The following is a 56,544-nucleotide window of genomic DNA, read 5'->3' on the forward strand; positions in this document are numbered from 1 at the left end:
CCCGCCACTTGGCCGGCGACAACCATGTGTTTGCAGCCCTCACAGGGCTCCGGCTGGCGTTCAAGGACAAAGCCGGCGCCAATGCCGCAACCGATCTTCCAGAGCCCTCCTACGCGCTCGATGGCCCCGGTGGCAGCATCCATCTTGTCTATCCCATGAAGTCGTCCGATCGGCTGGCCACGCTCCTCGCCAAACGCCGCAAGAGCGATACCGACGACGCCTACACGGATGACGACGTGCCGCTGGCCTATGCCGAGTACGGGCTGCATGCGGATGACTTGGCTGCGCTGGAGGCGCTGAAGCCCGGCGAGAATTTCAGGGTCTGCAAGGTGGAGGAGTTCGATGACGACGATCCATTAGGTGTCGAAGACACAGGGTTGAGCGAAGACGCAGGCCTAGGGCCAAGTGCAGAAAGCGAGGTCGTGTCCATTGACGGCGAGCCTACGCAAACTCTGAACGATGCGGAGGTCTACGGGGAGATTCCGCAGGCGATACTCGACAAGCCGCTGTTCGTGTCGGTCGCCAAGAAACGCGAAGAGAAGTTTTTCAAAGTGTCGCCGGAACTTCGTTTCAGCGACATTCTCATTTCTAACCTGTCCAAAATTCGCGTTGGGCAGAAGGATGGCGCATGCCTTGTGCCGGGCGTGCTTGTGGACGGCAGACGCCTGAATCAGGCCGTCACCAAGCTCTACATGATGGGGCTCGATGTCGATTCCGGTGCGTCGATGCAGGACACGATGCGCAAGCTCCAGACCATGGGGTTGTTCTTCGTCGCCTATACCACCCACTCGCATGGCACCACGACGCTGGAGGTCAAGAAAGACAAGTTCTTCAAGTGGGCAGATGACAATGGGCACCCGACCGAAGCGTCTGTCGAGACCGTCAAGCTTTTCTTGACAAACGAAGGCAAATACACCGAAGACGTGGTCGCTTCGGTCTCGATGGTGAACACGTCGCACGAGACCAGCGGCATCCAGTTGATCATCACCACCCGGCCGATCGACAAGTTCCGTCTACTGTTCATCCTTGAACAACCATACGTCATCGCTGAGCAGGAAGGCGCTCAGAAAGATGCTATCCGTGCATGGGGTGATATGATCCTCGGCATGGGCTCCCTGCTTGGCATCAGCGTCGATCGCGCGGCAAGAGACTGTTCCCGGCTCTTCTACCTGCCTTCCAAGGCCAAGGGCTCCACATCTGCCCGTGTCATCGTCTCGGCCGGCCGTGCGCTTGACTGGCGCTCCCTGCCACGCGTGACCGTAACCGGCACCGTATCCTCCGACCCGTTCGACCAAGCCGCCAGCATCATGGGCGGTAAAATCCGTGGCCAAATCCTGTCGCCGCAGAAGGGGTTGCATCTCCAGAAATGGGCGTCCGAACGCGCGCATGGTTTTCAGATCAGTTCGGTGTTCAAGGATCACTGCGATGACCGCATCCGGGTCGAGACCGGTCCCGGCAAGTACACGGTCGAATGCCCGTTCGACGACGACCACAGCAATGCCGGCGATCCGGATGATCCCGGCTGCTTCATTCAAGACGCCGGCATGGATGCCGAGAGCTTCACGTTCCGGTGTTCGCATGATAGCTGCGCCGGCCACGATCGCTTGGCCATGCTTGAAAAGGCAATGGTGGACGGTTGGTTCACCGACGACGTTCTGACTGATCCGGCCTACGACATCAGCGGAGCCGATGAGGAGGAAGAAGGCGAAGAGACGACGGCAGAAGAGCAGCCCCCTCAAGAGGAGGCCGAGGAAGAGGTAATTGAGGGCGGCACAGCGACCACGGCCGACATTGCTAGAGCCATGGACCTCGCCAACAAGGCGGTGGTCGGTATGGCCTCGGACAAGATCAGCGCCATCCTCAAGCAGCTTCTTCACATGGGGCAGTTCGACCGCCAGAGAATTCTCGCACTGCTGGGAAAGAAGGTGGAAATTCCAAAGCCGCAGTTGGAATCCCTGTTCAAGGCGATCGAGTTCAAGGCAGTCCCGGACGGAACCGGATTTCTGAAAGGCACAGGATTCCGACTGAACGAGGAAAAGACCGTCATCATCGACCGTGAAGGAAATGAGGTTTGCCAAGCCTTCGAGGTTGAAGGCCATTTCGAGGACGACAGCGGCGACAACGCCACGCTCTTCCTGAAGTTTGTTTCCATGGGGAAGACCAAAGTCAAGGCGATCGAGCGGGGTGATGCCTATGCTTACGGCAACCAAGTTGTGCAAGGTCTTGCCGGCATGAACTTCGACATCCTCGACGAAGAGCGCACCAAATGGCTTTTTCAGAAACTCAAGCCGCCGCTAACCGGGCAATGGGTCAGCCGGCGAGGTTGGCACGATGACGCCTTCCTGACCCTCGGTGGCGAGACCATCAAGCCGGAAGAATCATCGACGCTCACCATGCGCATGCGTGAGACCACGCGCCGGGACTTCGGCCCCATGGGCAACTTTGAAGACTGGGCTGACGCAATTGGCGCTGTGTGGGATGGGAACGCCGTAGGCCGCGAGCATCTTGCCCTTGCGATCATGATGGGCTTGGCCGGGCCGATCTTCGGCCGCTGTCACCCGAACGGCTTTCGCATTCTGTCTCTGCATGGCCCGACATCGCGTGGCAAGAGTCTGGCCTCCAAGCTCCTTGCAAGCGTGTCAGGTCCGCTGACAGACGAAGGTGGCTATCTCAATCTGCGCGCAACCTCGAATGGTATCGAGGCGACGTTGCCGGACCTCTCCGGACACACGCTTGCCCTCGACGAGGGCCAGCACATGAAGGCAGAGCATGCCAACGAACTGGTGTTCATGATGGAAGCCGGCGCCGGCAAGATCGCGGCCACGCAAAACCGCAGTGCAAGGCAGGTACGCCGCTTTGGCGGTCTCGCCATGCTGGCAAACGAAAAGCCTTGGGCACAGAAGCTTAAGGATGCCGACGTTGACGTGTCGCCGGGCTTCGACGCCCGCGTGCTCGATATCAACGTGGCCGGCGTGAAGGACTACCCCAAGGGCGAGGCGACGACGCTGACGACGCGCTTGTATGGTGTGGAGCGGCATAACGGATGGGCGCTGCCCAAGATCGTTAGAGCGCTGTTGGACGCAGACCCTAAGGCGCTGGCGAAGAAGGCCGATCGGCTGACGACCGCGCTTGCCGGCAAGGACGCCCTTGGTCTGGAGTCCAGATCGCTCGAAACTTTGGCATGGGTCTGGCTAGGCGGCATTCTCGGCAAAAAACTTGGCATTATCCCCGCCACGTTCAGCGTTGGTCGTGTCATCCGCTGGGCACGTGACAACCGGGTCACCGATGCGTCTAAGCCTGTGGCCGATCGCGTGTTGTCAGCTTTGCGCACCTCGATCTCGCGCCGGCGAAAGGTCGACATGTACCGATGGGAGTCCTTCGACCCCGATGCCTTCGGAGGATCGTCGCTTGGCGACGACGTTGAACGCGTCACCAAACCTTGGGCTGGGTTCTTCTACAAGGCGCGCAATGGCGAGGAACTAATCATCAATGCCGATGCGCTTCGCGGTATGGCCGGCAACATCTGTTCCGAGACCGAGATTGCACAGTACCTCCGGGACGCGGGTTACCTCAGAATGAAGGGGAAGAACCTGTTCCACGACGAGCTACCAGTGCGCGACGGTTCTGCCGAGAAGGTCAAGAACTATCGCGTTGTCTCGGCTTTCTATCTGGCAATAGACACGCTCGAAGCCGAGGGCACTGAGAAGGTTGAGCCCGAGTCGGATGCAGATGCAGATGCAGATGCAGATGCAGATGCAGATGCAGTGCCATCGCCGGCACCGAACGACGAGGCTGTCAAGCCGGCGAAGCCCAGACCCGAGAATGAGCGAGCACGCGCCCGACGCAAAAAAGCAGTCTGACAAGAAGGTTTGGCAACCCACGGCACGCGCCATTTGTGGAATGGCGCGTGCCGATTTGTGGACTTCGAAGAGCTAAGCGCAAAAATGCGATGTCAGCAAAAACAATGGGATAGCGGTCAATTGTGGAAATTGTGGAAATTGTGGACGTTTCTGGCAGATGAGAGAGGGTCTTATGATCTGACGTAGAGTCTTGCGCGCATTTCTCCATCTGGCGGGGTCTGTGTGCGGTCTCCAGGGTCTCTTCTTCCTATAAGTCCACAATTTCCACAATTTCCACAATTGACTCGCAAGCCTTTGAAATTATTGAGAAATAAATTGTGGACTTTTCTCGCACTTTTCCACAATTGTCCACAAATGGTTCCACAATCGGCTATGCTCCTCTCACTTATGAGTTTCACGCCTGCGGAAAGCAATTTCGATTCGCGCGGCTTTTTGCGTTATGGCGGCCAATTGCGCCAGACCACAAGCGCCCCGCCGGCGTGATCGCCAATGTCGTCTGTGTCGTGCGTTTTCCGCCGGAGAGGAAGCTGCGACTTTGTAACAAAAATTGGGAGGATTGAATGCCTTACGAGGTGGGAATGACCATCGGCTTAGAGAATGGACGGTGTATCGTGCATTTTCGCGGGGTGCGCCACGAATTACCAGGCACCTATAAAACCTTTGCCGAAGCAAACAGGGCGGGCGAGGAGTTCTGCCGCAAGCTCGGATGGGCCGGCTAATTCACACTGAGCACTACCCAGATTCTTCCTTAGCGCTGCTCCGAAAGTACGGCCTGACAGTACGTGCCGTACTTGCGCGTGTAGCCGCTCAGCAATCCCTACCGAGCGCCGTTTTCAGCAATGTAACCAGATTGTCTATCGCGATCCTATGCGTTGGAACGGCCCCCGCCGATGCCGCCGCGACGATGATCGACGGCGGCTATCATTAGCCCTTGGCTGCGGCACCTCGACATAGCGGCCGATCGATCGCAGGTATGCGATTATCTCTGCCATGAGGTGATCGCGTTCGCCGTAGGTTTCCTCAATCCATCGGACTTGTGGCTCGATGGCATCGAGTTGTGCTGGCGACAGATCAGCATCGCCAAATACATACCCAAAATGACCGACGGCGCAGATGTTGCAGCCAAGATCGACAACGGATTGCACAAAGGCGGGAATGTCTTTTTCCTGCATAGTCCTATTCGCGTCACGGCTGGCGATGGATGGCGACGCGGCCTGCCCCGCCGTGTACCTTCGGCCCGACCTCGTCGATACTTCGATATTTTGGTGCATTTTCTACATCACCCTCACTCAACCCGCCGAGTCAAGCCCATCGGAGCCGCAGCTAGAGCCGATGCTGCGAGCCTGCATAAAACCCTCACGCAGCCTCTCTCCTAGCGCGTCACGGCGGAGCAATGGTGGCGTTGAACCAATTGCTGCTCCACACCCGTCTCAAAGGTCACGGGAAGAGCCAGCGCCGTTTGTGCATTGGAGCACCACAGGGCCTCTTTGGGACCTTTGTCGCTTGCTTCTATCAGTTCAGTGTCGGCATGATATTCTTAGCACTGTTCAGCCAAAAGGGGTGCGACCATGTACGACCATTTGACGCCGTGGGAGAAGTTCCGGGCAGGGCGTGAAGCTATCGAGACGCTGAAGGGTGCGCTTGGCTTGGGAATGGTTATCTGGCTTTGGGCCGCCTTCAAAATCCACTACCTCGACAAGTTACCGGATTCCCTTTGGGATCACAGCGGCCGTGACAACGTTCAGAACTTCATTGACCACATTGCCAGATCAAATCTGGCCATTCTTTCGATTGCAGGCTTCGTTTTGGCTGGATTGCTCTTTTGCCTTATGACTCTGTTCGTATTGAGCTTCTATCTTGCTTCGATAGTAGATTGGTGGGACCAACTCTTTCCCAAAGAACTGGAGCTGGAGAAACGACCGGTAGCGCTTTTTATCGTTAAATGGGGCGTTCTCCTGCCTATGAGCGCTGTCATATGGATTGTGCTAGGTGGGGGCCTTTATCAACTGGCGAAGCTGGAATTGTGGCTGATTTATCGGTGAAGGAGGCCAAGGTGACGTAGGCCTTCAAATCGCGCGATTTCGGGGAAAAACGTGACGATCTTTCCTCCTATGAAAATTCGTTGCCCAAACCTCTGCCGATCCCCATTCATAATCCATTGGTTATGCATGTATCATCTATACCACACTGTGGTAAATATAACATACTCTGCATTAACCTTGATTGGTTAGGTAAACGCGCACCGGCCCGAACGCGGACCCTCTCATTCTGCACTCAACCTCTCGAAAAACACCTCGCATTCTGCAACCAACCACCCCCGCCACGTACCCGATCGCCTGTCCAATAGGCCATGGTCCAGAGTCCACTCGAAAAAGGCTGTAAAATCAACGTATTTCCCGTCCATATGGGTTGACTCCCACCTATGGACATGCAAGATATGGACATGATCTTTTTGGACAAGGAGTCAGCGTTCCATGAGTAAGAATGTTCTGTACATGCGGGTTTCAACGGTAGACCAGAACATCCGCCACCAACGCCAGTCTGCGGAGGCCAAAGGCTACCGCTTCAACGAGGAAGACGTGATCGCCGACGAAGGCGTATCGGGCGTCAGTACGCTTCTAAGGGAGCGTCCAGGCGGGCGTCGTCTGTTCGACATCCTACGCGAAGGGGACACGCTGGTCGTGCGTCATACCGACCGGCTTGGCAGGAACTACGAGGACATCACTGAAACCATCCGAGAGTTCATGAAGAAAGGCGTCATCATCAAGACCACGATCGGTGACTTGACCTTCGACGGCGCGACCAAAGACCCGATGCAGAAGGCATTCCGCGACGGCATGATTGGCTTTATGGCTGCGTCTGCACAATCACAAGTGGAGTCCACGAAGGAGGCTCAAAAGGCCGGGATCGAGGCGGCGAAGGCCATTCCGGATAAGTACCGTGGTCGAAAGCCGACCTTCACCCGTAACGACTACACGACCGTTCAGGCCATGCTGGCGACAGGCAACGGTGCCAGCGCCATCGCCAAGGCCACGGGACTCCAGCGCCAGACAGTCATCCGCATGCGCGACAACCCGGCCAATGTGGAACAGACGCTGGCGAACTGGCGCATGTAGCCTTCCATGTCACCATCATCCACGACAAGGCCCGGCAATCGTCCGGGCCTTTTGCTTGTCCCGGCTTGTGGTTCGAAAAGGTTGAGCGCAGTTCCCCTCGACCCCGACGCCAGCGCCGACAGGGTAGGGCCGCCCCTTCTATTTTTTCTTCCTCTATTTCCAGGGTCGTTAATAGCTATCGGCGCGCCGTGGTCCCAACCCGTACGTATCACCAAAGTAGATTTTGACCTCTCAGGGCGATTGTCACTGAATTCTACATTGTATAGTTTGGATTTAGTCTGAACTCATTCTCTAACCAACATTCTGCACTCATCATTTTACTATAAAGACTTGCAACCTATTCCATACAAATCCCGCCAACTCCGGCCTGCGGCTGACCAATAGAGAATAGGGGGTTGAGCGCAGAAGCGCAGACAATAGAATCAACGTGCTGACATATTGGCCCCTTTTAGTCCTGCCTTCTTCGTGCAGATTAAAACTGAGTGAGCCACTTTCAAGAATAGATTGACATTTCCTGTTTCATTGTTTACTATTCAAAATTACAAAAGTCGCAATTCGTGGGACGAATCGGCTTTTCTCCCGAACAATGAGAGACAGAGTCAATGCCGCAGAAGCGCATGGGCAGACCGCCTGTAATCGAGCCCGGTGAGTCTCAGAACGTGTATCTTCCCGCGCGGTATAGATCGGCCGTGAAGGACCTTGCTCGTCAGAACTACATCAGCTTCTCAGAAGTTGTGAGGATCGCAATCAAGGAATACCTGATCAGTCAAGGTTATCAGGAGAATTTGCGATGATCAATGATGGCGTGTCAAAGAATCGCGTGGTCGTGCATCTGCCCGACCCGCTGATGGAGTTCATCGAAGCTGAGATCGCGCGCACAGGCCATAAACGATCGGCCATTATTAGGCAGGCTATCGCGTTGAGGAAAACCCAGCGCCGTCGTGACGAAGCGATAGAGCGCGATTTGGCCGCGAACGAAGGCTCGCATTGATATGCTGAAGAAAGAGGAATGGCCGCTCGTGTCGTTTCGGCTCCACCCGGATACCTGTCACGCCATAGCGCAATCGATGCGGCGTCAGAATATCCAATCCCGCCCGGATTGGTTGTCGGCAGCTATCCTAAAGGCTTTGGCCGATCAGGAAGCCAGCAAATGACACGCCCACAAGAGGGTTTCCAGCGAATTGCCATTGCGATTCCTGAAACCATGGAGCGGCGCATTGCAGATGCTTGCACCCGCGACAATATCGATCGGGGGGACTGGCTACGGCTCGCGCTTCTCGAAAAGCTCAACCGCTCGGAAGGGGGACCCCGCTGAATGGGCCATCCGTTTGAAACTATCCGCCGCACGGTTCTCTTAAAGCTGCTGCCCGGCGTCGTCGATAAAATCGATGCAGCCGCACTGGCGGCAGGCAAGAGCCGCGTGGACTGGCTCCGTAAGGCGGTCTTGGAACGGCTCAATCGCGACGAAGTAGAGCGCTCGAAAACCGACAAGATGAAAGAATCATAACATGAATGACCGGCAGCAGGACTATCTCAGCCAATTCGGGCTCACGGAAGACGATATTACATCTGGAAAGGCCGATTCGGCGCATCGTCTGGAATATGCGAACCGGGCCGATCGCGCCGTGGCAGCAGCACCGGCCGAAGTAGAGCCCGAATCCGAACCGGTTGAAGAGACCGCTGAGCAGAAAGCCTATCGAGGCGACCGCCCGCGAGAGCAGCTTACCTCACCCAGCGACATCGAAAACTATGAGGCGCTCGGCACCGGCATTTTCCGCAAAAAGACCGAAGCCGAAGGGCCCGTCGAGGTCGCGAAGCGCTTGCCGGAAGCCCCTGTGATCATCGGTCCGCATACCGAGTTCGACATTGAGAAAATTTCGGCCCTCAGCCCATGGCGACGCAACGCCATCGCGGACCATATCCGGGTGCTGAAAGCCGGGCTTCCTACCCATGCAACGCTCAACGATCAACATTCGCTTGCGCAGGCGAAGCTTCATCTGAGCCAGTTCGTCAAAAAGTGAGAGGCGGAAGAATGTGTGTCCACCTCCATGCCGGTGCCAGATCGACTGAGACCACGGCCGGTCGAATGCCCGGTAACACCCCGCTCCCGACGCGGGGAAACTGAAGAGCAGCATCGTGCGCTAAGCGGCACAGGCAGGCCTAGGGAAAAAGCCTGTGAAGCTCAGTATGCATGGCGGCGGCTAGAGTTGTCCTTTCGCTAGTCGCCGCACCGTATCCTCGAAGCGCAGAGCTCGCTTCGAGTCAGCTGGCCCAGTTCCGACAGCAGACAAATCACCGGGCTGGGCCGGCGCACCTAATCCAACCGATCCTCGAAGCTTAATAGACTTCGAGGTTAGCCGCCACCTTGCCGTTCCCCTCCCGGCAAGGTGGCCGAGCTCTCAAAACCATAAGCGTCCCGGCGCGGTGCGCCTCACTCCCGACAGTACCTAATCGTCACGCGCTCTCGCAGCGCACGGGAGTCCCATGTCAGATTTCAATATCCAGATTGGCGTCGATAGCCGCAAGGCTCAAACAGGCGTCACGCAATTCACTCGCTCTGTCTCGGATTCCCTGAAGGCACTGCGCCAGTTCGACTCCGTGTCGAAGAGCGCCTTTGCGTCTCTCGACAAGCTCGGCAGATCGAATCTGGGTAGCCTCGCCAAGTCAGCCAGGGGCACCGCTGTCGCTCTCGACGCTCTCAGCAAGGTCAAGGTCTCCAAGGCGCTGGTCACCAATCTCCAGACCCTCCAGAAGGCACTCGCCAACTTCCGTTTCAATGCAGCCGCCATAAAGGCCGTACCGATTGCCTTGGCGAACTTGAACCGTATCCGCATCGACGGCCGACTCGTCACGTCCCTTAATCAAATCAAGGCTGCGCTAGTAGGTTTCAAAGGCCCACCGCTTGCTGCCGTTCGCAACCTCAACGCCCTTGTCGCCGGGCTCGCCGTAGCCAATCCCGCTCGCATCAATGCTGCCGCCGCCGCGCTATCGCGCCTCAATGGTCTAAGCCTTCGCGTGGGTCGGGGGAGCCTGCCCGATTTCTCGAAGTCGACGAATTCACTTCGTGGTTTCACGTCGCAGATGTCATCCACCACGTCCGCCGCGAACCTCTTGCGGAGCGCATTGGCAGGCATTGGTGCGGTTGCAGCAGCACGCGGCGTGTACCAGACGGGCAGCGCCTTCATCAGTTTGCAGAGAACTCTGGGCACGGTTGCATCGTCCTCCGACGAAGTTGGACAGCAGATGCGGTTTCTACAGAACCTCACTGCCCAGATGCCCATCTCGTTGGACGCCGTGGCTACCAGCTATGGCCAGTTCGCGACTGCCGCTCGTCTGTCCGGCGTCAGTGTCGCTGATACCCAGAAGATTTTCTCGTCGTTCTCGACTGCCTTCGCTGCCATGGGCACGAGCACCGAGCAGCAGAAGAACGCCTTCCTTGCGCTCACGCAAATGATGTCGAAGGGCACCATCCAGATGGAAGAGCTTAGAGGCCAGTTGGCCGAGGCGATGCCTGGAGCGGCCCAGATTCTTGCCGACAGCCTTGGCGTGACCACGCTCAAACTCCAGAAAATGATGCAGGCCGGCGAAGTCGGGTCGGACGCTCTGGTTAAGATGTCCGCGCGACTCCAGTCGCAGTTCGGGCCGGCTATGGCGTCCGCAATGAATTCTTCGCAGGCGTCCATCGTGGGGCTCCAGAATGCTTGGACGACTTTCCAGCGGACTCTGTTCGACAATGGCTTCAACGCTGGTCTGGGTGCGCTCGCAAAGCAGTTGGCCGCCGCATTGAACAGCGACCCGGTGAAGAAGTTCGCCGCCGATGTTGGCACCTACCTCGGATCGGCCTTCCGCGTGATTGGCGCAACGGTCAAAATCCTCTCGGACAACACTGACACCGTTGCCACCTTCATGAAGGCATTCGCAGGTTATGCTGCGATCACAGCCGCCGCCGCCGCCCTGCGATTGTTGGTCCTTCCAATTACGCTGATGGCCCCGCTGGTCACCGGCGCGACTGCGGCCTTTCGCGGTTTGAAAACAGCTATGATGATCTTCGCCGGTGGCGAGACTCTGGCAGCAGTGGGTGGCATCGGCGCGGCGTTTGCGGTTCTGACCAGCGAGGTCATGCTGACGGTCGCCGCCCTTGGACTCTTCGCTGCCGCAATCGATTCGGCCTTCAACGACAGTAGAGCCACCAACGCATTGATCGATGGCGCTGGTGCGGTCTTCACGGCCCTGTCCGATAAGGTGGCCAGCTTCGGCGCTGGCCTTGGTGATGGCGTGTCCAAGGCCTTCGGCGCTGCCATGGCCGAGACCGACAAATACGCCAAGGCAATCCAAGACGCGGACCTCTTGAACCAAGACCTAATCAGCCGAAACGCCACTCGTGAGGCCAGCAATGCAGCCGCCAAGCTCTCTGCCCTCACAGATGCCCAGCAAGCCGTCTGGGATGAGGTCAACGCCGTTGGCAAGGCTAACGACGAGTACCAGAAACAGCTTGTCCTCCTAGACGCTATCGCTGCCAAGAAAGGCATCGATGCCGCACCGTGGAAAAAGGCGCTTGCTGTCAAGACTCTTGATGACCGCAATCCGGCTGGCGCACTGGCACGTGACCACGGCGACGATCTCGCCAACCTTCGCGCCAAGACGGGCGAACAGAAGGCCCTCAACGATGCCCAGAGGGATTACAACGACCTTCAGAAAGGTCAGGACATCGGCGCTTCCGGCCTTGCCGCTTTGCAGGATTATTACCGTGGTGTCGGTCGTATGGCCGGAGAAATTGGCAACGGTATCGAGCGGTGGACTACATCTGTCGGCGACTTCAATGACTCAATCCAGAACGCGATCAAGGATGGTATTGGCGGACTGTCCGACGAGCTAACCAATTTCGTGACCGGCGCAGAGTCCGACTTCGCAGGACTGGCGCGTTCGATCCTTAAGACCTTCGTCCAGATCAGCCTGAACAGTCTTCTCAAGGACATGTTCAAGGGAATGGGTATGGATGGTCAGACCAACGGCGGCAGCATGGCAGACGCTGCTCTCGCGAAGCTCGCCAACATCGGCAGCACGATCTCAACTGCCATGACCAACGTCTACACGACGGGCCTATCCATCAATGGCATGCTGGTCGATGGCGGCCTCGGCCCGATGTCACAGATCACGCGTGCACCGCTGGCGGATATCCCAGGTAGCACCGTTGCCCCACGAATGCCGCTTGGAACAGATCGCTTCCCAATCGAGCCGGGCAGAGCCTTGCCGGCAGGATGGGCAGCAACTGGCCCGATCGGCGCGAACACCACGGCCAAGACCAATCGCATCGGCTACGTCGATCCTGAACGCTTCGCGCCGGGCATTACACCGAACAATGGTGATCTGGCCCGTGCCGGCGAGACCATGGGTGCTGGGTTCACCAAGGTCATCGCCGCCGGCAATAACACGACCTCGTTCATGCGGGCGGATGGCAGCACCGTCCGCCGCGACGGTACGTTTGCTTGGCGCAACAACAACCCCGGCAATATCGAGGCCGGCAAGTTCACTGCATCACAACCGGGCTACCTGCCCGGTGGTGGTCGGTTCGCCGCCTTCGACACACTGGAGCATGGCCGCGCTGCTCGTGAGAACCTTCTGTTCAATTCGCCCGGCTACAGGAACAAGACGCTGGAGGCTGCGGTCGCTAAATATGCGCCGCCGTCCGAAAATAACACCCGCAATTACACCGACCAGCTTGCCGCCGCTGCCGGCGTCAGCACCCAGACGCGCATGTCCGACATGACGGCTGAACAGCGTCGTGCACTGATGGCCAAGCAGGAAGCGATCGAAGGTTTCCGGGTCGGTCGCGAGATCCAATTGACGCCACCGCGCGTCGATCCCGCGACGACCCAAGGCATTGATGCTCTGAACGCCAAATTGAAGACCATTGGCACGACAGCTACGGCAACTGCTCCGGCCTTCGACACCATGCGCGCCGCAAATCAGAACCTCGCCACGGCCTCTACGATGACGGGCGTTCAGGTCCAGACGGCTGGCACGTTGGCAGGAAGTGCCTCGCCGCAGTTCACCACGGTAGGGCAGTCGATTGCTACAGCCGGCCAACAGGCGGCTACAGCGGGCACACAGGCGCAAGCCGGTGCATCCGGTGTCGGCGGCTTCGGCCAGGGCATCAGCAGCCTCCTTGGCCCTCTGGCGTCCGCTATTCCGGGTCTTGGTCAGTTCGGTGGCATGATCATGCAGCTTCTCCAATCCATGATGGGCGGAGGGGGCATTGGCAGCATGCTCGGTGGCCTGTTCTCGGAAGGCGGCTATTCCACGTCGCCACTGACGCGGGCCTCACTGCCGACCGGCGCATGGGCCAGCGCGCCCCATTATTCCGAGGGCACGCCGAACACCTCTGGCGGCCTGCCTGCGGTTTTGCATCCCAATGAAGCGGTTATCCCATTGACCCGTGGCCGTGAAATCCCTGTAGACCTTGGGAACGATAACCGGTCGAACGATCGCAGCCGCGAACGTCCCGTCCAGCACAATACGTTCCATCTGAACGGAATCCGCGACTTCGATACCTTCAAAAAGTCAAAACAGGAAACTCAGCGGCAGATGCTCTCGGCGATGAAACGCGCGGAAATGAGGGCCTAATCATGCTGCTACGTGCTGAATCTTGGCTGACCAGCGGCCCCGATCACAATTGTCTTCGGCAGGCGCTTGCACCTGCGTTTTGGGTCAGTGAAGACGGTATGACGCCGCTTGGTGTGGATTGGGGCCATGGTTTTTTCACTGTCCAAGTCTCGGCGCTCGAAGGCGATGCTTTCGTGGCGATTAGCTCTTCGGAAAGCGTCGATGCCGAGGTGGCCGGGCACCTGGTCCTCGAAGGCCAGACGGCCCGTTTCCGGGTTCTCGGCGGCAGCGTATGGGCGAAGGAATATCATCAGAACGGATAAGCTCCGTCTCGCACCGGCGCTTGTTTGGGGCCGCATCGTCTCACGCCGATGCGGCCTCTTTTTTGTTCTGCACTCAACCCTCGAATGCCAGCCCATATCTGATCTTGGATATTTCCACACTCAACCGCTCCAGCTTGAATCCGCTGCCGTAGCGTCCTGCCATCCCGCGTTCGACGTGGCCTTGCAGAGCGTTCATGACGCCTGAGTCGACTTCCGCGTCTCGGCAGGCATCTTCAAACGAATGGCGGAAGCTATGGAAACAGTTCTTCCGAGTCTTGACGCCAGCAGCACGGATGAGTCGGACGAAGAGCTTCGACGCTGGCGAGGAACGGTTCTCCGCACCACCAATCTCGATATCGGGGAATAGCCGATCGGCAGGGCTTTTTACCTTGGCAACGAGATCGAGGAAGCCCGCCTTCACCAAGGCAGGATGCACGGGAATGCGCCGCTTGGCCCCACGTGTCTTTAGCCACTTGTCGCCACCATCGGTGGTGAGATTGATGAACGTCACTTCCCCGATGGTCTGCACGTCGGCTTTCTGAAGCTGGACTATTTCCATCAATCTAGCGCCGGTATACGCGCCGATGAGGGGTACCCAGAACTTACCAGATGAGTTCAGAACCTCATTGCCGGGCTGTAGCCAATGGTGCTCGGATTTTGCGCCGGTGAATGGTGGGCTGGCGAAGATGGCTTTCAGTTCGTCGATACTGAACGGGTCACGTTCCTCTCGTGCCACGCTATCCACCTGTGGCTTCACGCCCTCGAATGGATTGGTGACGACCTCATCGAAGTTCTTCCGAGCCCAGAAGAACAATGCTGACACCGCGTCCATCTTCAACGCGACGTTCTTTGCAGCCGGCTTTTGATCGCCTGCGGCCTCGGCCTTCTCGGCAATCGCGACCAGACCTAGACCCTTGTATGCCGCCTTCTTGTGAGCGTTCGGCGGAATGTTGAACAGGATATCCTTGAAGCGCTTCGCCTCGGCCCTGGCATAGGTGCCAATGGGATGATCGCCAATCACTTCGATGAACGACTTGACGTTCGCTTCGCGCTCCAGGCGGGTCTTCTCACGCCATGAGTTAGTGCGCGCCTTTTCAGCTATCCAGTCAGCCAGTACGAGGGACAGGCGAGGGCCGGAGCCGCCTTTAGGGCGAACTGGCACCTGTGCATCTGTTCGGCCCTCGCTGGGCTCCACAGGCGCGGCTGCGGCACTTTCCGCACCAGCATCCGGTTCACCTGCCATGATGGCTTCCAAGGCGTCGATCTCGGCACGGGCAATTAGCCGCGCAAGAACGAGTCGACGGGCAGCGTCGATGCCGGGGGACCGTTCATCGGCAATCGCTGCCAGTTCGCTAAGGTCGCCAATCGCCAGCATGCGGCGGAGGTCAGTAATCCGATCCTTGACCCGTGTTCGGGTGATGCAGCCAATGACGCGATCAAGATCACCGTCCTCAACGAGGTGGTCGAAATATCGGGACTCTGGTCGCGGGTCGGGTTCATCCTTCCATCGCTTGCCGGGTAACGGGACTACCTGACCTTGCCAAAATGGCTTTGAGTCGTCTGCGGTCGCTGCCTCGAATAGGGCGGCGCGCTCGGTAAATTCCTTGTCGCTGACATCGCGGGCATGTTGCCGGGCGATCTCGGCAAAGCTCAATGTCGGTGCTGGCTCTGGAGCGGGCGCGGCCCCTTGGACCTCCGCTGTCCTCTTGGCAGCACGCCTCTTGTCGAACTGGCTGTTGATCTCGGCCATCTCGTCATGGAGCTTCCGGCCGGCTCTCTTGCAGTCCGTTTCGCCAAGCGACTTGGTGATGAAACGCTTGCCTTCGTAGCTCGCCAGAAGGTCTTTCGGAATCCGTACGTGAACGTAAAAAGTGCCATTCCGCACGATCGTGTTCGGTAACTTGCCCATCTCTTCCATACCCCTTTGTATCACACCGTGTATGACAGTCGAGAGGCTGAACTCCTTGTAAATCAAGGCTTTCAGAAGAAACAAGCACTTAGGGAAAAATGGTGCCCAGAGGCGGATTCGAACCACCGACACGCGGATTTTCAGTCCGCTGCTCTACCAACTGAGCTATCTGGGCCTGCTCCGGCGGGCGGCAATCTGCACACCGGGTTCATGAAAGCGCCGTCGGCACCCCTTGAAAGCGCGTGGGTTATAGCACGGGAATCCGGCCTGTCCAGCGCTTAGAGCATGATCCCGAAAAGTGGAATCCGGTTTTCGGAAAAAGATCATGCTCAGACAAAAAGCATGATCCCGAAAAGTGGAATCCGGTTTTCGGAAAAGATCATGCTCAAACAAAACGCCAGAACCTGTTCCGTCCGACAGTGCCCGGATGGAACAAGTTCTGGACATTGATTTCAGGCGGGAAACGACAGGCAGTCCGCAAGGCCGATCATCGGTCACGATCGCGGCTGCGAAACCGTCCCAAACCTGTGGAAAACCGCAGGTGGACGGCGCTATTTCTGGTCGTCGTTCTCGTCCTCGTCGTCGCGGCCCGGGATGACGTAGACCCCCTTCAGCCAGCGGTTGAGGTCGATGTCCTTGCAGCGCGTCGAGCAGAACGGGTAGGTTTCGCGCGCCGATGGCTTGCCGCATTCGGGGCAGGGCCGCTTGGGCCGCAGCGGCGTGACCTTGTCTTCCGGGCTCATATCCGCGCACCCGACAGCCAGTTGGCGTGCACCTTAAACCCTTCGCCGCTCAAAAGCGCTACCGTCTCGTAGAGTGGCAGGCCGACGACGTTGGTGTAGGAGCCGACAAGCTTGACGACGAAGGCGCCGGCAAGCCCCTGGACGCCATAGCCGCCGGCCTTGCCGCGCCATTCTCCGGATGCGATGTAGGCCTCGATTTCCTCGCGCGGCAGCCGCTTGAAACGCACCCTGGTCTCCACCAGCCGCAAGCGCTGCTTGCCGCCCGGCGTGATCAGGCAGATGCCGGAATAGACCCGGTGCGAACGGCCGGACAAAAGCCCGAGGCAGTTGGCGGCGTCGTCGAGCGTCTCGGCCTTGGGCAGGATGCGCCGCCCGACGGCAACCACCGTGTCGGCGGCCAGCACGAAGCTCGGCAGGTAGTCGGCTTCGGTCTTCAGCGAAGCCAGCGCCTTCTCGGCCTTTTGTGTTGCCAGGCGCTTGGCCAGCGAGCGCGGGTGTTCGGCGCGCAGCGGCGTCTCGTCGACATCGGCCGGCAGCACACGGTCCGGCTCGATGCCGGCCTGCTGCAGCAGCTCGATCCGGCGCGGCGAACCCGAGGCAAGCACGAGCTTCTGCAAAATGCCCATCGCGATCCCGGCCGGGTCCTTGAACTTACTTGAAGCGGTAGGTGATGCGGCCCTTGGTCAGATCGTAGGGCGTCATCTCGACCAGGACCTTGTCGCCGGTCAAAACGCGGATGCGGTTCTTGCGCATGCGGCCGGCCGTATGGGCGATGATTTCATGTTCGTTTTCGAGCTTGACCCTGAACATCGCGTTGGGCAGCAGTTCCGTCACGACACCCGGAAACTCGAGGACTTCTTCCTTCGGCATTCGATACCTTTGCTTGGATGGGTACTTCCAGCGCCCCGGCCGGAAAGTTGCGCGGAACCTATATGATAAACGTCCGCTTGTGAACATGCTTAATCCACGGCGTTTTTAGCCCCGTTGCCGAGAAAACGGCGGCCGATCCGCGCCTTCAGCCGCTCGCGCACGTCGCGGTAGGCGGCCATGATCTGCTCGCGCGTGCCGCTGACGCCGGTCGGGTCGGGCATCGGCCAATACTCGACCTCGACGGCCAGCGAGCGGGTGAGCTCGAGCGCGGTGTGGTGGGCTTCCGGTGCGAGCGTCACGATCAGGTCGAAATAATCGTCCTCGAGGTCGTCCATCGTTCTCGGGTGCCGTTCGCCGAGCGACAGCCCTTCTTCGGCCAGCACGGCATCGACGAACGGATCGCGTTCGCCGCCGCGCACTCCCGCCGAGGCGACGAAGGTGGTGGGCGGAAGCACCTTGCGCGCCAGCAATTCGGCCATCGGCGAGCGCACGGCGTTCATACCGCAGACAAACAGGATCGAGCGGGGCAGGATCGGGCGGGGCAGCGGGGCGGCCAGTTCAGCCTCGCCAGTGCAGCACGCAAACCAGCGTGAACAGCCGGCGCGCCGTGTCGAAGTCAATCTCGATCTTGCCGGCAAGCCTGTCCATCAGCGTCTGCGAGCCTTCATTGTGCAGGCCGCGCCGGCCCATGTCGATCGCCTCGATGTGGCTGGGTGTCGCGGTGCGGATGGCATCGTAATAGCTTTCGCAGATCATGTAGTAATCCTTGACGATGCGCCGAAGCGGCGTCAGCGACAGGATGTGGGTGACCACGGCTGCGCCGTCCTCGCGCGTCACCGCGAACACCAGCCGGGACTCGGCCAGCGACAGTTTCAGCCGGTACGGCCCGGCGCCGTCGTCATTGACCGGCTGGAAGCGGTTCTCCTCGATCAGGTCGAAGATCGCCACCGCCCGCTCATGCTCGACATCGGGCGTCGAGCGGCCGATCGTCTCGTCGAGCTCGACATCGATCAGCCTGGCGCGGGTTTGGTCGTAGTCGGACATTTCTACATGTTCAGCCGGATGGCGACGGAGCGTCCATGCGCATCGAGGCCTTCCGCCTTGGCGAGCGTGATCGCCGCCGGCGCCAGTGCCCGCAACTGCTCCGGCCCGAGCTTCAGGATCGAAGTGCGCTTGACGAAATCGAGCACCGAAAGCCCGGACGAAAAGCGCGCCGAGCGCGCCGTCGGCAGCACGTGATTGGAGCCGGCGACATAGTCGCCGATGGCTTCCGGCGTGTGGCGGCCGAGAAACACCGCGCCGGCATTGCGCATCCGCGCCAGGAAGCCCTCTGGGTCGTCGATGGCAAGCTCGACATGTTCGGCCGCGATGCGGTCGACCAGCGGCAGTGCTGCCTCGATCGTCGGCACCAGGATGACGGCGCCGAAATCGCGCCAGCTCGCCGCCGCCGTTTCTCCGCGCGGCAGGTTCTGCAACTGCCGCTCCACCGCCTGTTCGACCGCTGCGCCAAAGGCACGGTCGTCGGTGATCAGGATCGACTGCGCCGACACGTCGTGTTCGGCCTGGGCGAGGAGGTCGGCGGCGATCCAGTCCGGATCGTTGCTGCCGTCGGCGACAACCAGCACTTCCGACGGCCCGGCGATCATGTCGATGCCGACCGTGCCGAACACCTGGCGCTTGGCCGCCGCGACATAGGCATTGCCGGGGCCGACGATCTTGGCGACGGGCTTTATCGTCTCGGTACCATAGGCAAGGGCCGCGATCGCCTGGGCGCCACCAACGCGGTAGATTTCGGAGACACCGGCAAGGTCGGCTGCCACCAGCACCAGCGGCGGCACCTCGCCGCCGGAGGCCGGCACCACCATGGCGATGCGCTCGACGCCGGCGACCTTGGCCGGCACCGCGTTCATCAGCACCGAACTAGGATAGCTCGCCGTGCCGCCCGGCACGTAGAGCCCGACGGCCTCGATTGCCGTCCAGCGCGAGCCGAGCTCGACGCCGGCGGCATCGGTGTAGCGGTCGTCCTGCGGCATCTGCCGCTGGTGGTGGGAGCGGATGCGCTCGCGCGCGAATTTCAGCGCCTCGACCGTCTGCGGATCGGCGGCCTCGTAAGCCTTGGCAATGTCGTCCCTGGAGACGGCGATGCCGAGCCTGGCCAGGTCACCGCCGCCGAATTTCTGCGTGTACCCGACCAGCGCCGCGTCGCCCTCGGCACGCACCTTGGCGATGATCTCGCGCACCACGGCGTCGACATCGGCCGAGACTTCCCGCTTGGTCAGCAGGAACGCGGCAAAGCGCTGCTCGAAATCGGCGTCGGACTGGCGAAGCGTGATGGCCATCGGCTCAAACCCTGTGGACCGGGCGCGACGTCGCTTCCCAGGCGCCGCCGACATCGGCAAGCCGTGCCTCGATGCATTCGACATCGAGCATGATCGCGCCGCCGCCCGAAAAGATCAGCTCGACGATGCCGGCCGGTTTGTCGAGCGCGAGAAAGCTGATCGCCAGCAGCGACAGCACTTCGTCGGGCTTGTCGCGGGCAATGCCGCTGGTCTTGGCGCCGAGCACCCGGTCGAAATGCAGCACGGCCTGCCGCCGCTCATTGTGCTGGCGCAAGAAGCCGGATTTCGCCTCCCAGACGAAGCGGTTCATGGTCAGCACGAAGCGCTTTACAGAAGGCAGGTATTCGAGATCGCTGACCTTCATGACGGCATCCTGGACATGCGCCGAGATGATGCTCAGATCCTGATCGTCGAGCGCGACAAGCTTGAGGCCATTCATGCGGAATTCGCACCTGCGAGTTGATTATTCGACCTTCTGTTAGGCGGTCTTTCCGGCTCGTGCAACCGCGCCGGAGGTCTTGGCCAGGCAATCGCCCCGGTCGGCGCTGCCCCTCATCCTCCTGCCGGGACCTTCTCCCCGTATAGGGACGGGTGTAGGGGCTGGCCGCAACCTCGGCACCCTCTCCGCAACGCCGGAGATTGGCGAAATCCTTCGCGAGGCGGTCCTACTCCCCGTCCCTATACGGCGAGAAGATGCCGGCAGGCAGGTGAGGGGCAGCGCCGACCTGAGCCTGCTATCATTACCCCGAAATGCGCTCGATTTCCGCGCCGCAGCCAGACAGCTTTTCCTCCAGCCGCTCGAAGCCGCGGTCGAGATGGTAGACGCGGTTGACCGTGGTTTCGCCTTCGGCCGCAAGGCCGGCAATGACCAGCGACACCGAGGCCCGAAGATCGGTCGCCATGACCGGCGCGCCCTTCAGCTTCGCTACGCCGTCGACGATCGCCGTCTGGCCGGACAGCGTGATGTGGGCGCCTAGCCGGGCGAGTTCCTGGACGTGCATGAAGCGGTTTTCGAAGATCGTCTCGGTGATGCGCGACTTGCCCTTGGCCATCGTCATCAGGCCCATGAACTGCGCCTGCAGATCGGTCGGGAAAGCCGGGAAGGGCGCCGTCGTCACGTCGACCGGCGAAATGCCGGCGCCGTTGCGCCTGACGCGGATGCCGGAATTGGTCTGCGTGATCTCGGCGCCGGTCTGCGAAATGATGTCGAGCGCCGTCTGCAACAGGTCGGGCCGCGCGCCTTCCAGCACGACGTCGCCGCCGGTCATCGCCACGGCCATCGCATAGGTGCCGGTCTCGATGCGGTCGGGGATCACCCTGACGCGGGCACCCGACAGCGCCTCGACGCCGTCGATGGTGATGGTCGCCGTGCCGGCGCCGGAGATCTTCGCGCCCATGGCGTTGAGGCATTCGGCGAGGTTGACGATCTCCGGCTCGCGGGCGGCGTTTTCGAGCACCGTCTCGCCCTTGGCCAGCGAGGCCGCCATCATCAGCACATGGGTGGCGCCGACCGAAACTTTCGGGAACATGTAGCGGTTGCCGACAAGCCGGCCGTTCCTGGTTTTGGCGATGACGTAGCCGGTGTCGACGTCGATATCGGCACCCAGCGCCTGCAGGCCTTCGAGGAAGAGGTCAACCGGCCGTGTGCCGATGGCGCAGCCGCCGGGCAGCGACACCTTGGCTTCGCCCATGCGGGCCAGCAGCGGGCCGATCACCCAGAACGAGGCGCGCATCTTCGACACCAGCTCGTAAGGCGCCGTCGTGTCGACGATGTTGCGGGCCGAGAAAGTGATGGTGCGCGAATAGCCTTCCTGCTGCTTTTCGCGGCGGCCATTGACCGAATAGTCGACGCCGTGATTGCCGAGGATGCGGATCAGCTGCTCGACATCGGCCAGATGCGGCACGTTTTCCAGCGTCAGCGTGTCATCGGTCAAAAGCGCGGCGATCATCAGCGGCAGCGCAGCGTTTTTCGCGCCCGAGATCGGAATGCTTCCGGCAAGCTTGTTGCCGCCGACAATTCTGATGCGATCCATGAAGAGCGTCCCCTCGGCGCCACGGCCGGTTTAAATCGGTTGAGTCTGTTGCGGCCATCTAGACCATTGGCCGGCTTGGTTCAAGAAACAGGCTACTCCCCACTTTGGCCCACGCCGACTTGGCCAAAGTACCGGCGACCAACATAGCCGATTCGCGTTAATCTTTTTTCATCGCCGCCTGCAGCCCCTCCGGCAGCTCGTCGGCCTCGCCAGCGCGCCGCTTGTCGGCGTCGCCGGTCCTTCGTGAGCGCGATTGCGCCTTGCGCTTCTGCAGGTTGGCGCGCAACTGCTCGGCCAGCCGGTCCTTGCGGCCCGTTCCGGCCTTTTTCGCTGAACCATCCTTCTTCGGTGATCCATCCTTGTTCGGAGAAACTGTCTTGCCGTTCATCGTTCTGTCCCCGGCCGGCGACCCGCCGGTGCGTATCAAGGGATAGCCAACATTGTGGCACGGCCATGTCCGCAACGATCGCCCGGTGCGGCCTTTCAACCCGTCTTTGTCTTGGCCTTGCGCTTGCCGGTTCGATATGGCAGAAGCCCCGCCATCGGCGGCTGCGGTAGCTCAGTGGTAGAGCACTCCCTTGGTAAGGGAGAGGTCGAGAGTTCAATCCTCTCTCGCAGCACCAGTCTATCCGCACCATGCAGAGCTATGGCCATCGCCGCGCATGACCGACTGAGCAAATAGAGGCTATCAGGGCAGATCGCGACGCATACTGGCTGAATGATACGGAGCCGAGCTGCCCTTGTGCCCGGCTCCGGCTTTGACGGGAACCTATGCAGCGTCGCCTGTTAGTTGCCGACGTCGCCGCTCCGGAGCCGCTTCACGCACAAAGCGCGAAGGACCAGAGCGGCATCGGCGTAAGTGATCGCCTTTTCGCCGCCGAACACCAGTGTATTGCCGACAACCTCTAGGACATCGCCCTCGATGCGCCAAGGAAGAATATCGGTGCAGGTCCGCATGCGGCCGAAGACCGAACTGATCGGCACCATATGGTTCTCAAACTCCACGTGCGGCTCGTCCGTTCCCGGAGTCCAGGTCTGGTAGGCTTCCAAGGCATCGTCGAAGGCTCCGTGCAAATGAATCGGAGCATGGCCCTCATGCAGTGCGGGTAAAAGGCGTGTGATCATCGGTCTCCTCCTGGATCGCGACAGCCAGCCAATGCTGCCAGGTAACCCCCCGCATTTCGATGATAGGTCTATGGCCGGATGCGACGGTGCCTACCAATAGCCGCAAGTGCCGATGCCCCAATAGAAAGCTTCATCCCGTCCTGAGCGGCGAAATTTCGCCTCGGAGTCAGAAGCGTCGTCCGCCTGCGCCTGGTCCGGCGCATAACGTGAAAGCTCCATGGGCGGGAAAAGGGCGCCGATCACGATCCTGATACAGCCCGGAACGGCTTCCAGAAATGTCTGCGTCATCGTCATCTCCTGATCCTGCGAACATGGACGGCGAAAAGTCAGGCACTTGAAGAGCGCAGTATGACCGGCTTCTTAGCAAATGTCTATCAAACTTGTAGACATTGCCTTGTAAGGAGCGAGCCTCAGACGAAATGCCATGCGAGCTTGCCTGTGACTACGGTGGATGCCTGATCGCCAAGCTTCCTGCTATCCACGCCTCGAACGGCCGCAGCTCCCGGTCTCTTGGCACTTTGCGACGGGGATCAGCTCCATCGTGCCTTCCTCGCGAGCGCGACGGATCTTCAGAATGATGATCCGTCTTCATGAACCTTGGTCGAGCCGCCAACATGCGATCAGGTGCTCGTCGCCAGCTTGGCTGAGGGGCGGTTCGGCTTTCCTGCAATCGGCAACAGCGATCGAGCAACGGCCGGCGAAGGCGCATCCCTGGTTCGGGCCCGCCGCGATGTCGGCCTGAGAGATGATCTTCGGCGCTGCATCGTCTGAAGACGCCGCCAGCAGCAGTTTCGTATAGGGATGATTGGGCCCGTGAAAAATCTGGTCGGATGAGCCGGTTTCGACCAGACGGCCGCGGTACAGCACGCCGATCCTGTCGGCCATGTAGCGCACGACCCTGAGATCGTGGCTGATGAACAGATAGGTCGTGTCCTTGTCGCGCTGCAGGTCGTTGAGCAGGTTGAGAACGGTTGCCTGGACGGAAACGTCGAGCGCCGAAGTGGGTTCGTCGAGCACCACGACCTTCGGCACGCCGGCGAAGGCCCGTGCGATGGCCGCCCGTTGCCGCTGGCCGCCGGATAGTGATCGCGACTTCTGCTCGGCTGTGGCGCCGGCAAGGCGAACCGATTGCAGCAAATCGCTGATGCGGGCATTTATCTCACTGCTGCGCAGGCCGGCGAGCCGGCGTAGCGGGCGGCCGAGGATCCTGCCGATCCGCTGACGCGGGTTGAGCGTGCGATCCGGCGACTGGAAAACCATCTGCACATCGCGGCGTTCGCCAAGACTTCTCTTCTCGACGCGCGGTGCGACCGTCCTGCCGAACAGTTCGACCGATCCGGCGTCTGGCATCTGTAGGCCGGTGACGATCCTTGCCAGGGTCGACTTGCCGGAACCGGACTCGCCGATCAGCCCGAAGGTCTCGCCGTGGCCGATATCGAGATCGACATTGCTGAGCACCGGTTGGCTGCCGAAGGCATGGCTGATACCTTTACAGGCGATCGCGATTCGGCGTTCTTTGCGCTCGCCGGCATCTTCATTCTGGACGGCCGAGTGCGATGGCAGGCCGTCCGTCTCCGCCAGTCTTCCATTCCGCTTCGTGTAGTTGAGCGCCGGGATCGAGGCGATCAGCGCCTTCGTATAGGCGTGAGAGGGGTTGTCGAAGACATCGCCGGCGGCGCCGCTTTCGACCACGGTTCCCGACTGCATCACCGCCACCCGGTCGCAGGAGCGGCGGATCATGTTGATGTCGTGGCTGATCAGCAGAATGCTGGTCTTGTGGTCCTTGCGCAGGCCGGAGAGGATGGCGATGATCTCGGACTGAACGCTGGCGTCGAGCGCCGTCGTCGGCTCGTCCAGCACCAGCAGCGACGGGTCGAGCGCAATCGCGATGGCGATGTTGGCGCGCTGCTGCATGCCGCCGGAGAGTTCGTGTGGATAGAGCCCCAGCACCCGCTCCGGATGGCTCACCCGAACGCGCCCGAGCAGTTCGCAAGCCCGCTCGCGCGCCTCGTCATGGCGCACCGGGCGATGCCGCATGATCGTCTCGGTGATCTGGCGGCCGATCGTCATGCTTGGGTTGAGGGCCGCGCCCGGGTGCTGGTAGACGGCGGCGATGTGATTTCCCCTGAGTTGGCGCAACTGCTCGGCGGAGAGGTCGCGGATTTCGCGGCCCTGGAACTCCAGCGCTGACGCCGTGATGCGGGCATTCTTCGGCAGATAGCGCAGGATGGCGAGCGCCACCGAGCTTTTCCCCGATCCGGACTCGCCGACAAGGCCGAGTGCTTCGCCTTCGCCTATGCGCAGCGAGACGCCACTGACGGCGGGATGCGATCCATTGCGCCCGTCATAGGCGATGGAAAGCTGGTCGACGTTCAGAACCGAGGAGGACATTGGGAGCTTGAAACCACTTTCTTCCAGCGTCGCGATCGAGGGCAATCGCTTCCACTTTCGCAATGCATTATATCTATAAAGTTACTCGAGTTAGGACGGAGCGCAATCTAACTTTCATGGCTCAAGAGCGATTGTCACCGCTTTCCGAAGCAGTGCGACAATCTCCGGAGCAGATTTGGCTCCAGAGCAGATCTGGAAGGAGACCGGCATGGCTCGAGACCACATGATCCTCAGCGCATTTTTCTTCAACCCGCAGGGCGATCATCGGATGTCGTGGCGCCATCCGCGGGCGCCGGGCCGGGAGGTGCTGGACTTCGAGTTCTACCGTGATCTCGTGCAGGCGGCCGAGCGGGCCAGGATCGACACCATCTTCGTCGCCGACCACGTTTCGATCTGGGATTCGGTCAAGAGCGGTGTCGCCCACTACGCCAATGCCCGCCTTGAGCCATTGACGCTGCTGTCGGCACTGGCCGGCGTGACCAAACACATCGGCCTGATCACCACGGCGTCGAGCTCGTACAGCGAGCCCTACAATGTTGCGCGCATGTTCGCCTCGCTCGACCATATCAGCAAGGGTAGGGCGTCGTGGAACGTCGTCACATCGGCCATGGACGAGGAGGCGCGCAATTTCGGCCGCGACGGCAACATCGAACATGCGTTCCGCTATGAGCGCGGGGCCGAATTCCTCGATATCGTCAAGGCGCTTTGGGACAGCTGGGAAGACGAGGCGCTGCTGATCGACAAGGAGACGGGCTATTTCGCCGATCCCGACAAGGTCCACCCCATCGATCACAAGGGCAAGCACTTCAAGGTGCGCGGACCCCTCAACGTCTCGCGGCCGCCGCAGGGCCACCCGCTGATCGTCCAGGCAGGCTCGTCCGAGGACGGCAAGAACTTCGCCGCCGCCCAGGCCGATGCGCACTTCGCCATCTACAGCACCAAGGAGGATGGAATCAAATATCGCCAGGATATCAACGAGCGGCTTGCCCGCCACGGCAGGCGGCCGGAGAGCTTTAAGATCCTGCCGGGGATCCTGCCGATCGTCGCCGCCTCCGAGGCGGAGGGCCGGGAACGGCAGGAATACCTGCAGACGCTGCTTCCCGATCAGGTCGGCATCGACCTTCTGTCAAGCTGGAGCGGGTTGGATCTCTCAGTCTATCCGCCAGACGGGCCGCTGCCGCCGCTACCGGACGAGAGCACGTTCAATGGCGGACGGACATCGCTCAACCGGGTCAAGGAATGGTCGAAGCAGAATCTCAGCCTACGCGACATCGCCCGCAAGCTCGCCAACAGCGGTTCGGTCCCGACTGTCGTGGGCACGCCCAAACAGATCGCCGACCAGTTGCAGGACTGGTTCGTTTCAGGCGCCGCCGACGGCTTCAACCTGATGTTCCCGCTGCTGCCCGAGGACTGGGTGAATTTCGCCGAGCAGGTGGTGCCGGAGCTGCAGCGCCGCGGCGTGTTCCCGACCGAATACGCGCCAGGAACGCTGCGCGACCGCTTCGGTCTGGCGCGGCCGGCAAACCGCTTCGCCGAGCAGCGCGACAACGCACGCGCCGTGTCCTGACATCCGCTTCGGAGCAACGATCATGACAGCAGCACCCAGACTTCAGCCGCGCGAAGCCACGGCCCCGCATCTCGTCAATGTCCTGCACAGTCCCAAGCGCGTCCGCGTCAAATTCGGCGGCCGCACGATCGCCGACAGCCGCAACGTGCTCGTGCTGCGCTCCAACCATTTCCTGCCGATCTATTTCTTCCCGCCGTCAGCGGTAGACCCGTCGGTGCTGAAGCCCTCGCTGCATCGCGAACCGCATCCAGTCGGTGGCGAGACGGCCTATTGGGATATCGACAGCGGCGACAGGCGCAGTGCCAACGCGGCGTGGGCGTTCATCTCGCCGCCGGACGAATCGCTGGCGTCCCTGGCTGGCCGCATCGCCTTCACCTGGAAGGCCGTCGACCAATGGTTCGAGGAGGACGAAGAGGTCTTCGTCCATGCGCGAGACCCTTATGCGCGCATTGATGTGCTGCAAAGCACGAGCCATGTGCAGGTCTGGTTCGACGGTGAGCCGATCGCCGACAGTCACCGCCCGGTGCTTTTGTTCGAGACCCATCTGCCGACGCGTTTCTATCTACCGGCGGAAGACATCCGGCTGGAGCGGCTGACGGCGTCCGTTACAACGACGCGATGTCCCTACAAGGGCATTGCCTCCTACTGGTCGGGGCTGCTGAGCGACGGAACGGTGCGCCCGGACATCGCCTGGAGCTACCGGGATCCAATCGTCGAAATGCCGAAGATCAAAGGCCTCATCGCCTTCTATCCGCAGGCCGTTGACCGCATCCATCTCGACGGCGAACCCGTCGCATAGGTTTTTAATTTTCATTTCAAAGCAGGGTTTAACATGACCAAACGCAGGGATATCGACGCACTTCGCAGCCTGTCGGGGGACATCTGGAATGTCGCCGTCGACGAATATCAGGGCGGCTTTCTCAAGCGCCGCGATCTCCTGAAATACGCCGCACTGCTCGGCCTGACAGGCTTTGCCACCTCGCAGGGGTTCGGAGCCGCGCGCGCCGCGGCCGCCGGCGGTACGGTCCGTGTCGGGCTCGGTCAGCCGACCAAGGCGATCGATCCGGTTTCGGTGACCGATCCGGCCAGCATCGGGGTGATCAGCCAGGTCGGCGAATATCTGATCCTCGACGATCCGAAGGACGGTCTCCAGCCGAAGCTCGCTTTGTCCTGGGAGGCCGACGAGACAGCCAGCCGCTGGACCTTCAAATTGCGGCAAGGAGTGAAATTCCACGATGGCCGCGCCGTCACCGCCAAGGACGTGGTGGCGAGCTTCGAGCGGCTGGTCGATCCCGCCAGCGGCTCGTCGGCGCTCTCAGCCTACAAGGGCATCCTGTCCAAGGGTGGCGCCAAACTGGTCGACGATCAGACAATCGCCTTCGATCTCGACGGTCCCAACAGCAACTTTCCCTTCTATGTCTCCTCCGACGTCTACAATGCCGTCATCCTGCCGGCCGACTATACCGGCGATTTCGAGAAGACTTTCAACGGCACCGGCCCGTTCAAGCTCGAATCCTTCCGTCCCAAGCAAGGCGCGAGCTTCGTGCGCAATGACGATTACTGGGGCGACAAGGCGCTGCCCGACCGCATCGAGATCAAGTTCTTCGACGACGAGCAGGCGCAGGTGCTGGCGCTGCAGGCCGGCCAGCTCGACGTCATCCCCAGCACGACGCGCCTGGAACTGGCGATCGAGGGCAACCCCAACTTCAAGCTGCTCAGCGTGCAGGCAAGCTCGCATGACCAGGTGCATCTCAGAACCGACCAGGCGCCGTTCACCGACAAGCGCATCCGCCGCGCGCTGGCACTCACCATCGACCGCGAGGCGGTGGTCAAGGGGCTGCTGAAGGGCCGCGCCATCGTCGGGAACGACACCCCGTTCGCGCCGATCTTCCCTTCGGCCGATCCGTCGGTGCCGCAGCGCAAGCAGGATATCACGGAGGCCAAGCGGCTGCTTGGCGAGGCCGGCGTGCCGAACGGCTTCGAGGTGACGCTGACCACCGAACGCGCCTATGACATTCCCGACTATGCGGTGATCATCCAGAACTTCGCCAAAAAGGTCGGCATCGATGTCAAGCTCAATGTCCTGCCGCAGGACGCCTATTACGGCTCGGCGACCTTCGGCAGCTCGCCTTGGCTGGATTCGGTTCTCGGCATCACCGACTACGGCCATCGCGGCACGCCCGACATCTTCCTCAACGCCACGCTGAAGAGTACGGGAGCCTGGAACGCGGCGCATTTCAACAACCCCGGCTATGATGCGCTGCTGCTCGACTACTCGAAGGCGCGTGACCTCAATGCCCAGCGCCTTGCTGCCGGCAAGATCCAGACGCTTTTGCTTGACGAGACGCCGGCGATCATCAGCTACTTCTCGCAATACAGCCGGATTGTCAGCTCGAAGGTCGAGGGCGTGCGCTTCACCGCAATCTCGCATCTGCTGCTCGATCGCGTTTCCTTCGTCCAGGCATGATCGCGACATGCTGACCGGCCGCATTCTGTCAGCGCGTGTGGGCACTCTTGTCCTCACGCTGTGGCTTGTCAGTGTCCTGGTTTTCTTCGCCGGGCAGGTTTTGCCCGGCGATGTCGGCCGCGTGATGCTCGGGCCGTTTGCCGACGCGCAGGCGGTGGCGGAGCTGAACAAGCGGCTGGGCGCCGACCAGCCAGTTCTCGTCCAGTATTGGCTCTGGTTCAGCAAGGCGGTGTCAGGCGATTTCGGCACCTCGCTTTCGATGCACGCGCCGGTGGCCCCGTTCGTGCTGGGGAGCCTGAAGCGCTCCGCATCCCTTGCCGGCATTATTTTGGTCTTTCTCATTCCGCTCGGGGTTGGCGGCGGTGTCATCGCCGGTCTCAACGCCGGCCGCCTCATCGACCGGCTGATCGTGATGGCGGGCGTCTCCTTAGGCATCGTGCCGGATTTTGTGTCCGGCCTGATGCTGCTCATCGTTTTCGGCCTGTGGCTGAACTGGTTCCCGATCTCAGGCGTTGCGCCGGATGGCGCGGGCTTCTGGACGCAAGGCTATTATCTGATCCTGCCGGCGCTGCCGCTGGTGCTCAATCTTGCCGGCTACATCGCCCGGATGACGCGGGCCGGCGTGATCGAGGCGATGGCCGCCGACTACACACGCACCGCCGTCCTGAAAGGGCTTGAGCGGCGCGAGATCATCCTTCGGCACGTGCTGCGCAATGCGCTGACCCCGACCATCGCGGTGCTGGCGACGCAGACCGGATACATGCTTGGCGGGCTGGTTGTGATCGAAGCGCTGTTCGGCATCCAGGGACTTGGCAATCTGGTTCTGAACGCGGCCAAGGCGCGAGATTTCCCGATGCTTGAAGCGGGGGTGCTGGTGATGGCGGCAATCTTTGTTCTTTCGGCGGCGGCGGGCGACTTCGTGCTGGCCTTGCTCGATCCGCGGCAACGCCGTCGGACCTCGCCATGACGGATCTGACGGAGTTTCCCGCATCACGGCGCGCCGTGGCCGGTTTTCCGGCGGTGCGCAGGATCGGCAGTGCCTTCTCCGGACTGCCCCCATCGGTCGTGATCGGAACGCTGCTGCTACTGTTCTGGGTCGTATGCGCGGTAGCAGGCAATCTTTTCGTTCCGTATAATCCCTATGCCGAGGATTTTCTGGCGATGCTGACGCCGCCCGATGCCTCGCATTGGTTCGGGACCGATCAGCTCGGCCGCGACGTGCTGTCCCGCATTATCGTCGGATCGCGCGATATCCTGCTGGTCGCGCCGCTGGCGACGCTGGTCGGCGTTGCCGCCGGCAGCATCATCGGTCTGGTGCTTGGCTATTTCGATGGCCTCACCGATGCCATCGGCGCGCGGCTGCTCGATACACTGATGGCGTTTCCATTCATCGTTCTCGTCACCATGACGCTGGTGGCGATCGGGCCGTCGAACCTGACCGTCGTCCTGGTGATCGGCATCGCCTATGCGCCGCTGGTGGCGCGCACCGTCCGCGCCGCCGTGCGCGAGCAGAAGGAGCGCGACTATGTCAGCGCCGCCCGGCTTGGCGGCGAAGGCGCGCTCCCCATCATGTTCCTGGAGATTTTGCCCAACATCAGGGAGACGATCCTCATCGAGCTCGTCACTCGGCTGGGCTACGCGTTCTTTTCGATCGCGACGCTGAGTTTTCTCGGCCTCGGCATCCAGCCGCCTTCCGCCGATTGGGGACTGGCCGTCGCCGACGGCTACGGCTTCCTGACCGGCGGTAAATGGTGGGTCGTCGTTTTCAATTCCGGCGCGATCGTTTCACTGGTCATGGCAACGAACCTAATTGCCCAAGGCTTAGGCGCGTTTGAAAATGGTGATGGATGAATGCGAAGCCGTATTGATGGCCTGAGCTTCGGTCTGCTCGCTATACGGACATTGCTACGTCCATTAGCAGAACGGCATTTTTCTCCGCGAGGCCGAAAAATCGGAACGTAGTTCCTTATCTCTATAGATTTTATCGAATATCGTCTGCGCCGGTTTGGAAATGACCCGATGCGCATGCAGGGTCCGGGAGATTGACGAGTTGGGAAGGCTATCGGTTCTCGGAATATCCGGCGGCGTAAGCACACCATCGCGCACTACCGCGGTGGTCAACGCGCTGGTCAAGGCAGTCGCCTTGCGCGTCCCGGCATACACCGGCCTGATCGAAATCACCGAGGCGGCGCCTTCGATTTTCGCCGGGCTGTCTCGTCGTGCGCTCGGCGCGTCTGGCGAAGCGATCATCCAGCGTGTCGAGAAGGCCGACCTGCTCGTGGTCGGAACGCCGGTCTATCGGGCGTCCTACACCGGCGCTCTCAAGCACCTGTTCGACCTCGTCGATCATCGTGCACTGACGGGCAAGACCGTGCTTCTCGCGGCAACCGGCGGAAGTCCATACCATGGCCTGGTTCTCGAACATCAGCTCCGGCCATTGTTCGGTTTTTTCGGGGCCGTCACGGTCCCGACCGGCGTCTACGGCGCGCCCGACGATTTCGTCGATGCCAAGATCGTCGGCGCGGCGATTATCGAGCGCATCTCACGGGCCGCTACCGAAGCGATTTCCTTGCTTAATTCCAGTGATGCAAACACTGCCGTCGCCACGCGCGTCGGTTGAAGCCAATCAAAAGGGGAAACGAACGAAATGACCTCGAATTCCGACAACGTGAAATTCGCCTACTGGGTCCCGAACGTCTCGGGCGGCCTGGTCATCTCCAACATCGAGCAGCGGACCGGCTGGGACATCGACTATAACCGCAAGCTCGCCCAGATCGCCGAGGCCAACGGCTTCGACTACGCGCTGAGCCAAATACGCTTCACGGCCGGCTATGGCGCCGACAACCAGCACGAATCGGTATCGTTCAGCCATGCCTTGCTTGCGGCGACCACAACGCTGAAAGTCATCGCGGCGATCCTGCCCGGCCCATGGAATCCAGCGCTGGCGGCCAAGCAGATAGCCACCATCAACCACCTGACCAATGGCCGTGTCGCCGTCAATGTCGTCAGCGGCTGGTTCCGCGGTGAGTTCGCCGCCATCGGCGAGCTGTGGCTCGACCATGACGAGCGCTATCGCCGTTCGGAGGAATTCATCCGTGCGCTGCGCGGCATCTGGACCGAGGACAATTTCACTCTGAAGGGCGACTTCTATCGCTTTACCAACTACTCGATGAAGCCGAAGCCGATCGATCCGCAGCCGGAGATCTTCCAGGGCGGCTCATCACGCGCGGCGCGCGACATGGCTGCGCGGGTTTCCGACTGGTATTTCACCAACGGCAACACGCCGGAAGAGATCAAGAAGCAGGTTGACGACATCAAGACCAAGGCGAAGGCCAATGGCCACAAGGTCAAGATCGGCGTCAACGCCTTTGCCATCGCTCGCGAAACCGAGGCAGAAGCGCGCACCGTGCTCGACGAGATCATCGCCAAGGCCAATCCGGAGGCGGTGCAGGGTTTCGCCGATCAGGTCAAGAATGCCGGCAAGGCGTCGCCGGAAGGCGAGGGTAACTGGGCGAAATCCTCGTTCGAGGATCTTGTCCAATACAATGACGGCTTCCGCAGCAATCTCATCGGCACGCCGGAACAGATTGCCGAACGCATCCTCAAGCTGAAGGATGCCGGCGCGGATCTGATACTGCTCGGCTTCCTGCATTTCCAGGAAGAGGTGGAGTTCTTCGGCAAGCGCGTCATCCCTCTGGTGCGCGAACTGGAAGCGGCGCGCGACAGGGAGCTCGTCGCCGCGGAATAGGACACGCGCGGCCTCCAGGCCGCCGCCCGCACGCCTTCAAAATCAGGGACGTTTCATGATTGGTGCTTCGCTGGGAGCCGCCGCATACGAGCGCGCGCCCGAAATTTCCGGCATTCTTGCTGGTGCTGGTCCCGTCGAGGACACGCGCCTGGCGCGCCTGTCGGCAAAGGCTGATGCGATCCTGGCGCTGGGCGGGATCAGCATTTCCTTTGGTGGCGTCACGGCACTGCGGGATGTCGACCTCGAGGTCAAAAGCCGCGAGATTCGCGCTGTGATCGGTCCCAATGGCGCCGGCAAATCCTCGCTGATCAACATCATCAGCGGCCTCTATCACGCCGATCAGGGCAAGATCGCGATCGATAGCCAGTCCTTCTCCCGGGTGTCGGCAAGCCGTCTGGCACGGCTCGGCGTCGCGCGCACCTTCCAGAACCTGGCACTGTTCGGTGGGCTTTCAGTGCGCGACAACATCGCGTCGGGCCGCGTCCACACCCGGCGCGCCAGCTTCGTCGAACATATCGCCGGTCTACCGCGCGCCCGGCGCGAAGATGCCGCGATCGCTGAAAAGGTCGACCAGACAATCGCCTTCCTGCATCTCGAGGCCGTCGCCGATCGCCTGGTCGCAACGCTGCCCTACGGCCTGCAGAAGCGGGTCGAACTGGCGCGCGCGCTTGTCGCCGAGCCGAAGATCCTGCTGCTCGACGAGCCGATGGCCGGCATGACGGCGACCGAGAAGGCCGAGATGGCCGGTTTCGTGCGCGCAGCGCGCGACCGGCACGACGTCACCATCATCCTCATCGAACACGACATCGGCGTGGTCATGGGGCTCTCCGACCGCGTCGCCGTGCTCGACTACGGCCGCAAGATCGCCGACGGGACACCGGCCGAGGTCAGGGCCAATCCGGCGGTGATCCGGGCCTATATCGGCACCGCCGAAGGCGAAGATGGCGAGGGCATCTGATGAGCTACTATGATTTCCTCTTCGTCATCGAGGTGCTGGTCGGTGGCTTGCTCTCAGGCGTCATGTATTCGCTCGTCGCCATCGGTTTCGTGCTGATCTACAAGACGTCGGGCGTGCTGAACTTCGCGCAAGGGTCGATGGTGCTGTTCGCCGCACTCACCTTTGTCAGCCTTGTCGAACGCGGCATCCCGTTTGCGCTTTCAATGCTCATTACCCTCGCGGTCATGGTTGCGCTGGGCTTCACCATCGAGCTAACTGTGCTGAGGCCGCTGGTCAATCGCTCGCCGATGACGCTGTTCATGGCCACGCTTGGCCTGTCTTACATCATTGAAGGCGCTGCCCAGTTGGTGTGGGGCACGCAGGTGCACGGGCTCGATCTCGGCATCGACGACACGCCGTTCGAGGTCGGCGGTATCCTGATATCGTCGTTCGATCTTCTTGCTGCAGGCATTGCCGCGGCGATGGTCGCCGGCTTGAGCGCATTCTTCTATTGGACCCGCGTCGGCCTAGCGTTTCGCGCCGTCGCAGACGACCAGTTCGCGGCGCTCGCCGTCGGGCTGCGGCTGCCCCGGATCTGGGGAACGGTGTGGACGGCCGCGGGGTTCGTGGCACTGGTCGCGGGGCTCTTGTGGGGCGCGCGCCTCGGCGTCCAGTTCTCGCTGTCGCTGATCGTGCTGAAGGCGCTGCCGGTGCTGGTGCTTGGCGGCTTCGATTCTATCCTCGGCGCCATCGTCGGCGGCCTCATCATCGGCGCCAGCGAGAAGCTCGCCGAGGTCTACCTCGGACCCTTTGTCGGTGGCGGCATCGAAGGCTGGTTCGCCTATGCGCTGGCGCTGGTCGTCCTGCTGGTGCGCCCCTCCGGCCTGTTTGGCCAGAAGACTGTCGAAAGGGTCTGACCGATGGCCGTGCAAGCGCTCGATGCCGCAAGGCTTCCCATCGACTGGCAGAGGTTAGCTCTGCCCGTCGCCCTGATTGCCGTGGCCTACGGCCTGATCCCCGCCTATGCGTCGAGCTATCTCGTCGAGGCGATCCTGCTGCCGTTCCTTGCGCTCAGCCTGGCGGCGGTCGGCCTCAACCTTTTGACCGGCTATTGCGGCCAGCTTTCGCTGGGCTCCTCCGCCTTCATGGCGGTCGGCGCTTTCGCCGCCTACAATTTCAACCTTCGGGTCGAAGGACTGCCGCTGGCTGCGACCATGATCCTGGCCGGGATTTCAGCCGCCGGCATCGGCGTCGTGTTCGGATTGCCGAGCCTGCGCCTGCGCGGCTTCTATCTCGCCGTCTCGACGCTCGCCGCCCAGTTCTTCGTGCAGTGGGCGCTGACCAAGTTCGGGTGGTTCTCCAACGACAACCCTTCCGGGGTGATCTCGGCGCCGCACCTTGCCGTTGCGGGCTTCTCGCTCGACAAGGCGACGGGCCGCTACCTGCTCTCGGTGACCACGGTCATCGTGCTCACGGCGCTCGTCTGGCGCCTGGTCAACAGCGCGACCGGCCGCAATTTCATCGCCGTGCGCGACAACGAAACCGCCGCGCGGGTGATCGGCGTCCCTGTGCTGAAGACCAAGCTGCTCGCGTTCGCCATCTCGTCCTTCATCATCGGCGTCGCCGGGGTGCTGTGGGCCTTCACCTATCTGCGCACCGTCGAGCCGGCCGGCTTCAATCTCGACCGCTCGTTCCAGATCCTGTTCATCATCATCATCGGCGGGCTGGCCTCGATACGCGGCGCCTTTCTGGGAGCGGCGTTCATCGTCGTCTTTCCGCTCATCCTGTCGCGGCTTGGCGCCTTCCTGTTTGGCGGACTGTTCGATTCGGGTGTTCTCGACATGAGCCAGCGCATCGTGCTCGGCGCGCTCATCATCATCTTCCTCATCGCGGAACCGAACGGGCTGTCGGCCCTCTTCGACCGCCTGAAACGACGGATCGGCTCAAGGTCCAGCTGAGCGCCGCTCGACATCCTCTCACGGACCACAACCTCAGGAGACGCAATCCATGACCTTCTTCAGTCACCTCAAGAAAGCGGCGATCGCCACGGCCTTCGTCCTCGGCGCGACGGCGGTCCACGCCGACGAGCAGTATTTTCCCCTGCAGAGCTACCGCGTCGGCCCTTATGCCGCCGGCGGCACCGGCTTCTTCGGCGGCTTCATCGACTATCTCAACCTGATCAACATCCGCGACGGCGGCGTCAACGGCGTCAAGCTGACCTGGAGCGAGGGCGAGACGCAGTATGAGGTCGAGAAGGGCGTCGAGGTCTATGAACGATTGAAGAGCAATCCCGGCATCGCCGCCTGGAACCCGCTTTCGGTCGGCATCGCCTATGCCATGATCGACCGCATCACCGATGACAAGGTGCCGCTGATCACCATCAACCACGGCCGCACCGACACCACGGACGGACGCGTGTTCCCTTACGTCTTCCCGCTGCTGCTCAATCCGTACAGCGAGACCTCGGGCATCGTGAACTATATCGCCTCCAAGGAAGGTGGCCTCGACAAGCTCAAGGGCAAGAAGATCGTCGTGCTCTATCACGGCTCGCCCTATGGCAAGGAGACGATTCCGATCTATGAGCTGCTGTCGCAGAAATACGGCTTCGAGCTGTCGCAGATCGAGGTTCCGCATCCAGGCAACGAGCAGCAGGCGCAGTGGCTGACGATCCGTCGCGAGCATCCCGACTATGTGGTGCTGCGCGGCTGGGGCGTGATGAACCCGGTTGCGCTCAAGACCGCGCAGAAGACCGGCTTCCCGGCCGATCACATCGTCGGCAATGTCTGGTCGAATTCGGAAGAGGATGTGATCCCCGCGGGCGATGCCGCCAAGGGCTATACGGCCATCACCACCCAGGCGTCAGGCGAGCAGTATCCGGTGGTCCAGGAGATCGTCAAAACGGTCTACGGCGCCGGCAAAGGCAATCTCGAGGAAAAGAGCCGTATCGGCTCGGTCTACCACAATCTCGGCATCGTCAACGGCATCCTCAATGTCGAGGCGGTCCGCATCGCGCAGGCCAAGTTCGGCAACCGCACGCTCACCGGCGACGAAGTCCGCTGGGGCTTCGAGCATCTCAAGCTCGATCCGGCACGCGTCGAGGCGCTGGGCGCCAAGGACCTGTTCCACTCGATCAACGTCTCCTGGGACAATCACGAAGGTGACGGCTACGTGACCTTCCAGCAGTGGGACGGCAAGAAGTGGAACGTCGTCTCCGACTGGATTGCGCCCGACTGGAAGCTGCTGCGTCCGATCATCGAGAAGTCGTCCGAGGCCTATGCCAAGGAAAAGGGCATCAAGATCCGCACGGCCGAAGACGCCGAAGCAGTGGTCAGCAACTGAAGTCAAACAACTCGCGGCCGGCCCCCGGGCCGGCCGCGATTTCCTGCCTATTGCGGAGTCATCGATGTCCAGCCCGGAAAATCCGATCCTGTCGGTCAGTCGCGTGGAGGCCGTCTACAACGGCGCCATCGCCGCCCTGCACGGTGTCGACCTGTCGGTCGGTAAAGGCGAGATCGTCGCACTGCTCGGCTCCAACGGCGCCGGCAAGACGACGCTGCTACGCGCCATATCCAATCTCCTCCCGGCCGAGCGCGGCACCGTTACCGCTGGCCGGATCACTTTCGACGGCGAGGATGTCTCCAGGGCAAGCCCCTCTCACCTCGTCCGCAAGGGTCTGGTCCAGGTCCTCGAGGGCCGACACTGCTTCCGCTCGCTGACGGTCGAGGAGAACCTTCTGACCGGCGCGCTCGGGCGTTCGTCCTCCCGCACTGGCGTCAAGGCCGACCTCGACCGCGTCTATGCGCTTTTCCCCAGGCTCGCCGAGAAGCGGCGAACCCGGTCCGGCCTCACCTCCGGCGGCGAGCAGCAGATGACGGCGATCGGCCGCGGTCTGATGTCGCGGCCGAAACTGTTCGTGCTGGACGAGCCTTCGATGGGGCTGGCGCCGCTGATCGTCGACGAGATTTTTAGCGCTTTGAAGCGGCTCAATCGGGACGAAGATCTTTCGATCCTTGTCGCCGAGCAGAATTCGGCAGTGGCGCTGAAATATGCCGACCGCGCCACCGTGCTCGAAAACGGAAAGAGCGTGCTGGAAGGGTCGGCCGCCGACCTGCGCCAGCGCGACGACATCAAGACCTACTATCTCGGCGGCACGCCGCTTCCATCGCAACATTTTCCCCAGGAGACCGCAGCATGACCATCCAATCGAAGCAGCCGTCCGATACTCGCAGCGCCGTCCCTCCGGTCGAGCGTCCGTCGGCCAGAGCGCATGTCATCAAGACCGATGCCGAGGCGATCGCTGTGGCGGAAAAACTGGCCGCAGACTTCGCCAAGGACGCCTCCAGGCGGGACCGCGAGCGCATCTGGCCGAAGGAAGAGCTCGATGCGTTTTCGCAGAGCGGCCTGTGGTCGATCAACGTGCCGAAGGCCTATGGCGGACCGGAACTCTCCTATGTGACGCTGTCGAAGGTGATCACCATCATCTCGGCGGCCGATCCGTCGCTCGGCCAGATTCCGCAGAACCATCTCGGCGTCGTCGCCGCCATCCGCACCGTCTCTGACGAGGCCCAGAAGCAGTTGCTCTTCGCCGAAGTTCTGTCCGGCACGCGGTTCGGCAACGCGTTCTCGGAATTCGGCTCCAAGCGGGCGGCCGATTTTGAGACCAAATTCGTCGACGCTGGCGACCACGTCGTGGTCAATGGCCAGAAATTCTATTCAAGCGGCGCGCTGCTCGCCCATCTGGTGCCGATCGTGGCGCTCGATGACGAGGGCCGGGCCTGGTATGCCATCGCCGATCGCGGCGCGCCCGGACTGACGGTCATCGACGACTGGTCGAGCTTCGGCCAGAAGACGACGCTGTCCGGCACAGTCCTGCTCGACAATGTGAAAGTGCCGAAGACGCATCTCGTCCCCGGCTACAAGGGCTATGACCGGGCGACGGCCGACGGCGCCATCTTCCAGATCATCCAGGCTGCTGTCGATCTCGGCATCGCCAACGCGGCGATCGACGAAACCGTCAGCTTCGTGCGCACCAAGTCGCGCGCGTGGATCGACAGCGGCGTCGATCATGCCTGGCAGGATCCCTACACTATCCAGGCCGTCGGTGACCTTCGCCTGCGGGCCAATGCGGCGCAGGCCGTTCTGGACAAGGCAGGGCTGGCGGTCGACCGCGCCGTGGCCGATCCGAACGATAAGACCGTCGCGGAAGCGCAGATCGCGGTTGCCGAATCCAAGATCCTCACCACCGAGATCGCCATCAACGCCACCAACAAACTGTTCGAACTCGCCGGCACGCGATCCACACTGGCCGAGCACAATCTCGACCGGCACTGGCGCAACGCCCGAACCCACACGCTGCACGATCCGGTGCGCTGGAAATACGCGATCCTCGGCAACTATTACCTGAACGACGTCAATCCGCCGCTCCACGCCTGGAGCTGAGCGAGAACGCCGTAAAGTCACAAAGGACTGTTCATGAGCACTGCCATCCCCGACAGGATCAAGGTCCTGTGGTTTCTCCCGACCCATGGCGACAGCCGCTATCTCGGCACCTCCGAGGGGGGCAGGGCGGTCGACCTGCCCTATCTGACCCAGGTCGCCAAGGCCGCCGACGCCATCGGCTATTACGGCGCGCTGCTGCCGACCGGCCGAAGCTGCGAGGACAGCTGGGTCGTGGCGTCGGCGCTGGCGCCGTTGACGCAGCGGCTCCGCTTCCTCGTTGCGGTGCGGCCGGGCCTGCAATCGCCGACGCTTGCCGCGCGGATGACCTCGACGCTCGACCGCATTTCCGGCGGGCGCCTGCTTATCAACGTGGTCACCGGCGGTGACCCGGTCGAGAACAAGGGCGACGGCATCTTCCTCAGCCATGATGAGCGCTATGAGGTGACGCGGGAGTTTCTCGATATCTACAAGGCCGTGCTCAGCGGCGAGACCATTGCCTTCGAAGGCAAGCACTTCCGCATCGAGGACGGAAGGCTGCTGTTCCCGCCTGTGCAGACCCCGCATCCGCCGCTGTATTTCGGTGGCTCGTCGGAGGCGGCCAATGCGGTCGCCGCCGAGCAGATCGACAAATACCTCACCTGGGGCGAACCGCCGGCTGACGTCGCCGCCAAGGTCGACCATGTGCGCGGCCTTGCCGAGAAGGCCGGACGCCAGGTGAGTTTCGGCATCAGGCTGCATGTCATCGTTCGCGAAACCAATGACGAAGCCTGGGCCGATGCCGACCGCCTGATCAGCCGCCTGGACGACAAGACGATCGCCGAGGCGCAGAAGGTTTTCGCGCGCATGGATTCCGTCGGCCAGTCGCGCATGAGCCGGCTGCATGGCGGCCGTCGCGACAAACTCGAAATCAGTCCGAATCTGTGGGCCGGTGTCGGCCTGGTGCGCGGCGGCGCCGGCACCGCTCTGGTCGGCGATGCGGCGACGGTGGCGGAGCGCATCGACGAATACCGGCGCATCGGCATCGATACCTTCATCCTGTCCGGCTATCCGCATCTGGAGGAAGCCTATCGCTTCGGCGAACTGGTGCTGCCGCTGTTGCCGCTCGATCACGAAATCTCGACGCGGCCGACGGCGGTTAACATGGGCCCCTTCGGCGAAACGGTGGCCGGCGACCATCGCCCGTCGTCGCTGCGCGCGAGCCAGTCTTGAGCGCCAGCGAACCGATCATAGCGATTGTCGGCGGCGGCTTTTCAGGTGCGGCGACTGCGTTTCATCTGGCGCGGCTGCTGCCGGCCAGTGCATCCGATATCGTGGTCGTCGAGCCGCGCGAAAGGCTCGGCTATGGTCTGGCCTATTCGACCACCGATCCTTCACACCGCATCAATGTGCCGGCCTCGAGGATGACGCTGATCTCCGGCCAGGATAGCCACTTCGCCGACTGGCTGCAGCAGAGCAGCGCTATTGTGGGGGATGTCGAGGCTATTGCGGCCAACGGCGCGATCTACCCGCAGCGCCGTGTTTTCGGCGGCTATGTCGAATCCCATCTCCAGCCCTTTCTGCTCAGCAAAACGATCCGCCATGTCAGGTCCGCCGTCGCATCGGTCGAGCGCACCGGCGAGGGCTACCGTCTGATCCTCGCTGATGGCGGGACGCTCGCTGCCGACGCCGTGGTGATTGCGACGACGCATCCGCCGCCGGCCTTGCCGATGCCCCTGAAGTCCGTGGCTGGCACAGCCGGGCTGGTGGCCAATCCCTATGATCTCGAGAGGCTGGAAGCGATCGGCCGCGACGACCGTGTCCTGGTCGTTGGCACCGGACTGACGTCGGCGGACGTGATTGCGACCCTCGACCGCAAGGGGCATCGTGGCCACATTGTCGCGCTGTCACGTCATGGCTATCGCTCGCGCAGCCACGCCTCGACACCGGCCGATCCAGTCGGTGATTTCACGACCCTTCCTTCACGCAGCGCAACGGCACTGTTCAAGCGCATCCGGGCCACGATTCTTGATGCCAAGCGTCAGGGCGAAGACTGGCACCCGGTGCTCGATGCCGTCCGGCGTCAGGGACAGGCCATCTGGCAGGCCTTGCCGCTAGCCGAGCAGCGCTAGGTTGTGCGTCATCTTCGCGCGCTGTGGGATGTGCATCGCTTCCGCGTTGCGCCACAGATCGCGGCCGTGCTCGATCGCCGCGCTGCCGAGGGCAGGCTTTCCTATCGCGCCGCATCGATTGTCGGCGCCGAACAGGTAGACGGATGCATTCGCGTCAGGCAGCGGCTGCGTGGCCAACGCAGCCTCGTTGTCGATGCTTTCGACAGTGTGATCGTGACGACCGGACCGGCGCACGCCGATATCTTGCGGACCAACACGGCGATTGCGGCGCTCGCGCGGATGGGATTGGTCCGGCTCGATCCGATTGGTCTTGGTTTGGATACCGACAGCCAAGGCCGTGCGGTCGGCACATCCGGGCGCCCGACCGATAGCATTTTCGTCAGCGGGCCACTGGCGCGAGGCAGCGTCGGCGAACTGATGGGAATTCCCGAAGTCACCGCACATGCCGAGCGCATCGCCGCCGAAATTCACCAATGGTTGGGATACCAAACGGCGTTGCGTCGCAAGGCGTCGTGAAGCTGCAAACACGATGAGGCTATCCAGATGACACTGACCGAACGCGTTCCCCTATTGGAAACCTTAGTGGAAACCCGGGTTCCCCTGAAATTTGCGATGCGACACCTGGCCGGAGCTGTCTCCGTGGTCACCGCCGGTGTTGGCGACGAACGGACGGGCGCAACCATTACCACCGCCCATTCCCTATCGGTCGAACCAGAGGTGATGGTTGTCAGCATCAATCTGAACTCGTCTACCTGGGCAGCCATCAGCCGGCATCGGCATTTCTGCGTGAATGTGCTGCGTGCCGACCAGATCGCGATTGCCGACCGCTTTGCCGGGCGCGGTGGCCTGAAGGGGTCGGCGCGCTACGAGGGCGCTCGCTGGTCCAGCCTTGCAAGCGGCGCACTGGCACTCGACGAGGCGCTTGCCGCGGTCGACTGCGCGGTTGAGGATACTATTATTCGCCACAGCCACGCGCTGATCCTCGGCAGCGTCCGGCATGTGGTGAGCGGAGAGCCCGGCCCGGCGCTGATCTATCATCACGGCGCATACGGATCGTCGTAAACGTATTTCGGTTCCTGGTGCTTGGCGGCGCGGTGAAGGTCCAGGCATTCAAATTAGGGCTTGATCTAGAATGCCTTGGAGAGAAAACAGTAAAGGGGAGGCGGGTCTTTTGGCGTCCAGCCAGAACCGCAGGCTAGAAGTGATTCCCAGCCATTTTGTCGCCCGTCACAATGTTACAAAACTCATCGTAAGTAGTTGATTTTATTATAGATACCTAGAGTTCAATCCTCTCTCGCAGCACCATCGAATTCAGCATGCACCTGTTAGCGTCAACTGGTCGCCGACTGTCTGCAACAGGTGGAGAGCGGAAGTATCATCCCGGGAGATGTCGCCTCAATCGAGGCTGGCCGGCGACGAGAACGGCTGATTGGCGTCGACCACGAAGATGGCCAGCTCATCGAGATCGGTTGTGCCGGCGCTGAACACCTCCATCGGCGTGTTGGCCCCGTGTCCGATCATTGCCGTGCCAGCTTCAGCATAGGTCACTCCGTGGGGCGTTCTCTGGCCGAGCTTGCCGGCCAGCACATAGAAGGCCTCCGGTCCCGGATGCGTATGGATCTTCGTCTTGACGCCGGGCGCTCCACCGGCGCGGTTGACACGCAGCGAATACTCGCTTGCGCTGATCGGAGGGATCGGTCCGATCTCGACGACCTTGGTTCCGCCGGTCGTAGAGCCGTCCTTCGGTCCAAGCGTGAACAGCCAGACCTTGCCTGCGATCTCTGCCGCAAGCGAGGTCGGGCCTGCCGCGCTTTGGGCCTGCGCCAGCGTTGGCAGATTATCCAGCCGCCAGTACAACGGTCCGGAGGGCAGTTCCTTCACCTTTTTCTCAACCACCGGCTCGACGGCGAATTTGCTGTCTGCGGGCATTGCGGCTGACCTCATCAGCCCGAAAGCACGCATCGAGAATATAAGCACGCCAATACGACGGGCGCTGAGGGAATGCGGCTTCATGATTGGTCCTCCCTTTCATGGTCGTCCCCTCGCCCCAATATTAGCTATAGCATATGTACCGCCTTACGGAACGGACCTAGTTTCGGGCCAGCTAGAGCGCCTGCCGCCAAAGAAAATGATGCCAAATCGCCTAGGGAGAGTTCTCAGGTATTGGAACTAGGTCGTCGCGGTGGCATTGGCTGCGATGACGAGTGCCAGCAGCGCAAGGCGTGGCTCCTCCGTTGTCAAATGGGTAGCCGACGACCCCGTTTAGAGTTCGAAGCAGTCTTGCCCGCTGGCTACTGTGTCTGACGTGAATCCAACGGTCCAGCCGTCCAAAATCGATCCGCGCATGGCAGCCAGAGCCGTTCGGGCGGGCGCTCGAAAATGCCTGAGGTGCCAAGCATCTCGCCATGTTAGGAAAATGCCAAGGTCGAGGCTCGCATGCGCCATGATGCGCGTGGGGAATGCATTCTGGTCTGCCCCTGCTGCAGGCGGCTTAACAAGGCTTGCAGCCGGGAACAATCGCTCAATGACTCGCGTTTCTTGCGAAGACCCGCTTCTTTTGCACGGGCAGCGGCCTCGAAGGCTCGCAAATGTCGCGCCGGCGTTTCAATCGCACTCGCCTCAGCCCTCACGATTTGGCTATTTGTGAACGCGTGTTTGATCAGGTTTGCGCAGATGAGCACATTGACCCTCTAAGCCTGGATGCCGAAGCCTTGGCGGTGATGATTGTCGCAATCTTCCGAAACGTGACTACCAATGAGCGCGAACTGCTGGAGGAAGTTAGGTCTCTTCGTCGCTCAAAAGGCGCAGAGAAGGAGCACTAGCTAGGCGGTGTTCCGAGGCGAATTGTTCTAGTCCCGCATTGGCACAATCGGATTGGCATCTGAATTGCCCATTGATGATCGCCAGAGTGTAGCCACCGAGCTTGCGAAGGGGATGGAGATGGGTTTGGCCGAAGACTTATCTGATGTCGCGCTCACATTCGAATGTCCGGATTGCTCACACCCGGCGGTAAGAAAGGGCTCTGCACTAAGAACAATCGCGCACTTCAGATGCGACGGGTGCAACGCCAAGGTGCGGATGACCTATCCGCAGAAGCTCGCGATCTTCGAAAAGCACAAGCTATTGGCCGCAAGCAGCCGGCAAAGCCGCGGGAAGCGATTGTACGCCCCCTACCGGGGCTGATTGCCGCCGACAACAACACGACACAGAAGGAAAATGCCCAAGGTCAGGGGCACAGATGCGGCCGAAGTGGCTTCGCGACCTCTGCCGCGTGCAGCGACGCCTGCTAAGCCTTCCTCATCCGCGCGGCCTTCTCCCCTTTTGACGCATGTTGACCATGACAATGCGCCCAATCGGAATAATTCGGGCGAACGGCTCGTTAGTTCGTTAGACGGTGCTAAACTACGGCAAAGTGTCCGAACGTCATTTCATGAAGCCCGCCAGACAGGCTGCGGCTCGCTCTGGCCTAACCGCGAAGGGAACCAGGAATGAAAACGGCTGTTTCGACCTCTTTGACAAGACGAAGTGTTGTCGCCGCGCTGGCGCTGACCGCGGCATCGACGGCGGTATTGCCTGCCGACAACGCGCTCGCCCAGGCCAAGAAAACCACAGCTGAGAAAAGTCTGTATGAGCGGCTGGGCGGCGTGTTCGCCATCGCAGCGGTGATCGATCATTTCAGCGACGCCGTCGTGAAGAACCCGATCGTCGGCCAAAAGTCCAAGAATCCGCAGCTGCGCAAATGGCACACCAAGAACCTGGAAAGGTTGCCCGGCCTTAAGTTCATGCGCACGCTGTGGGTCTGCGACGTTTCTGGCGGGCCCTTCAAGTTCGTCGCCACCAAGCCCGGCACGACGCCGCTCGATCTCGAGGAGGCGCATCGCGACCTGCGGATTTCCCCCGCGGAATTCGATGAGGTCGCAGCCGAACTCGGGCGGACGTTGGATCATTTCAAAATTCCGAAGCCTGAGAAAACCGAAGTCCTGGAAGCTTTCGCCGCCCACAAAGACGAGGTCACCGCCGGCTACGTCAAGCCGGGCTGAAGCGCTTATATCGCGCGGGCATTCGTTCTGAGCATGGCGCGCATCGCCGTGACGATGCGGCGCGGCCGTAGCTCAGCGCGCGCAGTCTTCCGGTGGATCCTACTCGGAACCTGCGCGAACTGTTTCCGCGCTGAGCGACCCTTCCGGCAGTGGCAGCATGAGTTCAGCCTCGGACTTCGTCAGATGGATCCACGCCGCCCAGTCCGATGGCCGCAGCACAACCACTTGCCGATTGTGATATGGCGCGACATCCGGCCCCGGATCGGTCGTCAGCATCGTGAACGTCGGCGGCTTGTTGCCGACACCCTCGCGCCACAGCCCGGCAATCGCCATGAACGAATGGCCATTCAGCGTGAACCTGTGCTTGGTTTTTGGATATTTCGTTCCCGTGAATTCGAAGAATGCCGACGCCGGAACGAGACAGCGCTTGCTGTTGCCGAACTGCCGGCCCTCCGAGCGAAAGTTGAATACAGGTCCGCCTTTTGGCCCGGCCGGGGGAAAGCCGAACGTCATCGACGCCAGTTCGATTGCGTCGCCGGCAGCCCGCATTACAGGCGCGGGGTCGTTGATGTGGATGTCATCCGCCTGCGGCAGATCCAATTCGGTTTGATGGCTGGGGATTTTGAGCGCCAGCGATTCCATCGTCCGGCAGTATTCGGCCCAGGCGATGTGCTGCTCGTAGTCATTGCACATGGAAAGGCTCCGTACGCTCGACCGAGATCAGTTCAACATAGCGTTTATCGGTTGGCGCCGATTGCTGGCGGATTTGATATAAGCCTATTTGGGCCGGCGTGCGGCAGCGATGGCCTGCAACAGATTGATGCTGTTCACGTCGGGTTCGCTGGATGCGGCAACGGCAAGTGCGGCGGCCTCGGCTATTTTGGCGACGTCGTCGCTGCTGATCGTTCCGCGCTTTTCCAGCAGATTTACGAGTTCGACAACGAGAAGAAAGGCGTTCACACCATATCGTTCGGCTCTGAGCTCGAACTCGCCTCGAGCCAATTTCTCCGCGTCTCCTTCAGCCCGTTTGTCCACGTTGGCGTCCTCTCCTATGGCTACAAGCTATTAACGCTTAGCACGAATGGTTTAATCCTTCGAACTGGCCACAACCTTCGCCAATTGCCGGGCATAGTGTCGCCGGTGGCAAGGGCATGGGTTCAGCCAAGGATGAGACCAACCAACAGAACGGTAAGAATAAAGGACAACACGACGGCAAGTAGCCCGCATGCTTCCAAAGTGTTGGTTTGCCAAGCTTTCGTCGGGCGCCTCCGGTTTGAATTCCCGTTTCGCGAAACAAACTTCATCGGGCACCAGATCGGACGCGGAGCCGGCTTGAATTTGGCAAAGCGCTCCTCTTCATCGGCCCGGAAGGCATCTCCGCGAAACTCCGGAGCACCGTATGCGCGGCGCCTGCCTGCCTTTCATCGACGCGGGCCATCACCAGTACGACACCTTCTGCGATCTTCGGCTTGCGCGGCTTCTGGGCGAAATTGGCGAAAGTTCCGAGAAGCACGCCGGCAAAGCCGCCCCAAGCCGCACCGACCAGGGCCATGCCGGTCATCCCCGCAGGATCAACGCCTTGAGCTCCAAAAGCGCTGAAGCCGGCCAACAGACCAGCCGTCGCGCCAAGTGCGGCACCAGCGACGGCACCCCGCCAGAGAGCGCTCATCTCATCGTCGTAATATCCAGCAACGCTGATCGGTTCATCATTGTCGTTGTAAGATCCGACCACGCTGATCTGGCGGCGGCGAATCCCGGCAGCCTGAAGTCTGGCCACGGCACGTGCTGCCTGGGCATGGGAATTGAACAGCCTGCTGATCGTTTGCATTTACGCCCAGGCCCAACGCCCGTTCGGAGCGTCGGGCCTCTCCTCCCTGGCTTGAACTCTTCCGCCCGGACGCATCTTCGTCGCGCCAAAGCTCACCACAACGTGAGCCAGCCGTCTACGTTCCTCAGCCGGGGCTTCGGTCCAACCCCAGAGCGTCTTGCTTGGGACCTAAGTCTGACCAGCTTGGGCGTGCTGAGGCCATGCCGAGCGGGGACGGTCGCCGGCTCGAAGAGAGGGTTCAGATGCTATCGCAGACCCAAAAAGCTCAAAATGACTATTACGATCGCGATCGCGCCGACCAGCCAGATAATGTTGTTCATGATTACGCTCCTTCGCCTACGGGCTGGGCACGCCGAGGCGAAGCCCGCCACGCAAGTAGAACATCAGATATGGCTCAAGCATCCTCGCGGGCCTCGCTGTCGAAAGAGCCCACCGCACCAGTCGGCACGGGCGACGCAGAGTTTCACCCCGGTGGTGGGCAGCAAACGGCATTGCATCCAAAGGCTCAGCTGATGCTTCTGGACCAGTTATCAACCTGGCGCTCCGCCTCTTCCTTGGCAATGCCATATCGCTCCTGGATGCGTCCCAAGAGCTGGTCTCGGTTGCCCTCGATACGATCAAGATCGTCGTCGGTGAGGTCACCCCACTGCTCCTTCGCCTTGCCCTTGAACTGCGTCCATTTTCCCTTGATTTGATCCCAGTTCATATGTTCCTCCTTGCTTCCTGGGCCCGCACTGAAGCGGAGCGCGGACCGATCAGCATTCGATGTCGGTAATGAATGAAGATTAGCAGCCGCTAAAGGTTCCGGTGCCGGCGCAAAAAGCCCGCCGTGCCCGTGCCTGACTGTGAGCTGATGTTGATGATGTCCGGAGCTTGATGCTCTTTCGCGGCACTATCTTATGCCGTTGAAGGCGCTGACCTTCTTGCTGGTTGGCCTTGGCTGGCAAGCCTCGAAAGGCTACCCGGCAGCATTGTTCTGTCCTTGCCGATCATCAGCACGCCGCTGTCGGGCGCCAACAGTGCCGAGAACGGCAGCATCGCCGCGCCGATCGGCGAAGCCTCGGGGCCGAATTGTCCCGACACGATTTCCGGCGCCACGATGCCGATGGCGCTGATCCTGTTGAACTGGGTCTGCACCTTTGCCAGCAGCTCGAGATGAATCGGCCGCGGCAGGATGCTGTCGAGGACGATCGCCTCGATGTCGATGACGGAAGTGATGGCGATGATCGCCTCGACCAGCGCATTGGCGCAATCGTCGATCCATTCGGACAGCGGTTCGCGCGCCCCTGGCGGCAAGGGGTCGAGTTCGCGCACGCGGTTGATCTCGATGCCGCGCGATTTGAGATGATTGACCAGCACATAGATCGAAGCGCGATGCAGCAGGCTCTGGTAGCGCGCCGGCTTGGCCGCCACCGAATCGAGGCTTGAAGGCGAGACCGGCAAAGGACCGAGCGCGGCGCTGTTGCCGTGCGGCCCGGTATGGACCTTGCCGCCTTGCACCAGTCCACCGCCGACAAAGGTGTCGATCGAGATATGCATGAAGTCGCGGAACCGCGCGCCGGTCCCCTGGATGAGTTCGGCGAGTGCGGCCGATGATGCGTCGTTTTCCACGAAGACCGGGGTCTTCGGCTTTGTGGCGAAGAACGTCGTCAGATCGATTGCTTCCCAGCGGCTGCCGAGATCGTCGGGAAAGCCGAGCTCTTCGCTCCAGCCGCCGAGGAAATATGGCGAGGCGATGCCGACGCCGACGATGCTGGCATCGCCAAGCCCCTCGACCAGCTTGTCGAAATTGGCCAGCGACATGTTGCCGGCCTTGAGCACCATGTCGGGATCCGGAAAGCGATATTCGTGCGACTCGCGCGAGCGGACCTCGCCGGCAAAGTCGACGAGCACGGCTTCCAGCGCGCGCCGGCCGATCTTGATGCCGACGCTGTAGATACGCTCAGGTGCAAGTCGGTAGAGAGTGGATGGCGATCCGCGTTGCCCGAACCTTTTCCCCACTTGCTTTACGAATCCGGACGACTCCAGCCCGTCGACAATGGTGGCGACCGCGGCCGGCGTCAGATTTGCGGCGCGCGCCAGATCGGACTTGGATGCCTCCTTCAGGCGGCGAATGGCGTCAAGCACGAAGCGCTCGTTATAATGCCGAACCTTGACCGAATTGCTGCCTTTTCCGGACAAAACCGGCGCCTCCCCATTCATTCCCGCAGAGCCACTCCAGCCGCTTGCAGCTTTGAGGCTGCCGCGGGGTCGAGCACTCCAATCGCACCCGTGCGCGACGCGACAGTGCCCTTCGCGGCCATGGAAGTCAATTTTCCAGTTGCGGCATTCGGCCATTTAATATAGCAAATTGAAAAAACAGGACCAGGGAGGAAAGGTGCTGCACTTGGGCGCATTAGGCGAAGCCGACGCCATGGTGAAGAGCGACGCGGCTGTCCCGGTTGCCCTGGTTCAGGCGACAAAAGCCTTCGGCGGCACGATTGCCCTCAAGGACGCGTCCTTCGAATTGCGCTCAGGCGAGGTGCTGGCTCTGCTTGGCGAAAACGGCGCCGGCAAGAGCACCTGCGTAAAGCTGCTGGCCGGCGTGTATCTCCCGACCGGCGGCCATGTCGAAGTCGATGGCAAGCCTGTGGTCTTCTATTCGCCGCACGACGCCCAGGCTGCCGGCATCTCGGTCATGCACCAGCACCCCGGTCTTTTCCCTGATCTTTCGGTGGCGGAGAACATCTATCTCGGCCATATGCCGCGCGACCGCTTCGGCGGCATCGACAACGCCGCCATGCTTGCCGGCGCGCGCAGGGTGCTGGCGACAGTCGGCCTCGACGTGCTGGCCGAAACCCGGCTCGGAACGTTGCGCACCTCCGAACAGCAACTGGTCGAGATCGCCCGCGCCCTGTCGCTCGACGCGCGGGTGCTGATCATGGACGAGCCGACGGCCGCCCTCTCGCAGCGCGAGGTCGAGCGGCTGTTCACTGTCGTCGCCGACCTGCGGCTGCACGGTGTGGCGATGATGTTCGTCGGCCACCGCATGGACGAGATCTTCCGCATCGCCGACCGCATCGCGGTGCTGCGCGACGGGCGCCTCATTGGCGTCAAGCCGAGGGCCGAGCTTGGCCGCGCCGCCGCCATCGGCATGATGGTCGGCCGCGAGGTCACCGACCTCTATCCGCAACGAAGCCACGCGACCGGCGCACTGGTGCTGGAGGCGAGGGGGCTTTCGCACGCCGGTGGCTTTTCCAATATCGACCTCAAGCTCCATGCCGGCGAGGTGCTCGGGCTCGGCGGCCTGGTCGGCAGCGGGCGGACCGAGATCGCGCGCGTGCTGTTCGGAATCGACCAGCCCGATGCCGGCGAAATCCTGATCGACGGCGAAGCTGTGCGCTTCGCGTCGGCACGCGACGCCATGGATGCGCGTATCGCCTATGTCTCTGAAGACCGCATGGGCCAGAGCCTGGTGATGGATTTTTCCATCCTCGACAACGCGGTGCTGCCAGTCCTCGACAAGACAGCCCGCTCCGGCTTCTACGGCACGAACCGCGCGATCAATCTGGTTTCGGACTGGCTGAAGCGCATGAAGCTTCGCTTTTCCGGCTACGCGCAGCCGGTAAAGGAACTGTCCGGCGGCAACCAGCAGAAGGTGGTGTTGGCCAAATGGCTGCGCACCGAACCGCGCGTCCTCATCCTCGACGAGCCGACGCAAGGCATCGATATCGGCACCAAGGCGGAAGTGCATGCGATGATCGCCGACCTTGCCGCCCAGGGCATGGCAATCATCTTGATCTCCTCCGAAATGCCCGAGCTCATCGGCATGTGCGACCGCATCATCGTCCTGCGCGAAGGCCATCGGACGGCCGAATTTGCCAGGGGCGAAGCCACTCAGGAAAAGGTGCTGGAAGCAGCGACCAAGGCCGGCGAAAGCGCCGATGCGGCGGCACAGGCCGCCGGCGAGGAGAAGAGAAAAGGACCGCTCGACATACTGAAGCGGCGGGAGTTCGGTCTGCTCGCCGCGATGCTGGCGGTCGCCATCCCGGTCACCATCATCAACCCGCGCATGGTGAGCGCTGCAAACCTGACCGCCGTGTCGATGGATGCCGCCCTGCTCGTCGTTGCTGCACTCGCGCAGATGCTGGTGCTGATCACCCGCAACATCGACCTTTCGATCGCTGCGGTGATCGGCCTGTCGGCTTACATGGCGGCCAGCATGGTCCAGGCCTATCCAGGGCTCGACATCGGCATTGGCCTGATAACCGCATGCGCCGTCGGTGGCGTCGCCGGCCTGATCAACGGCCTCGTCGTCACCAGGGGAAAGATCCCGGCGATCGTCGTCACGCTGGCCTCGATGTCGATCTTCCGTGGCTTCAACTCGATCTGGGCAGCCGGTGATCAGATCAGCGCCGACGAAGTCACGCAAGCCTGGCTCGACATGACCGGCCTGAAGATCGCCGGCGTGCCGCTGATCGTCATCATCGCGATCGTTATCCTGTGCCTGGGCTACGTGCTGCTCTATCGCACAGCGATCGGGCGCGAACTGTTCGCCGCCGGCTCCAATCCCGACGGCGCGCGTCTTATCGGCATCCCCGTCGACCGCCGCATTCTGCTGGCCTTTGGCATGGCCGGCCTGCTCGGCGGCCTGTGTGGCGCGCTGTGGGCATCGCGCTATGCGACCATCGATGCACGCGTCGCGCTCGGCTTCGAACTCACCGTGATCGCGGCGGCGGTGGTCGGCGGCGTCGCCATCCGCGGTGGTTCGGGCACGCTGCTCGGTATCATCCTCGGCGCGCTCACGCTGCTCGTCATCAAAAACGGGCTGACGCTGGTGCGCGTCGACCCGCTGTGGCTGCAGGGCGTCTACGGCCTCGTGATCCTGGTCGCCATCGGCATCGACACCTTCATCGTGCGGCGGGCCGAGCAGGCAAGACAGGCGAGGGCGCGGTGAAAAAGTTCCTCCGTTCGATCGACTTCTGGGATCTGCTGCTGGCGACCTCTTGCGTGGCCATCTTCCTCTATGCCGCGATCTTCGTGCCGAATTTCGTTTCCGGCTTCAATCTCTCGCAACTGGCCGCCAGCGCCTCGGAAAAGGCATTGCTGATCCTGCCGATGACGCTGCTCATCATCACCCGCGAGGTCGACCTGTCGATCGCCTCGGTGCTGGCGCTGACGTCCGTCGTCTTTGGCTTGCTGGTCCAGGCCGGTGTGCCGACACTTGCCGCAATCCCGCTGACGCTCTTCATCGGCGGCCTGCTCGGCGCCTTCAACGGCTATCTGGTCTCGGGCCTTGGACTGCAGTCGTTGGTTGTGACGCTCGGCACCATGGCGCTCTATCGAGGCATTGGCTACATCCTGCTCGGCACCGGCTCGGTCAACATCCTGCCGCCCGCGGTAGTCGATTTCGGCATCAACAACCTGCCTGGCACCGAGATACCGTGGACCATCGTGCCCTTCCTGGTGCTGGCGCCGGTGTTTGCGGTCGTGCTGCAGAAGACGCCGACCGGCAAGCGCATCTACGCGCTCGGCGGCAGCCCCGAAGTGGCGCGCTATTCCGGCATAAACACGCGCCGGATGGTGCTGAACCTGTTCGTCGTCTCGGGCGTCGTCGCGGCGATAGCCGGCATCGTCTATACCGCGCGCCTTTCCAACGCCCGCGCCAACAATGCGCTCGGCATGGAGCTCGACGTCATCACCATCGTGCTGCTCGGCGGCGTCAGCGTCTTTGGCGGCAAGGGCCGCCTGACCGGCGTCATGCTGGCACTGGTCCTGATCGCCATCATCCGCAACGTGCTGGCGCTGAACCAGATCGGTGGCGACGCGCAGGGCATGATCATCGGCCTGCTTCTAATCGGCTCGCTGCTGATCGGCAATTACTGGCGCTCCACACAGGAGATGCTCAGCAGATCCCGCGCAATGCGCGAGACAAAGGGGTGATCTCGGGCCCCTTCCTTCAAGCCCGAATTTTGACGGAGGAGTCACAATGAAAGCGTTTAGATTAGCCCTGCTCGCATCCGCGGTTCTGCTTGCGCCAAGCTCGCTGGCCTTCAGCCAGGAGTGCGCCAAGGAACCCGTAACGGTCGGTTTCCTGCCCAAGCTCGACACGGATCCCTACTTCAAAGTGGCCTTCGGAGGCGCGCAAGAGGCAGCCAAGGAAATTGGCGGCACCGCTACCCAGGTCGCCCCATCGCAGGCGACCGCCGAGGCGCAGATCGAATTCATCAACAGCCTCGTGTCGCAGAAGGTCGGAGTCATCGCAATTGCCGGCAACGACGCCAATGCCGTCGCGCCTGCGCTGAAGCGCGCCGTTCAGCAGGGCGTCAGGGTGATTTCGTATGACTCCGATGTGGCCGCCGATGCGCGTGCGGTGTTCGTCAATCAGGTGAAGGGCGACAGTCTCGCCGAGATGATGCTCGAAAGTGCATTCGCCCTCAGCGGCGGTGAAGGCGAATTCGCGATCCTGTCGTCGACGCCGACGGCGACCAACCAGAATGCCTGGATCGACTTCATGAAGGCGAAGATGGCGGCCGAGCCGAAGTTCTCCAAAATGAAGTTGGTGCAGGTGGCCTATGGCGAAGAAAGCGAACAGATCAACCAGCAGCAGGCATTGGCGCTGGTCCAGGCGTTTCCCGATCTCAAGGTGATCATCGTCCCGGCAGGCATCGGCCTTCCGGCGGCCGCGCGTGCACTCGAGGAAGCGGGCATGATCGGCAAGGTCAAGCTGACCGGCCTCGCGCCGGCCACTCTGATCTCGAAATACATCAAGGACGAAGCGGCTCAGGATATCTGGTGGAACGTCACCGATCTTGGCTATCTTACTTATCAGACGGCCCAGGCGTTTGCGCAATGCAAGATCACCGGCAAGGAGGGTGAGAAGTTCACGGCAGGCAGGCTCGGCGAATACACGATTGGCGCCGGCGGCGAACTGATCCTTGGTCCGGCCAAGATCGTGACTCCCGAAAATCTGGCCGAGTTCAAATTCTGATCCTACAGAGCTTGAGTTCTAGGGGGCGCCGGTCCATCCGGCGCCCTTCCTAAAAACCTCTCGAATGAAAACAGTGCGGGGCGGCAATGAAGATATTGCTTGCAGGCGAAACCTTTGCAGCGACGACCTCGGTTGCCATCGGCAGCGACGTGCTTACAAGTGCGGCCTCGACAAATGGTGCGACGGCCTTCAATGCCGCGCTGGCCACTGAAGGCATCGCGGTCACGCAGATCGGCGGCGAGCGTTGCAGCGCGGCGTTTCCCTATGACCTCGATGGGCTCGCCCAATATCAGGCGGTGGTGATCTCCGACGTCGGCGCCCTGACATTGCTGGTGACGCCGGATGCCCGCGCCGGGCGTGTCGGCGTCAACCGCCTCGATGTGCTCAAGGCCTATGTCGAAGGTGGCGGCGGGCTGATGCTGGCCGGCGGTTACATGGGCTTTCAGGGCATGTTCGGGACGGCGCGTTTCCACGACACCCCGGTCGAGGACGTTCTGCCGGTCCGTTGCCTACCCTACTGCGACGGCATGGAGGTGCCGCAAGGCCTGCAGGCCTCCGTCCTGCAGTCGTCACATCCGATTTTTTCCGGGGTGGAGGGGCCTTTGCCGCCGATCCTCGGCATGAACAAGCTGGAATTCAGGCGCGACGGTTCGTCCCGGCTTCTGGCGACTTGCCACCATCGCGGCACCGACTGGCCGCTCCTTGCCGTCGGTAGCCATGGCCGCGGCCGCACGATTGCCTGGGCAACCGATATCGGCCCGCATTGGCTCTCGCAGGATTTCCTCGGATGGCCGTTCTACGGAAGACTGATGGCGAACATGGTCCGTTGGCTCGCCGGCGATGAATGAGAAAGCTGGTTTGACCAGTGCGGCTGCCCAATCCTCCAACGAAAGACCAGGCTATCAAGCATACGTTGAATCAGGACGGCAGTGGCTCATAAACCGAAACCCCGATGTATCGATCGTATGAGCCACGATCTTTCTCAGGAAGCTTGTCTCGGGTTACACGCAATGTGAATCCCCCCTGCAAGTGCCCCGCGTCGAGAACCATCCAATCGAAAATATCATCGCCTTCAAACGAAAGTCGCTGTCCGACTTGATGCCATTTCTGAAGCTCGGGTGGCACCTCGAAAAACGTACCTGAAAATAGCCGCTCCTCAGCATGATAATGCACATCGGCAAGCCAAAGGAAAACAAAGTGGTCCTCCCGAAGACGTACGGACTCGTCGGGATCGCGAAACCGAAGCTTCGCGGAACAGAAGGCATCTGCATTTCCCTCGATATGTTCGACAAATGTCGGCACACTCGCAAGCGCGCGATCGTAAGCTGCTAGGAAGGCGGGGTCTGTCTGCGAGATAGCCGTGAAGAGTGGCTCATTCCGCGGTTCGTCGAATTCACCGTTCGATTGAGATTTTTCGCTCATAAAAGACCTCTTGGACTAACCTTGCGAAGTCCGCGCGCTTCTTCCTGGTGTGGGAGACGGCGCTCGCGAAGCGGTATCGCACTACCAGCCAAAGAGCCTATCACGCTACCGACCAACCGCCATCCACCTATATATTCGCGCCAGTGATCAGTGACGCCGCCAACACCACGGTGCCCGCGACGTCGATCGGGTCGCCGATGCGGCCGAGCGGAATGTGGCCAGCACATGCAGGCGAGTGCGCAGGCGCGGCCGCTGCCGCGCGAGGCGCCGGGGACCAGCACCACCTTGCCGGCCAGGTCGAATTTCGGCGTGAACTCATTTGCCATGCGATTCCACCTTGTTCTTCAAATCGGACCGGCTGCCGTGTCGAACCGAATAGGCTCGCGTGAATTCGGCGCCCAGCAGAAATATCTCGGCCGAATAATAGACCCATAACAGCACGACGAGCAGGGCGCCGGCCGCGCCGTATGACGATGAGATGGCGCTGGTTCCGATATACCAGCCAATCAGCGACTTGCCGATGGTGAACAGAAACCCGGTGACCACGGCGCCGATGCCGACATCGCGCCATTGCAGGCTGCGGTCCGGCAGCACCTTGTAGATTGCGGCAAACAGCAGCGTGATCAGGGCAAACGAGACGGTCCCGTTGATGGCGCTCAGGATGATGGTGCCGAACGGCAGGTAGGCGTTGATGACGTCTCCGAGC

General features: G+C 61.4%; 54 protein-coding genes, 2 tRNA genes and 1 pseudogene (2 of these 57 running past the window's edge). 32 read left to right on the top strand and 25 right to left on the bottom strand.

Annotation, left to right across the window (positions count from 1 at the left end; translation table 11 throughout):
• A protein-coding gene (locus tag NKI24_RS17930; protein ID WP_352747073.1) for a DUF927 domain-containing protein crosses the window boundary here: on the top strand, window positions 1-3,860 show its 3' portion. The gene continues 214 nt to the left of window position 1, outside the view; the window shows 3,860 of its 4,074 coding nt (coding positions 215-4,074); its start codon lies off the left edge, out of view; it ends in the stop codon at window positions 3,858-3,860.
• Window positions 3,861-4,420: 560 nt separating this feature from the next.
• Window positions 4,421-4,579: a hypothetical protein gene (locus NKI24_RS17935; protein ID WP_352747075.1), complete on the top strand. Its 159-nt coding sequence runs from the start codon at window positions 4,421-4,423 to the stop codon at window positions 4,577-4,579.
• A gap of 135 nt (window positions 4,580-4,714) precedes the next feature.
• Here the strand turns inward: NKI24_RS17935 and NKI24_RS17940 are convergent, their stop codons facing one another.
• On the bottom strand, window positions 4,715-5,032 hold the full coding sequence (locus NKI24_RS17940) for a Y4lK-related protein (protein ID WP_352747077.1): 318 nt from the start codon (window positions 5,030-5,032) through the stop codon (window positions 4,715-4,717).
• A gap of 396 nt (window positions 5,033-5,428) precedes the next feature.
• Here NKI24_RS17940 and NKI24_RS17945 point away from each other — a divergent pair, with 396 nt between their 5' ends.
• The 8 genes from NKI24_RS17945 to NKI24_RS17980 all read left to right on the top strand — a co-directional run bounded on the left by NKI24_RS17945 (window position 5,429) and on the right by NKI24_RS17980 (window position 13,902).
• Window positions 5,429-5,902: a hypothetical protein gene (locus tag NKI24_RS17945; protein WP_352747078.1), complete on the top strand. Its 474-nt coding sequence runs from the start codon at window positions 5,429-5,431 to the stop codon at window positions 5,900-5,902.
• 432 nt (window positions 5,903-6,334) lie between these two features.
• Window positions 6,335-6,976 carry a recombinase family protein gene (locus NKI24_RS17950; RefSeq protein ID WP_352747081.1) on the top strand — a complete coding sequence of 214 codons (642 nt, stop codon included), beginning with the start codon at window positions 6,335-6,337 and terminating at the stop codon, window positions 6,974-6,976.
• Between the two features lie 790 nt (window positions 6,977-7,766).
• The gene (locus NKI24_RS17955; protein WP_352522709.1) at window positions 7,767-7,967 is read left to right on the top strand and encodes a ribbon-helix-helix domain-containing protein; all 201 of its coding nucleotides are present in this window, start codon (window positions 7,767-7,769) and stop codon (window positions 7,965-7,967) included.
• Window positions 7,968-7,985: 18 nt separating this feature from the next.
• Window positions 7,986-8,291 carry a hypothetical protein gene (locus NKI24_RS17960; protein ID WP_352522708.1) on the top strand — a complete coding sequence of 102 codons (306 nt, stop codon included), beginning with the start codon at window positions 7,986-7,988 and terminating at the stop codon, window positions 8,289-8,291.
• Window positions 8,292-8,483, top strand: coding sequence for a hypothetical protein (locus NKI24_RS17965; protein WP_352522707.1), 192 nt, complete (start codon window positions 8,292-8,294; stop codon window positions 8,481-8,483).
• A gap of 1 nt (window position 8,484) precedes the next feature.
• The gene (locus tag NKI24_RS17970; RefSeq protein ID WP_352522706.1) at window positions 8,485-8,997 is read left to right on the top strand and encodes a hypothetical protein; all 513 of its coding nucleotides are present in this window, start codon (window positions 8,485-8,487) and stop codon (window positions 8,995-8,997) included.
• A 463-nt stretch (window positions 8,998-9,460) separates the two neighbouring features.
• On the top strand, window positions 9,461-13,600 hold the full coding sequence (locus tag NKI24_RS17975; RefSeq protein WP_352747085.1) for a tape measure protein: 4,140 nt from the start codon (window positions 9,461-9,463) through the stop codon (window positions 13,598-13,600).
• Between the two features lie 2 nt (window positions 13,601-13,602).
• A complete protein-coding gene (locus NKI24_RS17980) occupies window positions 13,603-13,902 on the top strand; it encodes a hypothetical protein (RefSeq protein WP_352747088.1) in 300 nt (99 codons plus the stop codon).
• Between the two features lie 73 nt (window positions 13,903-13,975).
• Here the strand turns inward: NKI24_RS17980 and NKI24_RS17985 are convergent, their stop codons facing one another.
• The 11 genes from NKI24_RS17985 to NKI24_RS18035 form a co-directional block, all read right to left on the bottom strand.
• Window positions 13,976-15,820, bottom strand: a complete 1,845-nt coding sequence (locus NKI24_RS17985) for a DUF6538 domain-containing protein (protein WP_352747091.1) — start codon at window positions 15,818-15,820, stop codon at window positions 13,976-13,978.
• A 90-nt stretch (window positions 15,821-15,910) separates the two neighbouring features.
• A tRNA-Phe gene (locus NKI24_RS17990) sits at window positions 15,911-15,986 on the bottom strand.
• A 376-nt stretch (window positions 15,987-16,362) separates the two neighbouring features.
• Window positions 16,363-16,554 (bottom strand): DNA gyrase inhibitor YacG, encoded by a 192-nt coding sequence (gene yacG, locus NKI24_RS17995; RefSeq protein ID WP_352747094.1) that lies wholly within the window; start codon window positions 16,552-16,554, stop codon window positions 16,363-16,365.
• Window positions 16,551-17,180, bottom strand: coding sequence for a Maf-like protein (locus NKI24_RS18000; protein ID WP_352457706.1), 630 nt, complete (start codon window positions 17,178-17,180; stop codon window positions 16,551-16,553). The genes yacG and NKI24_RS18000 overlap by 4 nt, the downstream gene beginning before the upstream one ends.
• Window positions 17,181-17,205: 25 nt before the next feature.
• Window positions 17,206-17,424: a translation initiation factor IF-1 gene (gene infA, locus NKI24_RS18005; protein WP_006200926.1), complete on the bottom strand. Its 219-nt coding sequence runs from the start codon at window positions 17,422-17,424 to the stop codon at window positions 17,206-17,208.
• A gap of 89 nt (window positions 17,425-17,513) precedes the next feature.
• Entirely contained in the window at window positions 17,514-17,981 is a 468-nt protein-coding gene (locus NKI24_RS18010) for an arsenate-mycothiol transferase ArsC (protein ID WP_352747161.1), read from the bottom strand.
• A gap of 1 nt (window position 17,982) precedes the next feature.
• On the bottom strand, window positions 17,983-18,468 hold the full coding sequence (locus tag NKI24_RS18015; protein WP_352747096.1) for a UPF0262 family protein: 486 nt from the start codon (window positions 18,466-18,468) through the stop codon (window positions 17,983-17,985).
• A 2-nt stretch (window positions 18,469-18,470) separates the two neighbouring features.
• The gene (gene hisD, locus NKI24_RS18020) at window positions 18,471-19,763 is read right to left on the bottom strand and encodes a histidinol dehydrogenase (RefSeq protein WP_352747098.1); all 1,293 of its coding nucleotides are present in this window, start codon (window positions 19,761-19,763) and stop codon (window positions 18,471-18,473) included.
• Between the two features lie 4 nt (window positions 19,764-19,767).
• The gene (locus tag NKI24_RS18025; protein WP_352457708.1) at window positions 19,768-20,202 is read right to left on the bottom strand and encodes a DUF2948 family protein; all 435 of its coding nucleotides are present in this window, start codon (window positions 20,200-20,202) and stop codon (window positions 19,768-19,770) included.
• A 301-nt stretch (window positions 20,203-20,503) separates the two neighbouring features.
• Complete coding sequence (murA, locus tag NKI24_RS18030) at window positions 20,504-21,796, bottom strand: UDP-N-acetylglucosamine 1-carboxyvinyltransferase (protein WP_352614714.1); 1,293 nt, start codon at window positions 21,794-21,796, stop codon at window positions 20,504-20,506.
• 157 nt (window positions 21,797-21,953) lie between these two features.
• A complete protein-coding gene (locus tag NKI24_RS18035) occupies window positions 21,954-22,184 on the bottom strand; it encodes a hypothetical protein (RefSeq protein WP_352747102.1) in 231 nt (76 codons plus the stop codon).
• A gap of 160 nt (window positions 22,185-22,344) precedes the next feature.
• On the opposite strand from NKI24_RS18035, the gene NKI24_RS18040 reads away from it, so the two are divergent.
• Window positions 22,345-22,419, top strand: a tRNA-Thr gene (locus tag NKI24_RS18040).
• A 163-nt stretch (window positions 22,420-22,582) separates the two neighbouring features.
• Here the strand turns inward: NKI24_RS18040 and NKI24_RS18045 are convergent.
• The 3 genes from NKI24_RS18045 to NKI24_RS18055 all read right to left on the bottom strand — a co-directional run bounded on the left by NKI24_RS18045 (window position 22,583) and on the right by NKI24_RS18055 (window position 25,312).
• The gene (locus tag NKI24_RS18045) at window positions 22,583-22,921 is read right to left on the bottom strand and encodes a BRA0787 family protein (protein WP_352453574.1); all 339 of its coding nucleotides are present in this window, start codon (window positions 22,919-22,921) and stop codon (window positions 22,583-22,585) included.
• Window positions 22,922-23,011: 90 nt separating this feature from the next.
• The gene (locus tag NKI24_RS18050) at window positions 23,012-23,215 is read right to left on the bottom strand and encodes a hypothetical protein (protein WP_352457712.1); all 204 of its coding nucleotides are present in this window, start codon (window positions 23,213-23,215) and stop codon (window positions 23,012-23,014) included.
• A gap of 294 nt (window positions 23,216-23,509) precedes the next feature.
• On the bottom strand, window positions 23,510-25,312 hold the full coding sequence (locus NKI24_RS18055; protein ID WP_352747106.1) for a dipeptide ABC transporter ATP-binding protein: 1,803 nt from the start codon (window positions 25,310-25,312) through the stop codon (window positions 23,510-23,512).
• 208 nt (window positions 25,313-25,520) lie between these two features.
• Here NKI24_RS18055 and NKI24_RS18060 point away from each other — a divergent pair, with 208 nt between their 5' ends.
• The 15 genes from NKI24_RS18060 (at window position 25,521) to NKI24_RS18130 (ending at window position 41,578) form a co-directional block, all read left to right on the top strand.
• Window positions 25,521-26,879: an LLM class flavin-dependent oxidoreductase gene (locus NKI24_RS18060; protein ID WP_352501736.1), complete on the top strand. Its 1,359-nt coding sequence runs from the start codon at window positions 25,521-25,523 to the stop codon at window positions 26,877-26,879.
• A 22-nt stretch (window positions 26,880-26,901) separates the two neighbouring features.
• The gene (locus NKI24_RS18065; RefSeq protein WP_352453577.1) at window positions 26,902-27,678 is read left to right on the top strand and encodes a DUF427 domain-containing protein; all 777 of its coding nucleotides are present in this window, start codon (window positions 26,902-26,904) and stop codon (window positions 27,676-27,678) included.
• A gap of 33 nt (window positions 27,679-27,711) precedes the next feature.
• The gene (locus NKI24_RS18070) at window positions 27,712-29,346 is read left to right on the top strand and encodes an ABC transporter substrate-binding protein (RefSeq protein WP_352501738.1); all 1,635 of its coding nucleotides are present in this window, start codon (window positions 27,712-27,714) and stop codon (window positions 29,344-29,346) included.
• A gap of 7 nt (window positions 29,347-29,353) precedes the next feature.
• Window positions 29,354-30,313 carry an ABC transporter permease gene (locus NKI24_RS18075; RefSeq protein WP_352747111.1) on the top strand — a complete coding sequence of 320 codons (960 nt, stop codon included), beginning with the start codon at window positions 29,354-29,356 and terminating at the stop codon, window positions 30,311-30,313.
• The gene (locus NKI24_RS18080; protein WP_352453580.1) at window positions 30,310-31,197 is read left to right on the top strand and encodes an ABC transporter permease; all 888 of its coding nucleotides are present in this window, start codon (window positions 30,310-30,312) and stop codon (window positions 31,195-31,197) included. The genes NKI24_RS18075 and NKI24_RS18080 overlap by 4 nt, the downstream gene beginning before the upstream one ends.
• 199 nt (window positions 31,198-31,396) lie before the next feature.
• Window positions 31,397-31,966, top strand: coding sequence for an FMN reductase (gene msuE, locus NKI24_RS18085; protein ID WP_352747115.1), 570 nt, complete (start codon window positions 31,397-31,399; stop codon window positions 31,964-31,966).
• A 27-nt stretch (window positions 31,967-31,993) separates the two neighbouring features.
• Entirely contained in the window at window positions 31,994-33,094 is a 1,101-nt protein-coding gene (gene sfnG, locus NKI24_RS18090; protein ID WP_023722893.1) for a dimethylsulfone monooxygenase SfnG, read from the top strand.
• A gap of 55 nt (window positions 33,095-33,149) precedes the next feature.
• Window positions 33,150-34,052 (top strand): ABC transporter ATP-binding protein, encoded by a 903-nt coding sequence (locus tag NKI24_RS18095; RefSeq protein ID WP_352747117.1) that lies wholly within the window; start codon window positions 33,150-33,152, stop codon window positions 34,050-34,052.
• Window positions 34,052-34,948 carry a branched-chain amino acid ABC transporter permease gene (locus NKI24_RS18100; protein WP_352747119.1) on the top strand — a complete coding sequence of 299 codons (897 nt, stop codon included), beginning with the start codon at window positions 34,052-34,054 and terminating at the stop codon, window positions 34,946-34,948. Before NKI24_RS18095 ends, NKI24_RS18100 begins: the two co-directional genes overlap by 1 nt.
• 3 nt (window positions 34,949-34,951) lie before the next feature.
• Window positions 34,952-35,989, top strand: coding sequence for a branched-chain amino acid ABC transporter permease (locus tag NKI24_RS18105; RefSeq protein ID WP_352517944.1), 1,038 nt, complete (start codon window positions 34,952-34,954; stop codon window positions 35,987-35,989).
• A gap of 49 nt (window positions 35,990-36,038) precedes the next feature.
• Window positions 36,039-37,370, top strand: coding sequence for an ABC transporter substrate-binding protein (locus NKI24_RS18110; protein ID WP_352516270.1), 1,332 nt, complete (start codon window positions 36,039-36,041; stop codon window positions 37,368-37,370).
• 64 nt (window positions 37,371-37,434) lie between these two features.
• Window positions 37,435-38,226 carry an ABC transporter ATP-binding protein gene (locus tag NKI24_RS18115; protein WP_352457044.1) on the top strand — a complete coding sequence of 264 codons (792 nt, stop codon included), beginning with the start codon at window positions 37,435-37,437 and terminating at the stop codon, window positions 38,224-38,226.
• The gene (locus tag NKI24_RS18120; protein ID WP_352457045.1) at window positions 38,223-39,470 is read left to right on the top strand and encodes an SfnB family sulfur acquisition oxidoreductase; all 1,248 of its coding nucleotides are present in this window, start codon (window positions 38,223-38,225) and stop codon (window positions 39,468-39,470) included. The genes NKI24_RS18115 and NKI24_RS18120 overlap by 4 nt, the downstream gene beginning before the upstream one ends.
• Before the next feature lie 33 nt (window positions 39,471-39,503).
• Window positions 39,504-40,679: an FMNH2-dependent alkanesulfonate monooxygenase gene (gene ssuD, locus NKI24_RS18125; protein WP_023722900.1), complete on the top strand. Its 1,176-nt coding sequence runs from the start codon at window positions 39,504-39,506 to the stop codon at window positions 40,677-40,679.
• Window positions 40,676-41,578: an FAD/NAD(P)-binding protein gene (locus NKI24_RS18130; RefSeq protein WP_352747124.1), complete on the top strand. Its 903-nt coding sequence runs from the start codon at window positions 40,676-40,678 to the stop codon at window positions 41,576-41,578. Before ssuD ends, NKI24_RS18130 begins: the two co-directional genes overlap by 4 nt.
• Here NKI24_RS18130 and NKI24_RS18135 read toward each other — a convergent pair.
• A complete protein-coding gene (locus NKI24_RS18135) occupies window positions 41,561-42,052 on the bottom strand; it encodes a hypothetical protein (protein ID WP_352747127.1) in 492 nt (163 codons plus the stop codon). The two genes, NKI24_RS18130 and NKI24_RS18135, sit on opposite strands and share 18 nt — an antisense overlap.
• A 69-nt stretch (window positions 42,053-42,121) precedes the next feature.
• Here NKI24_RS18135 and NKI24_RS18140 point away from each other — a divergent pair, with 69 nt between their 5' ends.
• Entirely contained in the window at window positions 42,122-42,640 is a 519-nt protein-coding gene (locus tag NKI24_RS18140; RefSeq protein ID WP_352747130.1) for a flavin reductase family protein, read from the top strand.
• Between the two features lie 333 nt (window positions 42,641-42,973).
• On the opposite strand, the gene NKI24_RS18145 is transcribed toward NKI24_RS18140, so the two are convergent.
• The gene (locus NKI24_RS18145; protein ID WP_352747133.1) at window positions 42,974-43,591 is read right to left on the bottom strand and encodes a cupin domain-containing protein; all 618 of its coding nucleotides are present in this window, start codon (window positions 43,589-43,591) and stop codon (window positions 42,974-42,976) included.
• 1,475 nt (window positions 43,592-45,066) lie between these two features.
• Between NKI24_RS18145 and NKI24_RS18150 the strand changes: the two genes are divergently transcribed.
• Window positions 45,067-45,618 (top strand): group I truncated hemoglobin, encoded by a 552-nt coding sequence (locus NKI24_RS18150; protein ID WP_352747137.1) that lies wholly within the window; start codon window positions 45,067-45,069, stop codon window positions 45,616-45,618.
• A 99-nt stretch (window positions 45,619-45,717) separates the two neighbouring features.
• On the opposite strand, the gene NKI24_RS18155 is transcribed toward NKI24_RS18150, so the two are convergent.
• The 5 genes from NKI24_RS18155 to NKI24_RS18175 all read right to left on the bottom strand — a co-directional run bounded on the left by NKI24_RS18155 (window position 45,718) and on the right by NKI24_RS18175 (window position 49,627).
• Window positions 45,718-46,311: an SOS response-associated peptidase gene (locus NKI24_RS18155; protein ID WP_352747139.1), complete on the bottom strand. Its 594-nt coding sequence runs from the start codon at window positions 46,309-46,311 to the stop codon at window positions 45,718-45,720.
• 84 nt (window positions 46,312-46,395) lie between these two features.
• Window positions 46,396-46,578 carry a hypothetical protein gene (locus NKI24_RS18160; RefSeq protein WP_023677413.1) on the bottom strand — a complete coding sequence of 61 codons (183 nt, stop codon included), beginning with the start codon at window positions 46,576-46,578 and terminating at the stop codon, window positions 46,396-46,398.
• A 340-nt stretch (window positions 46,579-46,918) separates the two neighbouring features.
• On the bottom strand, window positions 46,919-47,446 hold the full coding sequence (locus tag NKI24_RS18165) for a hypothetical protein (RefSeq protein ID WP_352747142.1): 528 nt from the start codon (window positions 47,444-47,446) through the stop codon (window positions 46,919-46,921).
• A gap of 505 nt (window positions 47,447-47,951) precedes the next feature.
• The gene (locus NKI24_RS18170; RefSeq protein ID WP_023719429.1) at window positions 47,952-48,152 is read right to left on the bottom strand and encodes a CsbD family protein; all 201 of its coding nucleotides are present in this window, start codon (window positions 48,150-48,152) and stop codon (window positions 47,952-47,954) included.
• Between the two features lie 191 nt (window positions 48,153-48,343).
• Window positions 48,344-49,627 (bottom strand): ROK family transcriptional regulator, encoded by a 1,284-nt coding sequence (locus tag NKI24_RS18175; RefSeq protein WP_352453632.1) that lies wholly within the window; start codon window positions 49,625-49,627, stop codon window positions 48,344-48,346.
• A 196-nt stretch (window positions 49,628-49,823) separates the two neighbouring features.
• Here NKI24_RS18175 and NKI24_RS18180 point away from each other — a divergent pair, with 196 nt between their 5' ends.
• From NKI24_RS18180 to NKI24_RS18195, 4 genes are all read left to right on the top strand, one after another.
• Window positions 49,824-52,382 (top strand): ATP-binding cassette domain-containing protein, encoded by a 2,559-nt coding sequence (locus NKI24_RS18180; protein WP_352747145.1) that lies wholly within the window; start codon window positions 49,824-49,826, stop codon window positions 52,380-52,382.
• Complete coding sequence (locus NKI24_RS18185) at window positions 52,379-53,368, top strand: ABC transporter permease (protein WP_352747148.1); 990 nt, start codon at window positions 52,379-52,381, stop codon at window positions 53,366-53,368. The genes NKI24_RS18180 and NKI24_RS18185 overlap by 4 nt, the downstream gene beginning before the upstream one ends.
• Before the next feature lie 46 nt (window positions 53,369-53,414).
• A complete protein-coding gene (locus tag NKI24_RS18190) occupies window positions 53,415-54,416 on the top strand; it encodes a rhamnose ABC transporter substrate-binding protein (protein ID WP_023677420.1) in 1,002 nt (333 codons plus the stop codon).
• An 86-nt stretch (window positions 54,417-54,502) separates the two neighbouring features.
• Window positions 54,503-55,264, top strand: a complete 762-nt coding sequence (locus NKI24_RS18195; protein WP_352747150.1) for a glutamine amidotransferase — start codon at window positions 54,503-54,505, stop codon at window positions 55,262-55,264.
• A gap of 70 nt (window positions 55,265-55,334) precedes the next feature.
• Here NKI24_RS18195 and NKI24_RS18200 read toward each other — a convergent pair whose 3' ends face one another.
• The 3 genes and pseudogenes from NKI24_RS18200 to NKI24_RS18210 all read right to left on the bottom strand — a co-directional run.
• Window positions 55,335-55,838 (bottom strand): DUF2314 domain-containing protein, encoded by a 504-nt coding sequence (locus NKI24_RS18200; RefSeq protein ID WP_352453629.1) that lies wholly within the window; start codon window positions 55,836-55,838, stop codon window positions 55,335-55,337.
• 227 nt (window positions 55,839-56,065) lie between these two features.
• A pseudogene (locus NKI24_RS35970) lies at window positions 56,066-56,157 on the bottom strand (3-oxoacyl-ACP reductase); the annotation flags it as partial.
• A protein-coding gene (locus NKI24_RS18210) for a YihY/virulence factor BrkB family protein (RefSeq protein ID WP_352747152.1) crosses the window boundary here: on the bottom strand, window positions 56,154-56,544 show its end. 491 nt of this gene lie beyond the right edge of the window; the window shows 391 of its 882 coding nt (coding positions 492-882); its start codon lies off the right edge, out of view; the stop codon is at window positions 56,154-56,156. The gene NKI24_RS18210 and the pseudogene NKI24_RS35970, both read right to left, overlap by 4 nt.

It is taken from the genome of Mesorhizobium sp. M0701, assembly GCF_040320365.1.
Classification (GTDB): domain Bacteria; phylum Pseudomonadota; class Alphaproteobacteria; order Rhizobiales; family Rhizobiaceae; genus Mesorhizobium.

Excerpts from the sequence above, each read along its gene's own strand:
- NKI24_RS17935 (WP_352747075.1), top strand. The coding sequence starts at position 4,421 with ATGCCTTACGAGGTGGGAATGACCATCGGCTTAGAGAATGGACGGTGT.
- NKI24_RS17940 (WP_352747077.1), bottom strand. The coding sequence starts at position 5,032 with ATGCAGGAAAAAGACATTCCCGCCTTTGTGCAATCCGTTGTCGATCTT.
- NKI24_RS17945 (WP_352747078.1), top strand. The coding sequence starts at position 5,429 with ATGTACGACCATTTGACGCCGTGGGAGAAGTTCCGGGCAGGGCGTGAA.
- NKI24_RS17950 (WP_352747081.1), top strand. The coding sequence starts at position 6,335 with ATGAGTAAGAATGTTCTGTACATGCGGGTTTCAACGGTAGACCAGAAC.
- NKI24_RS17955 (WP_352522709.1), top strand. The coding sequence starts at position 7,767 with ATGATCAATGATGGCGTGTCAAAGAATCGCGTGGTCGTGCATCTGCCC.
- NKI24_RS17960 (WP_352522708.1), top strand. The coding sequence starts at position 7,986 with ATGGCCGCTCGTGTCGTTTCGGCTCCACCCGGATACCTGTCACGCCAT.
- NKI24_RS17965 (WP_352522707.1), top strand. The coding sequence starts at position 8,292 with ATGGGCCATCCGTTTGAAACTATCCGCCGCACGGTTCTCTTAAAGCTG.
- NKI24_RS17970 (WP_352522706.1), top strand. The coding sequence starts at position 8,485 with ATGAATGACCGGCAGCAGGACTATCTCAGCCAATTCGGGCTCACGGAA.
- NKI24_RS17975 (WP_352747085.1), top strand. The coding sequence starts at position 9,461 with ATGTCAGATTTCAATATCCAGATTGGCGTCGATAGCCGCAAGGCTCAA.
- NKI24_RS17980 (WP_352747088.1), top strand. The coding sequence starts at position 13,603 with ATGCTGCTACGTGCTGAATCTTGGCTGACCAGCGGCCCCGATCACAAT.
- NKI24_RS17985 (WP_352747091.1), bottom strand. The coding sequence starts at position 15,820 with ATGGAAGAGATGGGCAAGTTACCGAACACGATCGTGCGGAATGGCACT.
- yacG (WP_352747094.1), bottom strand. The coding sequence starts at position 16,554 with ATGAGCCCGGAAGACAAGGTCACGCCGCTGCGGCCCAAGCGGCCCTGC.
- NKI24_RS18000 (WP_352457706.1), bottom strand. The coding sequence starts at position 17,180 with ATGGGCATTTTGCAGAAGCTCGTGCTTGCCTCGGGTTCGCCGCGCCGG.
- infA (WP_006200926.1), bottom strand. The coding sequence starts at position 17,424 with ATGCCGAAGGAAGAAGTCCTCGAGTTTCCGGGTGTCGTGACGGAACTG.
- NKI24_RS18015 (WP_352747096.1), bottom strand. The coding sequence starts at position 18,468 with ATGTCCGACTACGACCAAACCCGCGCCAGGCTGATCGATGTCGAGCTC.
- hisD (WP_352747098.1), bottom strand. The coding sequence starts at position 19,763 with ATGGCCATCACGCTTCGCCAGTCCGACGCCGATTTCGAGCAGCGCTTT.
- NKI24_RS18025 (WP_352457708.1), bottom strand. The coding sequence starts at position 20,202 with ATGAATGGCCTCAAGCTTGTCGCGCTCGACGATCAGGATCTGAGCATC.
- murA (WP_352614714.1), bottom strand. The coding sequence starts at position 21,796 with ATGGATCGCATCAGAATTGTCGGCGGCAACAAGCTTGCCGGAAGCATT.
- NKI24_RS18035 (WP_352747102.1), bottom strand. The coding sequence starts at position 22,184 with ATGAACGGCAAGACAGTTTCTCCGAACAAGGATGGATCACCGAAGAAG.
- NKI24_RS18045 (WP_352453574.1), bottom strand. The coding sequence starts at position 22,921 with ATGATCACACGCCTTTTACCCGCACTGCATGAGGGCCATGCTCCGATT.
- NKI24_RS18050 (WP_352457712.1), bottom strand. The coding sequence starts at position 23,215 with ATGACGATGACGCAGACATTTCTGGAAGCCGTTCCGGGCTGTATCAGG.
- NKI24_RS18055 (WP_352747106.1), bottom strand. The coding sequence starts at position 25,312 with ATGTCCTCCTCGGTTCTGAACGTCGACCAGCTTTCCATCGCCTATGAC.
- NKI24_RS18060 (WP_352501736.1), top strand. The coding sequence starts at position 25,521 with ATGGCTCGAGACCACATGATCCTCAGCGCATTTTTCTTCAACCCGCAG.
- NKI24_RS18065 (WP_352453577.1), top strand. The coding sequence starts at position 26,902 with ATGACAGCAGCACCCAGACTTCAGCCGCGCGAAGCCACGGCCCCGCAT.
- NKI24_RS18070 (WP_352501738.1), top strand. The coding sequence starts at position 27,712 with ATGACCAAACGCAGGGATATCGACGCACTTCGCAGCCTGTCGGGGGAC.
- NKI24_RS18075 (WP_352747111.1), top strand. The coding sequence starts at position 29,354 with ATGCTGACCGGCCGCATTCTGTCAGCGCGTGTGGGCACTCTTGTCCTC.
- NKI24_RS18080 (WP_352453580.1), top strand. The coding sequence starts at position 30,310 with ATGACGGATCTGACGGAGTTTCCCGCATCACGGCGCGCCGTGGCCGGT.
- sfnG (WP_023722893.1), top strand. The coding sequence starts at position 31,994 with ATGACCTCGAATTCCGACAACGTGAAATTCGCCTACTGGGTCCCGAAC.
- NKI24_RS18095 (WP_352747117.1), top strand. The coding sequence starts at position 33,150 with ATGATTGGTGCTTCGCTGGGAGCCGCCGCATACGAGCGCGCGCCCGAA.
- NKI24_RS18100 (WP_352747119.1), top strand. The coding sequence starts at position 34,052 with ATGAGCTACTATGATTTCCTCTTCGTCATCGAGGTGCTGGTCGGTGGC.
- NKI24_RS18105 (WP_352517944.1), top strand. The coding sequence starts at position 34,952 with ATGGCCGTGCAAGCGCTCGATGCCGCAAGGCTTCCCATCGACTGGCAG.
- NKI24_RS18110 (WP_352516270.1), top strand. The coding sequence starts at position 36,039 with ATGACCTTCTTCAGTCACCTCAAGAAAGCGGCGATCGCCACGGCCTTC.
- NKI24_RS18115 (WP_352457044.1), top strand. The coding sequence starts at position 37,435 with ATGTCCAGCCCGGAAAATCCGATCCTGTCGGTCAGTCGCGTGGAGGCC.
- NKI24_RS18120 (WP_352457045.1), top strand. The coding sequence starts at position 38,223 with ATGACCATCCAATCGAAGCAGCCGTCCGATACTCGCAGCGCCGTCCCT.
- ssuD (WP_023722900.1), top strand. The coding sequence starts at position 39,504 with ATGAGCACTGCCATCCCCGACAGGATCAAGGTCCTGTGGTTTCTCCCG.
- NKI24_RS18140 (WP_352747130.1), top strand. The coding sequence starts at position 42,122 with ATGACACTGACCGAACGCGTTCCCCTATTGGAAACCTTAGTGGAAACC.
- NKI24_RS18145 (WP_352747133.1), bottom strand. The coding sequence starts at position 43,591 with ATGAAGCCGCATTCCCTCAGCGCCCGTCGTATTGGCGTGCTTATATTC.
- NKI24_RS18150 (WP_352747137.1), top strand. The coding sequence starts at position 45,067 with ATGAAAACGGCTGTTTCGACCTCTTTGACAAGACGAAGTGTTGTCGCC.
- NKI24_RS18155 (WP_352747139.1), bottom strand. The coding sequence starts at position 46,311 with ATGTGCAATGACTACGAGCAGCACATCGCCTGGGCCGAATACTGCCGG.
- NKI24_RS18165 (WP_352747142.1), bottom strand. The coding sequence starts at position 47,446 with ATGCAAACGATCAGCAGGCTGTTCAATTCCCATGCCCAGGCAGCACGT.
- NKI24_RS18170 (WP_023719429.1), bottom strand. The coding sequence starts at position 48,152 with ATGAACTGGGATCAAATCAAGGGAAAATGGACGCAGTTCAAGGGCAAG.
- NKI24_RS18190 (WP_023677420.1), top strand. The coding sequence starts at position 53,415 with ATGAAAGCGTTTAGATTAGCCCTGCTCGCATCCGCGGTTCTGCTTGCG.
- NKI24_RS18195 (WP_352747150.1), top strand. The coding sequence starts at position 54,503 with ATGAAGATATTGCTTGCAGGCGAAACCTTTGCAGCGACGACCTCGGTT.
- NKI24_RS18200 (WP_352453629.1), bottom strand. The coding sequence starts at position 55,838 with ATGAGCGAAAAATCTCAATCGAACGGTGAATTCGACGAACCGCGGAAT.